At 72.0% G+C, this 48,642-nt stretch carries 38 protein-coding genes and 2 pseudogenes; 29 read left to right on the plus strand and 11 right to left on the minus strand.

Features of this window, described 5'->3' with window-relative positions; genetic code table 11:
- Positions 1–307: 307 nt before the first annotated feature.
- Both DEP02_RS20675 and DEP02_RS20680 read left to right on the plus strand, forming a co-directional pair.
- Entirely contained in the window at positions 308–1,342 is a 1,035-nt protein-coding gene (locus DEP02_RS20675; protein ID WP_112469172.1) for an ABC transporter permease, read from the plus strand.
- On the plus strand, positions 1,339–2,010 hold the full coding sequence (locus DEP02_RS20680; protein ID WP_112469173.1) for an ABC transporter ATP-binding protein: 672 nt from the start codon (positions 1,339–1,341) through the stop codon (positions 2,008–2,010). The genes DEP02_RS20675 and DEP02_RS20680 overlap by 4 nt, the downstream gene beginning before the upstream one ends.
- A gap of 34 nt (positions 2,011–2,044) precedes the next feature.
- On the opposite strand, the gene DEP02_RS20685 is transcribed toward DEP02_RS20680, so the two are convergent.
- Positions 2,045–2,845, minus strand: a complete 801-nt coding sequence (locus DEP02_RS20685; protein WP_112469174.1) for an IclR family transcriptional regulator — start codon at positions 2,843–2,845, stop codon at positions 2,045–2,047.
- A gap of 228 nt (positions 2,846–3,073) precedes the next feature.
- On the opposite strand from DEP02_RS20685, the gene allB reads away from it, so the two are divergent.
- Both allB and alc read left to right on the plus strand, forming a co-directional pair.
- Positions 3,074–4,447 (plus strand): allantoinase AllB, encoded by a 1,374-nt coding sequence (allB, locus tag DEP02_RS20690; RefSeq protein ID WP_112469175.1) that lies wholly within the window; start codon positions 3,074–3,076, stop codon positions 4,445–4,447.
- Positions 4,448–4,452: 5 nt separating this feature from the next.
- Positions 4,453–5,634: an allantoicase gene (gene alc, locus DEP02_RS20695; protein ID WP_112469176.1), complete on the plus strand. Its 1,182-nt coding sequence runs from the start codon at positions 4,453–4,455 to the stop codon at positions 5,632–5,634.
- 11 nt (positions 5,635–5,645) lie between these two features.
- Here the strand turns inward: alc and DEP02_RS20700 are convergent, their stop codons facing one another.
- Positions 5,646–5,846 (minus strand): hypothetical protein, encoded by a 201-nt coding sequence (locus DEP02_RS20700; RefSeq protein ID WP_112469177.1) that lies wholly within the window; start codon positions 5,844–5,846, stop codon positions 5,646–5,648.
- A 179-nt stretch (positions 5,847–6,025) separates the two neighbouring features.
- Between DEP02_RS20700 and DEP02_RS20705 the strand changes: the two genes are divergently transcribed.
- Positions 6,026–7,297 carry a sensor histidine kinase gene (locus DEP02_RS20705; RefSeq protein ID WP_112469178.1) on the plus strand — a complete coding sequence of 424 codons (1,272 nt, stop codon included), beginning with the start codon at positions 6,026–6,028 and terminating at the stop codon, positions 7,295–7,297.
- Positions 7,298–7,314: 17 nt separating this feature from the next.
- Here the strand turns inward: DEP02_RS20705 and DEP02_RS20710 are convergent, their stop codons facing one another.
- The 3 genes from DEP02_RS20710 to DEP02_RS20720 all read right to left on the minus strand — a co-directional run bounded on the left by DEP02_RS20710 (position 7,315) and on the right by DEP02_RS20720 (position 10,831).
- Entirely contained in the window at positions 7,315–8,295 is a 981-nt protein-coding gene (locus DEP02_RS20710) for a hypothetical protein (RefSeq protein WP_112469179.1), read from the minus strand.
- Complete coding sequence (locus DEP02_RS20715; RefSeq protein WP_112469180.1) at positions 8,292–9,776, minus strand: M48 family metallopeptidase; 1,485 nt, start codon at positions 9,774–9,776, stop codon at positions 8,292–8,294. The genes DEP02_RS20710 and DEP02_RS20715 overlap by 4 nt, the downstream gene beginning before the upstream one ends.
- A gap of 89 nt (positions 9,777–9,865) precedes the next feature.
- A complete protein-coding gene (locus DEP02_RS20720; RefSeq protein WP_112469181.1) occupies positions 9,866–10,831 on the minus strand; it encodes an NADPH:quinone reductase in 966 nt (321 codons plus the stop codon).
- Positions 10,832–11,103: 272 nt separating this feature from the next.
- Here DEP02_RS20720 and DEP02_RS20725 point away from each other — a divergent pair, with 272 nt between their 5' ends.
- Positions 11,104–11,343: a hypothetical protein gene (locus DEP02_RS20725; RefSeq protein ID WP_332871992.1), complete on the plus strand. Its 240-nt coding sequence runs from the start codon at positions 11,104–11,106 to the stop codon at positions 11,341–11,343.
- Between the two features lie 105 nt (positions 11,344–11,448).
- On the opposite strand, the gene DEP02_RS20730 is transcribed toward DEP02_RS20725, so the two are convergent.
- Positions 11,449–12,444, minus strand: coding sequence for a hypothetical protein (locus tag DEP02_RS20730; RefSeq protein WP_112469182.1), 996 nt, complete (start codon positions 12,442–12,444; stop codon positions 11,449–11,451).
- Positions 12,445–13,152: 708 nt separating this feature from the next.
- Between DEP02_RS20730 and DEP02_RS20735 the strand changes: the two genes are divergently transcribed.
- Positions 13,153–13,824, plus strand: coding sequence for a response regulator transcription factor (locus tag DEP02_RS20735; protein ID WP_112469183.1), 672 nt, complete (start codon positions 13,153–13,155; stop codon positions 13,822–13,824).
- Between the two features lie 91 nt (positions 13,825–13,915).
- Positions 13,916–15,097 (plus strand): cytochrome P450 family protein, encoded by a 1,182-nt coding sequence (locus tag DEP02_RS20740; protein WP_112469184.1) that lies wholly within the window; start codon positions 13,916–13,918, stop codon positions 15,095–15,097.
- A gap of 472 nt (positions 15,098–15,569) precedes the next feature.
- Here the strand turns inward: DEP02_RS20740 and DEP02_RS20745 are convergent, their stop codons facing one another.
- Positions 15,570–16,592 carry a Gfo/Idh/MocA family protein gene (locus tag DEP02_RS20745; protein WP_112469185.1) on the minus strand — a complete coding sequence of 341 codons (1,023 nt, stop codon included), beginning with the start codon at positions 16,590–16,592 and terminating at the stop codon, positions 15,570–15,572.
- A 116-nt stretch (positions 16,593–16,708) separates the two neighbouring features.
- Here DEP02_RS20745 and DEP02_RS20750 point away from each other — a divergent pair, with 116 nt between their 5' ends.
- The 7 genes and pseudogenes from DEP02_RS20750 to DEP02_RS20780 all read left to right on the plus strand — a co-directional run bounded on the left by DEP02_RS20750 (position 16,709) and on the right by DEP02_RS20780 (position 26,001).
- A complete protein-coding gene (locus DEP02_RS20750) occupies positions 16,709–17,458 on the plus strand; it encodes a GntR family transcriptional regulator (protein ID WP_112469186.1) in 750 nt (249 codons plus the stop codon).
- 253 nt (positions 17,459–17,711) lie between these two features.
- Positions 17,712–17,849 (plus strand): annotated as a pseudogene (locus tag DEP02_RS20755) (ATP-binding cassette domain-containing protein); the annotation flags it as partial.
- A 142-nt stretch (positions 17,850–17,991) separates the two neighbouring features.
- A complete protein-coding gene (locus tag DEP02_RS20760; RefSeq protein WP_112469187.1) occupies positions 17,992–19,140 on the plus strand; it encodes an ROK family glucokinase in 1,149 nt (382 codons plus the stop codon).
- Positions 19,137–19,721, plus strand: coding sequence for a sugar kinase (locus DEP02_RS20765; RefSeq protein WP_112469188.1), 585 nt, complete (start codon positions 19,137–19,139; stop codon positions 19,719–19,721). Before DEP02_RS20760 ends, DEP02_RS20765 begins: the two co-directional genes overlap by 4 nt.
- Before the next feature lie 97 nt (positions 19,722–19,818).
- Positions 19,819–22,734, plus strand: coding sequence for an SCO1167/SCO6262 family helicase (locus DEP02_RS20770; RefSeq protein WP_112469189.1), 2,916 nt, complete (start codon positions 19,819–19,821; stop codon positions 22,732–22,734).
- Positions 22,734–24,914, plus strand: a complete 2,181-nt coding sequence (locus DEP02_RS20775) for an SWIM zinc finger family protein (protein ID WP_112469190.1) — start codon at positions 22,734–22,736, stop codon at positions 24,912–24,914. The genes DEP02_RS20770 and DEP02_RS20775 overlap by 1 nt, the downstream gene beginning before the upstream one ends.
- Positions 24,915–25,083: 169 nt before the next feature.
- On the plus strand, positions 25,084–26,001 hold the full coding sequence (locus DEP02_RS20780) for a DMT family transporter (RefSeq protein WP_157977496.1): 918 nt from the start codon (positions 25,084–25,086) through the stop codon (positions 25,999–26,001).
- A 411-nt stretch (positions 26,002–26,412) separates the two neighbouring features.
- Here DEP02_RS20780 and DEP02_RS20785 read toward each other — a convergent pair whose 3' ends face one another.
- Entirely contained in the window at positions 26,413–26,700 is a 288-nt protein-coding gene (locus DEP02_RS20785; RefSeq protein ID WP_112469192.1) for a TlpA family protein disulfide reductase, read from the minus strand.
- 24 nt (positions 26,701–26,724) lie between these two features.
- A complete protein-coding gene (locus tag DEP02_RS20790; protein WP_112469193.1) occupies positions 26,725–27,810 on the minus strand; it encodes a YVTN family beta-propeller repeat protein in 1,086 nt (361 codons plus the stop codon).
- A gap of 744 nt (positions 27,811–28,554) precedes the next feature.
- Here DEP02_RS20790 and DEP02_RS35345 point away from each other — a divergent pair.
- Genes DEP02_RS35345 through DEP02_RS20805 form a run of 3 tightly spaced genes read left to right on the plus strand, consistent with a single transcriptional unit; the run spans position 28,555 to position 31,338 of the window.
- Positions 28,555–29,415 carry an SMP-30/gluconolactonase/LRE family protein gene (locus tag DEP02_RS35345; RefSeq protein WP_112469194.1) on the plus strand — a complete coding sequence of 287 codons (861 nt, stop codon included), beginning with the start codon at positions 28,555–28,557 and terminating at the stop codon, positions 29,413–29,415.
- The gene (locus tag DEP02_RS20800) at positions 29,408–29,701 is read left to right on the plus strand and encodes an SDR family NAD(P)-dependent oxidoreductase (RefSeq protein WP_112469195.1); all 294 of its coding nucleotides are present in this window, start codon (positions 29,408–29,410) and stop codon (positions 29,699–29,701) included. The genes DEP02_RS35345 and DEP02_RS20800 overlap by 8 nt, the downstream gene beginning before the upstream one ends.
- Before the next feature lie 23 nt (positions 29,702–29,724).
- Positions 29,725–31,338 carry a long-chain fatty acid--CoA ligase gene (locus DEP02_RS20805; RefSeq protein WP_112469196.1) on the plus strand — a complete coding sequence of 538 codons (1,614 nt, stop codon included), beginning with the start codon at positions 29,725–29,727 and terminating at the stop codon, positions 31,336–31,338.
- 359 nt (positions 31,339–31,697) lie between these two features.
- Here the strand turns inward: DEP02_RS20805 and DEP02_RS20810 are convergent, their stop codons facing one another.
- The gene (locus DEP02_RS20810; protein WP_232839213.1) at positions 31,698–33,512 is read right to left on the minus strand and encodes a helix-turn-helix domain-containing protein; all 1,815 of its coding nucleotides are present in this window, start codon (positions 33,510–33,512) and stop codon (positions 31,698–31,700) included.
- A 144-nt stretch (positions 33,513–33,656) separates the two neighbouring features.
- Between DEP02_RS20810 and DEP02_RS20815 the strand changes: the two genes are divergently transcribed.
- The 11 genes and pseudogenes from DEP02_RS20815 (at position 33,657) to DEP02_RS20875 (ending at position 47,209) form a co-directional block, all read left to right on the plus strand.
- Positions 33,657–35,045 carry an MFS transporter gene (locus DEP02_RS20815; RefSeq protein WP_112469197.1) on the plus strand — a complete coding sequence of 463 codons (1,389 nt, stop codon included), beginning with the start codon at positions 33,657–33,659 and terminating at the stop codon, positions 35,043–35,045.
- 941 nt (positions 35,046–35,986) lie between these two features.
- Complete coding sequence (locus DEP02_RS20820) at positions 35,987–37,288, plus strand: extracellular catalytic domain type 1 short-chain-length polyhydroxyalkanoate depolymerase (protein WP_438947785.1); 1,302 nt, start codon at positions 35,987–35,989, stop codon at positions 37,286–37,288.
- A 605-nt stretch (positions 37,289–37,893) separates the two neighbouring features.
- A complete protein-coding gene (locus tag DEP02_RS20830; RefSeq protein ID WP_112469199.1) occupies positions 37,894–38,691 on the plus strand; it encodes a 3-hydroxybutyrate dehydrogenase in 798 nt (265 codons plus the stop codon).
- A 100-nt stretch (positions 38,692–38,791) separates the two neighbouring features.
- Positions 38,792–40,186, plus strand: coding sequence for an MFS transporter (locus DEP02_RS20835; protein ID WP_112469200.1), 1,395 nt, complete (start codon positions 38,792–38,794; stop codon positions 40,184–40,186).
- A gap of 140 nt (positions 40,187–40,326) precedes the next feature.
- Positions 40,327–42,258 carry a helix-turn-helix domain-containing protein gene (locus DEP02_RS20840; RefSeq protein WP_112469201.1) on the plus strand — a complete coding sequence of 644 codons (1,932 nt, stop codon included), beginning with the start codon at positions 40,327–40,329 and terminating at the stop codon, positions 42,256–42,258.
- Between the two features lie 688 nt (positions 42,259–42,946).
- Entirely contained in the window at positions 42,947–43,201 is a 255-nt protein-coding gene (locus DEP02_RS20850; protein WP_198668506.1) for a hypothetical protein, read from the plus strand.
- Between the two features lie 629 nt (positions 43,202–43,830).
- A complete protein-coding gene (locus tag DEP02_RS20855; protein WP_112469202.1) occupies positions 43,831–44,034 on the plus strand; it encodes a cold-shock protein in 204 nt (67 codons plus the stop codon).
- A 344-nt stretch (positions 44,035–44,378) separates the two neighbouring features.
- Positions 44,379–45,872, plus strand: a complete 1,494-nt coding sequence (locus DEP02_RS20860) for a DEAD/DEAH box helicase (protein WP_112469203.1) — start codon at positions 44,379–44,381, stop codon at positions 45,870–45,872.
- A gap of 46 nt (positions 45,873–45,918) precedes the next feature.
- Positions 45,919–46,323 (plus strand): annotated as a pseudogene (locus DEP02_RS20865) (CBS domain-containing protein).
- A 50-nt stretch (positions 46,324–46,373) separates the two neighbouring features.
- Complete coding sequence (locus DEP02_RS35350) at positions 46,374–46,760, plus strand: SCO5918 family protein (RefSeq protein ID WP_269809370.1); 387 nt, start codon at positions 46,374–46,376, stop codon at positions 46,758–46,760.
- Positions 46,761–47,005: 245 nt separating this feature from the next.
- Entirely contained in the window at positions 47,006–47,209 is a 204-nt protein-coding gene (locus DEP02_RS20875; RefSeq protein ID WP_030052720.1) for a cold-shock protein, read from the plus strand.
- 274 nt (positions 47,210–47,483) lie between these two features.
- On the opposite strand, the gene DEP02_RS20880 is transcribed toward DEP02_RS20875, so the two are convergent.
- Complete coding sequence (locus DEP02_RS20880) at positions 47,484–48,044, minus strand: hypothetical protein (RefSeq protein WP_198668507.1); 561 nt, start codon at positions 48,042–48,044, stop codon at positions 47,484–47,486.
- Positions 48,045–48,642: the final 598 nt, after the last annotated feature.

The raw sequence follows: 48,642 nt of genomic DNA on the forward strand, positions 1-48,642 counted from the left end.
GTACCGCCGGGCTCAGCGCGCCCCACGCGAACACCGCGCCCGTGCCGAGCGCCGCAGCCACCGTGGCCGCGCCGGGCGCGCGGGCCGCGGCGAGTGCCAGCAGGCCCGCGAACAGGGCGTACAGGCACAGGCGCAGGGCGGCGACGACGGGGGAGTGGGGGCGGACGTCCATGACGCGTCCAGGGTAGGCGGGCCGGGCGGGGCGCCGGTCAACCGAAAGGTTGAAAACCGGCTGCGCCCTTCGATCCGCGCGAACCGTGCCCGGGCGCGATGCCCGGCGGGGGCCTGCCCGCGCAGGGTGGGGGACATGTACGTCGCATGGAGAGACCTGCGGTTCGCCAAGGGGCGGTTCGCCCTGATGGGGACCGTGGTCACACTGATCACCCTGCTCGTGGGGCTGCTGTCCGGGCTGACCGCCGGGCTCGCCGAGGAGAACACCTCGGCGGTCAAGGGCCTGCCCGCCGACCATCTCGCCTTCGCCGCGCCGTCCGGCGGCCAGTCGGTGTCGTTCACCGGCTCCTCGCTGCCGCCCGAGGCCGTCGAGCGGTGGGCGGAGCGGGTTCCGTACGCGGAGCCGGTCGCGATCCGCACGCTCGACGCGTCCGCCGGAAGCCGTACGGCCGCGGTGTCCGTGTTCGGCGTCCGCCCGGACGCCGGCATCGCACCGGACGGCGTCGCGCCCGGGCGGGCGGTGCTCTCCGCCAAGGCGGCGTCCGAGCTGGGCGTGGGGGCCGGGGACCGGGTGCGCCTCGGTTCCGCCTCCTGGACCGTGGCGGCCGTCGCGGGCGGTGCGTCGTACAGCCACACGCCGGTCGTCTGGACGGCGTGGGACGGGGGCCGGGCGACCGTGATCGCGCTGCGCGCGCAGGGCGCCGGCCTCTCCGCCGGGGACCGGGCCGCCGGTACGAAGACCCTCGCCAAGGGCGACGCGCTGACCGCGATCGGCTCCTACCAGGCCGAGAACGGCTCGCTGCAGCTGATGCGCGGCTTCCTGTTCGCGATCTCCGCCCTCGTCGTCGGGGCGTTCTTCACCGTGTGGACGATCCAGCGGTCCCCCGACATCGCCGTGCTCAAGGCGCTCGGCGCCTCCACCCGCTACCTGCTGCGCGACGCGCTCGGGCAGGCGGGGGTGCTGCTGGCCGTCGGGACGCTGCTCGGCACCGGGCTCGCGGCCCTGGCCGGCGTGCTCGTACGGGGCGGAGCGGTGCCGTTCGTGCTGGACGTGCCCACCGTCCTGCTGCCCGCCGCGGTGATGATCGTCCTGGGTGTGCTGGGCGCCGGCCTCTCCGTCCGGCGGATCACCGCCGTCGACCCGCTGACCGCGCTGGGAGGCGTGCGATGAGCCTGCTTCTGGACGACATCACCCTGACCTACCCCGACGGCGACGGCAGGCTCACCGCCCTGGACCGGGTGCGGCTGGAGGTGCCGGCGGGCACCGTCACCGCGGTGGTCGGGCCGTCCGGCTCGGGCAAGTCCAGCCTGCTCGCGGTCGCGGCCACCCTGATCACGCCGGACAGCGGACGGGTGTGCGTGGACGGTGTCCCGACGGGGGAGCTGAGCGCCGCCGAGCGGGCGGTGCTGCGGCGACGCGGCATCGGCATCGTCTTCCAGCAGCCCAACCTGCTGCCCTCGCTGACGGCGGCGGAGCAACTGGAGGTGATGGCCCGCCTGGACGGACGCCGGGCGGCGGCCGGCCGGGCACGGGAACTGCTGGCCGCCGTCGGCCTCGCCGACCAGGCGCACCGGCGCCCCCACCAGCTCTCCGGCGGCCAGCGCCAGCGCGTCAACATCGCCCGCGCCCTGATGAACGACCCCTCCGTCCTCCTGGTCGACGAACCCACCAGCGCCCTCGACCACGAACGCGGCGCCGCCGTCCTCGACCTCCTCACCCACCTCACCCGCGACCGCGGCACGGCGACGGTGCTGGTCACCCACGACCGCGCCCACCTGGAGGAGGCGGACACGGTGCAGGAGATGAGGGACGGACGGCTGACGGCCTTGATCGGCTGAGGCGTGCGTCCCGGCCCTGGCGCCGAGGGGGCGGTCAGGTGGCCGGGGGCGGGTTCGCCAGGGCCAGGGACAGCTCCTTCGCCGCCTGCTGGAGGACCGGGACGATACGTTCCGCCGCCGCGTCCGTCACACGGCCCGACGGGCCGGAGACGGAGAGGGCGGCGGCGGTGGGGGAGCCGGGGACGGTGACCGCGAGGCAGCGGACGCCCATCTCCTGCTCGTTGTCGTCCATGGCGTAACCGAGCCGGCGCACGTCCTCCAGGGCCGCCAGGAAGCCCTCCGCGGTGGTGATCGTCTTCTCCGTGGCGGCGGGCATGCCGGTGCGGGCGAGCAGGGCGCGCACCTCGTCGTCGGGGGTGTGGGCGAGGAGCGCCTTGCCCACGGCAGAGGAGTGCGGCAGGACGCGCAGACCGACCTCGGTGAACATCCGCATCGAGTGCTTGGACGGCACCTGCGCCACGTACACGACCTCGTCGCCGTCGAGCAGCGCCATGTTCGCCGTCTCGCCGGTCTCCTCCACCAGGCGGGCCAGGCAGGGGCGGGCCCAGGTGCCCAGCAGCCGGGAGGCGGACTCGCCCAGGCGGATCAGCCGGGGGCCGAGCGCATAGCGGCGGTTGGGCTGCTGGCGGACGTATCCGCAGGCCACGAGCGTGCGCATCAGACGGTGGATGGTGGGCAGCGGCAGCCCGCCGGACGCGGAGAGCTCGCTCAGGCCGACCTCGCCGCCCGCGTCCGCCATCCGCTCCAGCAGGTCGAACGCGCGCTCGAGGGACTGGACCCCGCCGTGGGCGGTGGGCTTGGCGGAGCCGGTGGTGCTGGCGCTGGACGTCGGCACGGCGCGTTCCTTTCGGGGCTGGCGGGGAAGGACAGAGCCTATCCAGGGGCCCGGTCGACCACCCTGCTGATGCGGAGGCCCGCTCTGCTTGCTGGAATGCTAGTTCCGGATCGTGGAGGTATCCAGGATGTAGGTCCTGTGCCGCCCTGCGGTGGCGTCCCTCTTGACGGGGCGTGGGCGGGAGTCAAAACTCGTTCAACAGAACGTTGACGCCGGAGAGGGGTCCGGGTGTCCGACGCCGAACTGGTGCTGCGCTCGACGCGCGTCATCACGCCCGAGGGGACGCGCCCCGCGTCCGTCGCGGTCGCCGACGGCACGATCACGGCCGTACGGCCCCACGACGCCGAACTCCCCGCCGGCGCCCACCTGGAGGACCTCGGCGACGACGTCCTGCTGCCCGGCCTGGTCGACACCCACGTGCACGTCAACGACCCCGGCCGCACCGAGTGGGAGGGCTTCTGGACCGCCACGCGCGCGGCGGCGGCCGGCGGCATCACCACCCTCATCGACATGCCGCTCAACTCCCTCCCGCCCACCACCACGGTCGGCCACCTCCGCGTCAAGCAGGACGTGGCCCGGGACAGGGCCCACGTCGACGTCGGCTTCTGGGGCGGTGCCCTGCCCGGCAACGTCGAGGACCTGCGTCCGCTGCACGAGGCCGGCGTCTTCGGCTTCAAGGCGTTCCTGTCGCCCTCGGGCGTGGACGAGTTCCCGCACCACACCCCGGACGGGCTCGCCCGGTGCCTCGCGGAGATCTCCGGCTTCGGCGGCCTGCTCGTCGTGCACGCCGAGGACCCGCACCACCTCGCCGCCGCCCCGCGGCACGGCGGCCCCCGGTACGCCGACTTCCTCGCCTCCCGCCCGCGCCAGGCCGAGGACACCGCCATCGCCACCCTGATCGCGCAGGCGAAACGCCTCCACGCGCGCGTGCACGTGCTCCACCTGTCCTCCGGCGGCGCGCTGCCCCTGATCGCCGAGGCCCGGGCCGAGGGCGTACGGATCACGGTCGAGACCTGCCCGCACTACCTGACCCTGACCGCCGAGGAGGTCCCCGACGGCGCCTGCGCGTTCAAGTGCTGCCCGCCGATCCGCGAGGCCGCCAACCAGGACCTGCTCTGGCAGGCGCTGGCCGACGGCACCGTCGACTGCGTGGTCACCGACCACTCGCCCTGCACCGCCGACCTGAAGACGAACGACTTCGCCACCGCCTGGGGCGGCATCTCGGGCCTGCAACTGAGCCTGCCGGCCGTGTGGACCGCGGCCCGCGAGCGCGGTCACGGCCTTCAGGACGTCGCCCGCTGGATGTCCGCGCGCACCGCCGCCCTCGTCGGCCTGGACCGCAAGGGCGCCATCGAGCCCGGCCGCGACGCCGACTTCGCCGTGTTCGCGCCCGAGGAGACCTTCACCGTGGACCCGGCCGCCCTCCAGCACCGCAACCACGTCACCGCGTACGCGGGCCGCACCCTGCACGGCGTGGTGAGGTCCACCTGGCTGCGCGGCGAACGCATCGTCGCGGACGGCGAGTTCACCGAGCCGAAGGGCCGACTGCTGACCAGACCCCCGGTGAGCCGGCGCCCGCCGGCTCCGGAGAGAAGGACCTGATCACCGTGACGGCGACTCCTCGTTTCACCGGCGACGCGAACCCCTACCGGGGCGGCGACCCGTACGCGGACTACCGCACCGCCGACTTCCCCTTCACCCGGGCCGTCAACCTCGCCGACCGCCGGCTCGGCGCCGGAGTCGTCGCCGCGGGCGACGAGTTCTTCGCCCAGCGCGAGAACCTGCTGGTGCCCGAGCGCGCCGAGTTCGACCCCGGGCACTTCGGGCACAAGGGCAAGGTCATGGACGGCTGGGAGACCCGGCGTCGCCGCGGCGCCTGCTCCGACCACCCCTGGCCGGCCGCCGACGACCACGACTGGGCACTGGTCCGGCTCGGCGCGTCCGGCGTCGTACGGGGCGTCGTCGTCGACACCGCCCACTTCCGCGGCAACCACCCGCAGGAGGTCTCCGTCGAGGGCACCCGCGTGCCGGGCTTCCCGTCCCCGGAAGAGCTCCTCGCCGCCGACGTCACGTGGACGACCCTCGTGCCGCGCACCGCGGTCGGCGGGCACGCGGCAAACGGCTTCGAGGTGGACGTGGAGCAGCGCTTCACCCACCTGCGCCTCAACCAGCACCCCGACGGCGGCATCGCACGGCTGCGCGTGTACGGCGAGGTCGTGCCCGACCCCGAGTGGCTGGACGCGCTCGGCACCTTCGACGTGGTCGCCCTGGAGAACGGCGGCCGGGTCGAGGACGCCTCCGACCTCTTCTACTCGCCCGCCACCCACACCATCCAGCCGGGCCGCTCCCGCAGGATGGACGACGGCTGGGAGACCCGGCGCCGCCGCGACCGGGGCCACGACTGGATCCGCTACCGACTGGTCGCCCAGTCCCGGATCCGCGCCGTCGAGATCGACACCGCCTGCCTCAAGGGCAACAGCGCCGGCTGGGCGGCGGTCCTGGTCAGAAACGGTGAGGACGTCGAGGACGCCAAGGACGGCGAGGACGCCAAGGACGGCGAGGACGTCAAGAACGGCGGGTGGACCGAGATCCTGCCGCGCACCCGCCTCCAGCCCGACACCAACCACCGCTTCGTGCTGCCCGTCCCGGCCGTCGGCACGCACGCGCGCGTGGACATCTTCCCCGACGGAGGCATCTCCCGGCTGCGCCTGTTCGGCTCCCTGACCGAGGAGGGCGCGGCGGCTGTGACGGCCCGCCACCAGGAACTGGGCGGCGACCGCGTCCGATGACCCACGGTCCCTCATTCGGCCTTCCGGCTCTCGGCCACGGCGAACAGCGCGCACGCCAGCACGATCAGGGCCACGCTCGCATAGACCTCGTAGCCGTCGAGGAAGCCGATCCGCCGTACCAGGCCCGCATGCCAGTCGGTGAACTCGTTCACCAGGCCGAGCACGCCCTGCACCAGGGCGACGAACCCGAGGAATCCCAGCAACTTCTTCATGTCACGACCCTCACCCCGCGAAGCCTCCTCGTACATCGGCCGTGGGGTGAACCGTCACCGACGGAAGTTCACGGCCGCGGCCCGCGGACGCGACGAAAGTTCACGCCGTCGCGACTTCGGTCGCCGATCCGCCGTACGGGGCGGTGAAGGGCGCGGCGGCTTGCGTAGATTGGCCGAACGTGACGAGTGACGGGACGACGCGGGAACCACCGGTGTTCACGGCGCGGCGGTGGTGGCTGCCGTCCGCCGTGGCGGACGAACTGACCGACGTGCCCGACACCGGCCCCGACCCCGATGCCGGACGGCGGGGCCGGTCGCGGCGCACCGCGCGCGACTGGCTCGTCGACTTCTGCTGCTTCCTCCTGGCCGTGTTCATCGGCCTGGCCTCCGCGGACGTCCTGCGCCACGACCCCCACACCCCGCACGCCCTGGCCGTCGCCGACCAGTTGCTCGGTGCGCTCTCCTGCGCGGCGGTCTGGCTGCGCCGCCGCCGGCCCCTCGCCCTGGCCGTCGCCATGCTCCCCGTCTCCTTCGTCGCGACCACCGCGGCCGGGGCCGAGATCGTCGCGCTCTTCACGCTCGCCGTGCACCGGCCCTTCCGGTACGTCGCCTGGACCGGCGGTGCCGCGCTCGCCCTGATCCCGGTCTTCTACTGGTGGCGCCCGGACCCCGACCTGCCGTATGCGGGCGCCGTCGTCTTCTCCGTGCTGCTCACCCTCTCGGTCATCGGCTGGGGCATGTTCGTACGGTCCAAGCGGGAACTCGTGCTGAGCCTGCGCGACCGGGCCCGGCGCGCCGAGACGGAGGCGCGGCTGCGGGCCGAGCAGGCGCAGCGGCTCGCCCGCGAGGCCATCGCCCGGGAGATGCACGACGTCCTCGCCCACCGGCTCACCCTGCTGAGCGTGCACGCGGGCGCCCTGGAGTTCCGGCCCGGGGCACCCCGCGAGGAGGTCGCACGGGCGGCCGGGGTCATCCGGGAGAGCGCGCACGAGGCCCTGCAGGACCTGCGGGAGATCATCGGCGTACTGCGGGCCGGCGACCCCGACGACGCGGGCCGCCCCCAGCCCACCCTCGCCGCGCTGGACGCCCTGGCCGCCGAGTCCCGCGAGGCCGGCATGAAGGTCACCCTGACCAACACCGTCACCGATCCGGCCGCCGTCCCCGCCTCCACAGGCCGCACCGCCTACCGCATCGCCCAGGAGGCCCTGACCAACGCCCGCAAACACGCCCCGGGAACGGAGGTCACGGTCACCGTCACCGGCGCCCCGGGCGACGGCCTCGACATCCACGTACGCAACCCGGCCCCCGAGCACGAAGTCCCCCACGTTCCCGGCTCCGGCCAGGGCCTGATCGGCCTGACCGAACGCGCCACCCTGACCGGCGGCACCCTGCGACACGGCCCGACCCCCGACGGAGGGTTCGAGGTGCGGGGACGGCTGCCGTGGGGGTGACCGTACGGCCGCGCAGGTCAGGGCTCCGGTGCGCTCAGCGACCACAGGGCCGTGAGCAGGGTGGCGAGGCACAGCGCCATGCCGACGGCGGCGACGGCACTCCCGCCGACCACGAACCCCCCGAACAGGCCGCCCACGACGAGACCGACACCGGCCATCCAGGCGGCCGGCCGCCACCAGAACCGCGCGGACAGTGCCGTGGCGTCGACCGGGGTGAACGAGTCCCGCAGGCTCGAACGGACCGTCGCGTACGTGTCGAGGACGACGCGCCGCGGCGGCCGGCGCCGCAGGCGTCCCAACGGCACCAGACGAGTGCCGTCCGGCAGCCGCGCCACCAGGGCGCCGCGCGTGCCCGCCTTGTGGTGGGCGGTCACCTCCACCGGGCCGGTGTGGTCGTCGAGCGCCGGGTGCCACATGACCCGCTGCCGGACGACCGGCCCGTCCTCACGGCCCGGCTCCGTCAGCGTGAGCCACACACTTTCCGACAGTTGCCCCGCGCCCCGTGCCTGCCTGCCGCGGCACACCGTCGCGGTCATCGGCCGGCCAGGCCGCCGTGCCGCCCACCGGAACCGCAGGCCACGCCAGGCCCACACGGAGCACAGCCCGGCCGCCACGATCCCGGCGAGCAGGATCGGAACCAGCAGGTCGTCCTCTTCGGCCGTCTCCTCCGGGTCGCCCGGGAAGCCGCGCGGATCCGCTTGGTGCGGGTCGTGGACGACGGCGAAGTGACGGCCCTTGGTGTACCGGTCGGTGTCGTAGATGGCGAAGCGCTGCACGTGTTCACGGCCGGTGCGGTCGGTCCAGCGCACCCGGATGTCCTCTTCGTCGCCGATGCCGTCCTCGACGATCAGGCCGGAGACCCGGGCCGTGGCACGGTCGCGGGCCTTGTCGTACGCGTACGCGTGCCAGCCCAGCCAGCCGGCGAGCAGCGCGAACCCCGTCAGGGTGGCCGTCACCCCCAGCAGGGCGACGCGCAGGGCGGGGCCAGGGCGTCTCATACTCGCTCCGCCTCCTCGGTCCCGGTCTTCTCCAGCAGGGCGCGGACGGGCGCCGGGTCACCGCTGTCCACGGCGGTGACGAGGAGTTCGTACAGGTCGACGACCGTACCGTCCGGCGCGGTGAGCACCGTGCTCATCCAGCGGCTGGCGTAGGACCAGCCGGCCCGAAGCAGCAACGGCGTCAGAGCCGCGCCCATGGCATCGGCCAGCATCTGGCGGCCGGCCGCCGGGTGTACGGCGGACGGCAGCCACCTCAGCCGGGGCGCGACACGGCGGGCCAGGCGGTGCCAGTGGCCGTCGGCCACGGCGTCCAGCGCCACGCGCAGCGCCTGGGCGGGCGAGACCTGCCGGGTCGCTGCCGTCAGCGCCTGTGCGCCCGGCCCCTCGTCGGCGGTACCGCGGAGTTCGTCGGCGTCGAGATCGAGCAGCCGCACCGGCTTGAGGTCCTCCGGCCGGATGCTGCTCCGGGACGCCGGGCCGGCCTCCGGATCGTCCGCGCAGGCGAGTTGCAGGACGCACCACCGGGCGATCGCGTCCGCGTCACGCAGGACGACCGGATCGGAGCCGTACGCCGTCCAGCCATCGGTGGGCGGCAGTGCGGCCACCCGTTCGGCGGGTGGTGGGTGGTCGGCTGTGGCGTAGGCGTCCAGAGTGTGCTCCTCAGCGGCGTCGCGGGCGCAGCAGCTCGCCACCAGTGGGTCTTTGAGCGCGAGGTCGAGCGCGTCGTAGAAGTCCAGTGGGTACCTGCCGTCCTCGACCAGGTCCGCCACCCAGAACTCCGCGATCCCGGTGAACGCCTCGTCGATCACACCGGTCCGCTCCAGCGCCTCGCGGGTGGCCGTGGCGCCGACGAGGCGTGCGGCGTCGGCGTCGGCTGCCGACTCGGTCTGCCACACCCGCGGCTGCGTGGCGCGGAGCAGGGGGGCGGCCAGCGGCGCCAGCGGACGGAAGCGGCCCTCCAGCCGCTCCGCGAGCGCGCCCCGTGCGGTCAGCAGCCACCGTGTGCGGCGGTCGTCGACGTGCTGCTGGTGCGCCAGTTCGTGTGCGATCACCGCCGCCAGCTGCGCGGCGGAGAACGCCCGGAGGACCGGCAGCCCGAGCAGCAGCGCGTACGTGCGCACGCCCGCGACCTTCACCCGGCCGAGCGCCACCGTCGGCTCCGGGACGATCCGCACCAGCAGCGGGGCGCGGAAGCCGGTCCGCTCGGTCATGTCCTGGATCAGCGCCGCCAGTTCCGGCTCCTCACCCGGCCGTACCGCCCGGCCCGGCAGGGCGTCCTGGACGATGGCCCCGTACAGGGCCGGAAGCACCCACAGCAGTGGCAGTACGGCGGCTTGCCAGACTCCCCAGACGAGCCCCACGGCGAGCACCACGAGAGTGAAGCCGGCCAGGGGCAGCCAGGCGAGTGCGAACATGGCCGCGATCAGCAGCCACTCGCGGACCGGCGAGACCTGCGGTCCCTCGGGTATGCGGCCGTCCATCACACTCCTGTCGGGCGGTGAGACATCCGCGGATTGTGCCACAGCCCGAACAGGTGAGCGGGAGGGAGGCAGGTGCGGGGACGGAGCGCTCAGGGGCGCAACACCACTCGTCGACCGTGGAGTTCGCCCCGCTCCATGCGGCTGTGCGCCCGAGCCGTGGCGCTCAGCGGGTGGTACTCCACGGAGCGGGGGCGCAGTGCGCCGGCCGCCAGGAGGTCGTTGACGGCCGCCGCCGCGTCGGCCAGTTCCGCCGTCGTGGCGTTGGAGATGGCGAAGCCGCGCACGGAGCCGTCCTTCATGTAGAGCGCGCCGACCGGGAGGACCGGCTCGTCCCGGGCGCCGGACATGACGACGATGCGGCCGCGGTGGGCGAGGAGGCCGACCGCGGTTCGAAGGTCGTTGTGGCCGGAGGTGTCGATGTGCACGTCGACGCCGTCCGGGGCGAGGGCCGCCAGCCGCGCAGCGAGGTCGCTGGCGTGGTAGTCCACGACCTCGGCCGCGCCCAGGGACCGGACGTGGCCGTGGTCGCGCGGCGCGGCGGTGGCCAGCACGCGCGCGTGCGCACGGACCGCGAACTCCACCAGCGCGCTGCCCACGTTGCCGCCCGCGCCGCAGACCAGGACCGTCTCACCGGACCGCAGCCCGCCGTGCGCGAAGAGGGCCAGGTGGGCGGTCGCGGCCGGGTGGAACACGGCCACCGCCTCCCCCGGGTCCACGCCCGGCGGCAGCCGGTAGAGGCGGTCGGCCGGCACCACGGCCTGTTCGGCGGCGGCTCCCTGCCGGCCGTCGTGGCCGAGGCTGTTGCACCACACCGTCTCGCCCACGGCGAAACCGGACCCGGCGCAGGCCACCGTGCCCACGAGGTCGCGTCCGACCACGAACGGGAACGGCAGCGGCGTACGGAACACCCCGGAGCGGACGAACGTGTCCACCGGGTCGACCGCGGTGGCCAGCACATCCACCAGCACCTCGCCCGGACCCGGCACGGGAGCGGGCAGCTCACCGAAGCGAATGAGGTCGGGCGGACCCAGCTGTTCGACATAAGCGGCACGCATGAACGGCAATTCTCCCACCGGGCGGCTCTGCACGCGCGCGTGCGCTCGGCCCTCGCCCACGTCAAGGAGATCCACAGCCACGAGACCGCTCCCCGCGCGCGCTCGGTGGTTCTGCCGACGGAATCCGGGCTCTGGTCCGACTACTGTGGAGCGGCGACGCCGAGTGTCGTCGGCCGCATGTGACGGGGTGTGCGGAGAGTTCCGCGGCCGTCACCTTCGGGGAGACCATGTCCCAGTACCCATCGCTGCCCCGAGCCTTGGCGGAGGCGCTCGTGGACCTCGCCTGGTTCGTCGAGAGCGCGGACGACGAGCACATGGATCAGGACGATGCGGTGAAGGCACTGGAGGGTGTCGCTGCGGTGGTGGGCCGCATGTCGGATTCCCAGCGTGCGGAGTTCCAGCAGGTGATCGAGGGCATGACCGTGGCCGAGACCGATCCCGGGCGCCGTGAATTCCTGGAAGCGTTCCCGGACGGCTTCGGACTCGTGGAGCGGCTGCCGACGGCGCCATGACGTGGAGGCCGCCCGCATCGGCTTCGTCCTCGTCACCGGGGGCAGCGACGAGCGGGGTGGTGCGCTGTCCGTCGTGCCCCCCTTCACCGGCGCGCCCGGCACCGGTCAGAAGTGGCCGTAGCCGCCGGAGCCGTCGTAACCGCTGTAGCCGTCGTGGCCGCCGTGACCACCGATGTAGCCGCCCGTTCCTGACACTCCGCTGCCGCCGATGCGGGACGGCCTCGACGAGGAGGGCGGAGGGGGCGGGGAGGGTTGAGGGCCGTATCGGGTGTCCTTCCAGACTTTCTTCGTCACCGCGCGCCACCACTCCGGGAAGGAGAGGGTGACACCCAGCGCGCGGCACTCGCGCTCCACCTCGGCCCGGGCCGTCCTGTCCCACCGGATCTTGGAGGTATGGCCACTTTTGCGCACCAACACCAGGAGGCTCTTCTCGAGTTGACGCGCCGTCATGCCATCCTCGGGGGATGATCCGGCCGGGGGATCCGGCAGCGCGCGGGCAGCCGGTACGTCGGTCCGATGGACGAGGATGGGTGAGCCGGCCTCGGCCACCTTGAACAGCCACACCCGCTTGGCGGCAACCGTGTCCAGCACGGAGCGCCTGCGCTCCGCCTTTCTGCGGCGCGCGAGCAGGCGCGCTTCCTGCTGTGCCTTGTGCTCGGCCAGCCGCCTTGCGATCTCCTCCCGGACCGGCCGGTACTCCTCCTCCGCCCGCTGCACGGCGGCGGCGAAGGCGAGTTGGGCCTGCTCCGACCGTTCCGCCAGCCGTCTTTGCCACCCCGGCCAGTGGCGCGGCCCGGCGATGTGCGTCCAGTTCCGCTCGCGCGCGTACAGGTTCACCTTGCAGTTCCGGCCACCATGTGCCCGATACAGGTCCTCCAGTGCGCGGGAGAGAGAGTCGAGGCAGTCGCGCACGGCTGCGTCCCACCGCTCGAGATCCGCCCGTGAGCATGAGAGAACATCGCCCCACGCGTACCGCGCCCCCATCCGGTACACCTCAATGCTCTCCGGGTACCGGACGGAGGCCGTCGGCACGAACCGCGCCCCGCAGAGCTCGTCCGCGTCGAACCGGACGTCGACCCGACTCACCTTGCTGTACGTCATGCTGCTCTCCCGCCTCACTCGACGGTGCCCACCTGGCTACGTACACCGGTCGGCCAGCACAGCATGGTCGACTGTTCAGCACAACCGTGCGGACGCCCCTCGGCGTCAGCGAGAACACGACCAGCGGCTGAGGGGTCCACCGGCCTTGACAGGCCCTGGTGGGGACGGTGAATGACGGGTCGTCGGCACCCGCCGTGCCGTACGGTCGAGGGACTGGCCCGCCGTTGCTCCCGGATGGTGCGGACGGGGTCTTCGGCGACCCGGACGACCCGGACGACCCGCCCGCACCGAGGCACGCATACGACTGAACAGGCCACGGCTTCTGCCGCCTCCGCGTGCGGGCCCGCATCCGGCTCGGCGGTCCGGTCGTGCCGGTCCGGGACAAGGTCCGCCCGCACCTCATCCGCGGCATGAGCGAGTTCATCAGGAAGTCCTCCGACTGGCTGACCATGCTCCAACTGCCCGCTCACGGTCCGGACCTCAGCCCGCAGGAGGGCATCCGGTCGCCGGTCAGGCGCAGGGTCGGCAACCGCGCGGTCGCTGACCCCGCCCAGGTCACCCGAGCCGTCAAGCGCAAGCCGAAGCAGATCCGGCACCGGCCCGAGCCGCAACGGCTCGCCGACATCACACATTCAGGATCAGCGGCTCTCACGTGCAGGACCAACTCGGGGTGGCCGTCGAAGCCCGTGCTTTGGTTGGGTGGAGTCCATGAGCGCGATCCGACTGCTTCTCGTCGACGACGACCCGCTGGTGAGAGCCGGTCTGTCCCTCATGCTGGGCGGCGCCGACGACATCGAGATCGTCGGCGAGGCTGCCGACGGCAGCGAGGTGCAGGCCCTGGTCGACCGCACCCGGCCGGACGTCGTCCTGATGGACGTACGGATGCCGGGCGTGGACGGCCTGACGGCGACGGAACGGCTGCGCGGGCACCCGGAGGCACCCCAGGTCGTCGTCCTCACCACCTTCCACGCCGACGAGCAGGTACTGCGCGCCCTGCGCGCGGGCGCCGCCGGCTTCGTGCTCAAGGACACCCCGCCGGCCGAGATCGTGCGGGCGGTACGCCGGGTCGCGGCCGGCGACCCGGTGCTCTCGCCCACCGTCACCCGCCAGTTGATGCGGCACGCCGCCGGCACCGCCGCCGACGACCGGCGCGCCCGCGCGCGGGAGCGCCTCGCCGCCCTCAACGACCGCGAGCGCGAGGTCGCCGTCCGGGTCGGCCGCGGACTGGCCAACGCCCAGATAGCGGCCGAGCTGTTCATGAGCGTGGCCACCGTCAAGACCCACGTCTCACGCGTCCTGGCCCGGCTCGGCCTCAACAACCGCGTACAGATCGCCCTGCTCGCCCACGACGCGGGACTCCTCGAACAGGACGCGCCCTGAGATCCGGCGGTCCGGCACTTCCCGGGTCCACCGTGCGTTGACCGGTCACGGGAAGTCTTGCGCACTCCGACACTCCGAAGGAGGAGTGGTGATGGCGGACGTGATCGACCTGGGGGAGTACGGGGCGGGATTCCGGGCGGACCCGCATCCGGTCTACGCCGAACTGCGCGCACTCGGCCCGGTGCACCGGGTGCGGCTGCCACCGCCCGAGGGCTACGACACCTGGCTCGTCGTCGGGTACGAGGAGGCGCGCGCCGCGCTCGCCGACCCCCGGCTGACCAAGGACGTCAGCGCGGCCGACATCTCCGTGCTCGACGAGCAGGTGTTCGGCAGGCACATGCTGATCACCGACCCGCCGCAGCACACGCGGTTGCGCTCACTGGTCACGCGCGCGTTCACCGCGCGCCGCGTGGAGGCGCTGCGGCCGCGGATCCAGCAGATCACCGACGGACTGCTGGACGCGATGCTGCCGCGCGGGCGCGCGGACCTGGTGGAGGCGTTCGCGTACCCGCTGCCGATCACGGTCATCTGCGAGCTGCTGGGCGTGCCGGAGATCGACCGGGCCGCGTTCCGGGAGATGTCCAACGAGGTGGTCGCCCCCACCAGCGAGGAGGCGAAACTGCGGGCCGCGGACCGGCTCGGCGCGTACCTCACCGAGCTGGTCGAGGACAAGCGGTGCGCGGGGCCGGCCGACGACCTGCTCAGCACCCTGATCCGCACCACGGCCGAGGACGGCGACCGGCTCTCCGACGGCGAACTGCGCGGAATGGCCTTCCTGCTGCTCATCGCGGGCCATGAGACCACGGTCAACCTCATCGTCAACGGCGCGTACACCCTGCTGACCCACCCGGAGCAACTGGCGGAGCTGCGCGCGGACCCGGATCTGATCGACGGCGCAGTCGAGGAGATGCTGCGTCATGAGGGCCCGGTGGAGACGGCCACGTTCCGGTTCGCCGCCCAGCCCCTGGAGATCGCCGGCATCACCATCGGCCAGGGCGAGCCGGTGATGATCGGCCTCACCGCCGCCGACCGGGACGCCGGCCGCTACCCGGCCCCCGACCGCTTCGACATCCACCGCGACACCCGCGGCCACCTCGCCTTCGGCCACGGCGTCCACTACTGCCTGGGCGCCTCCCTGGCCCGCCTGGAAACCCGCACGGCCCTGCGCACCCTCCTCCACCGAGCCCCCGCCCTGGCCCTCGACGGTCCACCCGGCGAATGGCTCCCGGGCATGCTGATCCGCGGCAGGCGCAGCCTGCCGGTGCGCTGGTAGCGCAGGGGCGGCCGGCACTCCGCCCTGCCGTGCGGGGCCGGTCGTGGCACGGCCCGGGTCGTGCCGGTGTGCAGGTGGCCCGGGTCCGGTGGGGAACGGGCTGTGCCGGGCGGGTCGGCGGTGCGGTCGCGTCCGCCGGTGCTTCGCCCCGGGGGAACCTGCTGGTGTCCGGCCCGGTGGGGACCGCCGTGCCGTGCGGGGCGACCGTGCGGCCCAGCCTGCCGATTCCCTGCCCGGCCCGGCGGAGCCAAACGTGACCCGGCCCGGTCGTCGTCGGCCCGGTGGAACGGTGCTCGCCGGGTGCGGGGCGGTCGCTTCGTGTCCGGGCGGGGCACGTCCGCCGGTGTGGGCCGGTCGCCTCGCACCGGGCCGAGTCGCCTCCGGCCGGCCGAGTCGTACCCCCGGCCCGTACCCGCCGGTGCCCCACCCGGCCGCGGGGCGCGCAGACGTTACCGGAGCGGCCGTGGGCCCGTCACCGGAACACCGCCCGGGCCCCGCCCGGGATCTCCGCCAGGTGCACCGGGCGGTGCTCGCGGCGGGAGATCTCGCAGGCCTCGGCGATGCGCAGGGCCTGCAGGGCCTCGCGGCCGTCGCACGGGTTGGGGCGTTCGCCGCGCACGACCTCGACGAAGGCGCACAGCTCGGCCTCGTAGGCGGGGCCGAAGCGCTCCAGGAAGCCGGTCCAGGGCTTGTCCGCGGCCGGCGGCCCGGTCGGCTCGGTGGACGCGATGGGCGTACGGTCGTCGAGGCCGACCACGATCTGGTCCAGCTCCCCGGCCAGCTCCATGCGGACGTCGTAGCCCGCGCCGTTGAGCCGGGTCGCGGTGGCCGTCGCCAGGGTGCCGTCGTCGAGGGTGAGCAGTGCCGCGCCGGTGTCGACGTCACCGGCCTCGCGGAACATCGCGGGACCGGCGTCGGACCCGGCCGCGTACACGGCCACGACCTCACGGCCCGTCACCCAGCGCAGCACGTCGAAGTCGTGGATCAGCGTGTCCCGGAACAGCCCGCCGGACAGCGGCAGCCACGCCGCGGGCGGCGGCGCCTGGTCGGAGGTGAGCGCGCGGACCGTGTGCAGGCGGCCGAGCCGCCCCGAGCGCACCGCCTCGCGGGCGCCGGTGTAGCCGGCGTCGAAGCGCCGCTGGAAGCCCATCTGCAGGATCGTCCCCGCCGCCGCCACCTCGCCGAGCGCGTGCAGCGTGCCCGGCAGGTCCAGTGCGATCGGCTTCTCGCAGAACACCGGCAGCCCCGACCGCGCCGCCCGGCCGATCAGTTCGGCGTGGGCGGAGGTAGACGTGGTGATCACCACCGCGTCCACGCCCCATGTGAAGATCTCGTCCACGCCCGGCGCCGCCGTCTCGCCCAGCCGGTGGGCGAGTTCCTGCGCCCGCGCTGGATCGGCGTCCGTGAGGATCAACGAGCCGACGTCGCGATGATGGCTGAGCGTGTTCGCGTGGATGGTGCCGATGCGGCCCGTACCGATGACCCCGATGCGCATGGGAACAAAGTGGGGGCGGACCCCACACGCTGTCAATCAGTATGTCAGGACAATCGGACCACACGCTTCCCGTCGACCGGCGGCAGGACTACGCTCGGGCCGTGCCGAAAGCAGAAGTGGACCCCACCGTCTCGCTCGAGCTCAGTGTGGACCGGAGTTCCCCGGTGCCGCTGTACTTCCAGCTGTCCCAGCAGCTCGAGTCCGCGATCGAGCAGGGCACCCTCACCCCCGGCTGTCTGCTGGGCAACGAGATCGAGCTCGCCGCACGGCTCGGCCTGTCCCGGCCCACCGTCCGCCAGGCCATCCAGTCGCTCGTCGACAAGGGCCTCCTGGTGCGCCGCCGCGGCGTCGGCACGCAGGTCGTGCACAGCAAGGTCCGGCGTCCGCTGGAACTGACCAGCCTCTACGACGACTTGGAGGCCGCGGGACAGCTCCCGGCGACCAGGGTCCTGGTCAACACGGTCGTCCCCGCGTCCGGCGGGGTCGCCGCCGCCCTCGGGGTGGCCGAGGGCGAGGAGGTGCACCGCATCGAACGGCTGCGCCTCGCGCACGGCGAGCCGATGGCGTACCTCACCAACTACCTGCCGCCCGGCCTGCTCGACCTGGACACCGGCCATCTGGAGGCGACCGGCCTGTACCGGCTGATGCGCGCCGCCGGGATCACCCTGCACAGCGCCCGCCAGTCCATCGGCGCCCGCGCCGCCACCTCCGCCGAGGCCGAGCGGCTCGGCGAGGCGGAGGGTGCCCCGCTGCTCACCATGGAGCGCGTCACCTTCGACGACACCGGCCGCGCGGTGGAGTTCGGCACCCACACCTACCGGCCGTCCCGCTACTCCTTCGAGTTCCAGCTGCTCGTACGGTCCTGACCGTGCTCAGCCCAGGGCCCCCGTCCGTCGCGCATGCGTGACGGACGTCGCACGTCCAGGCGCTCGTCATGTCATGTCCGGACAATCTGACCCGCTACCGCTCCCCGCCGCGGAGTCACGGATACCGATGTCCGACAATAGGACGATCAGGGTTGATGGGATCTTCATCGGCCCCGTCCGCACGTTCGAACACAGCAAGAGCAGCAAGAGCAGCAAGGGCAGCAAGAAGGGCACGGCCTCGTGGCACGGTTGGGACAGGTTCGTCCTGCTGAAGCGGGGCACGACGGTGGGCAGCCGCACACGGGACGGGATCACTCCGGACGAGCTGACCCGCCGGACGGCGGGCGGCAGTGAGCCGGACGATCCACGCCATGAACCGCAAGAGACCTGAGGGGTGCGGGACCGGGTTGACACGCGGCTCCGCCGTGTGGGCGCGACCAGCCACAACGGCCCCGCGCTCGGTAACGCACCGCACCCACCCCTCCGCTCCCCCGTACCGCACCCTTACCCAGCGTGCGGCAGAATCGGCCCCGATGAGCACCTACCGCGACCTCACCGCCCCCATCGGCTCCCGCCGTGCCCCCGTACTGCGCACCGTGGGCACCCGGGAGCGCCGTTCCCACCTGACCGCACCCCGCGTGCCCACGGTGGGCATCGACATCGGCGGTACCAAGGTGATGGCGGGCGTCGTCGACGCCGACGGCAACATCCTGGAGAGGCTCCGCACGGAGACCCCGGACAAGTCCAAGAGTCCGAGGGTCGTCGAGGACACCATCGTCGAACTGGTCCTGGACCTGTCCGACCGGCACGACGTGCACGCGGTCGGCATCGGCGCGGCCGGCTGGGTCGACGCCGACCGCAACCGCGTCCTGTTCGCACCCCACCTGTCCTGGCGCAACGAGCCGCTGCGCGACCGGCTCTCCGACCGCCTGTCGGTGCCGGTCCTGGTCGACAACGACGCCAACGCCGCCGCCTGGGCCGAGTGGCGCTTCGGCGCGGGCCGTGACGAGGACCACCTCGTCATGATCACGCTGGGCACCGGCATCGGCGGCGCCATCCTGGAGGACGGCCGGGTCAAGCGGGGCAAGTTCGGCGTCGCCGGCGAGTTCGGGCACATGCAGGTCGTGCCCGGCGGCCACCGCTGCCCGTGCGGCAACCGGGGCTGCTGGGAGCAGTACAGCTCCGGCAACGCCCTGGTGCGTGAGGCGCGCGAGCTGGCCGCGGCCGACTCCCCGGTCGCCTACGGGGTCATCGAACACGTCAAAGGAGACGTCTCCGCCATCACCGGCCCGATGATCACCGAGCTGGCCCGCGAGGGCGACGCCATGTGCATCGAACTGCTCGAGGACATCGGCCAGTGGCTCGGCATCGGCATCGCCAACCTCGCCGCCGCCCTCGACCCGTCCTGCTTCGTCATCGGCGGCGGCGTCTCCGCGGCCGGCGACCTGCTGATCGGCCCCGCCCGGGACGCCTTCAAACGCCACCTCACCGGCCGCGGCTACCGGCCCGAGGCCCGTATCGCCCGCGCCCAGCTGGGCCCCGAGGCAGGCATGGTCGGCGCCGCCGACCTCGCCCGGCTGGTCGCCCGCCGCTTCCGGCGCGCCAAGCGGCGCCGGGTCGAGCGGTACGAGCGCTACGAGCGGTACGCGGAGGCCCGGCGGGCGGCCCGGGAGGCGCTGTGACGATGTCGCTGCCACGCCAGACGGCGTCCTCGGGCGGGCCACAGCCCCCGCGCGTCGAGGACCGCAGCCACCGCATCCGCCGCAGGGCCCTCACCCTGCTGATCATCGTGCTGCTCATCGGCGTCCCGGCCGGCTACCTGGTGATCTCGGCCAACCAGAGCCGCGACAGCGGCAAGAACAAGGAGGCCAAGTACGCGGCGACCGGCCTCACCCCCACCTATCCGGCCAAGGTCCAGCGCCGCCTCTACCAGGTGCCGATACCGCACCCGGCCGACCGGGTCGCCTCGTACGAGACGAATAACTGGAAGACCAGCCGTCTCTACGTCCAGTTCCGGACCACCCAGGCCGGACTGGACACCTTCCTCGAGGCCATGGGCGTCAACCGGGGCGACCTCGAGAAGGGCGACCTCACGATCAACGCCCGCGATCAGCAGATCACCGGCTGGACGTTCACGGGCCCGGGCCCCTGGTGGGGCCTGACGCACAGACAGAAGAACCCCGCCCCCACGCAGGACGTGGTGGTGAACATGTCCGACCCGGTCCTGCCGATGGTCTACGTGGTCTCCCGGACCGTGCCCTGACGGGGCGGGAACGGCCGCCGCCGGGACCGGTTGTCAGACCCCGCCCGTATCGTCGGAGACGACTGACTCGACCGGTGAGCGGGAGGTGACAGGACATATGAGCGACACGGCCGCGGTGCGGACGGACGAGGCGGCGGACGGCGTGTCCGTGCGGCTCGCCGCCGTCTTCCTGCCCGCACCCCTGCCGCGCGAGGGGCGCCTCGCCTTCTGGGACCCGGACGGCGAGGTGTGGCCGGCGGACGGCCCCGCAGGGCACCGGCCCGCGCACACGGAGCTGACCGTCGTACGGCGGCACGGGACGGGTGCCCGCCGCAGGAGCGCCCCCGCGCTGTCGCTGCCGATCGAGGAGGCGCTGCCCCACCTCGTGCGGGCCCGGCACGACCCGGCGGCCCATCCCGCCACCGCCTGCTGGGGCGCCGCCGCACTGCACGCCCTGCGGCTCACCGCCCGTGGACGGCTGCTGCCCGGTCTGACCGCCACCGGGCACGACGCCTGGCGGGCGGGTCCCCTCGACCCGGACGACATCGCCCACCTGCGCGCGATCGCCGCCGCCCTGCCCCAGGAGGGCCACGCGGTCCCGCTGCCCGGCTCGGGCCCCCTCCGGCTGCCCGAGCCGGAAGCGCTGCTGCGCACCTTCCTCGACGCGGTCGCCGACACCCTGCCCCGCACCCCGGCCGCGCCCCACACCTGCGGAAAGCCCTTCGCCGACCGCCGGCCGCAGCACCTGCCGCACGCCCACGACTGGGCGGCCGAGGTCGCCGCCGGCATGGACGCGGGCGTACGGATCTCGCTGCGGCTGGACCTGTCGGCCTACGACCTGTTCGACGGCCAGGACGGCCAGGACGGCCAGGACGGCCGGGACAGCCGGGGCGGTCAGGACGGCGCCCGCGGCGCGGTGCGCGCCGCGGGAGCAGCGGTCGTCCAGGTGCACAGCCTCGCCGACCCCACCCTCGTGGCCGACGCGGTGGCCCTGTGGGCGGGCGAGGCGGACGCGGCCTTCGGCCCACGCGCACGCGTGGACGCCGCCCTGGCCGTACGGCGCGCGGCCCGCGTCTGGCCGCCGCTGGACCGGCTCCGCGAGCAGGACGTGCCCGACGTGCTCGCCCTGTCCGAGGACGAGGTGGGCGAACTGCTCGGCGTGGCCGCGACCCGGCTCGCCGCGGCCGGAGTCGCCGTGCACTGGCCGCGCGACCTGGCGCAGGAACTCACCGCCGCGGCGGTGGTGCGGCCCGCGCCCGGCTCGGCCACCGACGGCACGGGCTTCTTCGAGAGCGAGGACCTGCTGCGGTTCCAGTGGCAGCTGGCGCTCGGCGACGACCCGCTCACCGACGCCGAGATGGACGCCCTCGCCGAGGCACACCGCCCTGTGGTACGGCTGCGGGACCGCTGGGTGCTCGTCGACCCGGCCCTCGTCCGCAAGGCCCGCAAGCGCGACCTGGGGCTGCTCGACCCGGTCGACGCGCTGTCCGTCGCCCTCACCGGCACCGCGGAGGTCGACGGCGAGACAGTGGAGGCGGTGCCGGCCGGCGCGCTGGCGGCCCTGCGGGACCGGATCACGGCGGGAGTACGGCCCGCGGAACCGCCTGAGGGACTCCACGCCACCCTGCGCGACTACCAGCTGCACGGCCTGGCCTGGCTCGACCTCATGACCTCCCTCGGCCTCGGTGGCTGCCTCGCCGACGACATGGGCCTGGGCAAGACGGTCACCGTCATCGCGCTGCACCTCAAACGGGCGCGCGGCGAACCCACGCTGGTGGTCTGCCCGGCCTCCCTGCTGGGCAACTGGCAGCGGGAGATCACCCGGTTCGCGCCCGGCGTCCCCGTCCGCCGCTTCCACGGCCCCGACCGCACCCTGGACGACCTCGACGGCGGCTTCGTGCTCACCACGTACGGCACCATGCGGTCGGCGGCACCCCTGCTGGCCGGACAGCCGTGGGGCATGGTCGTCGCCGACGAGGCCCAGCACGTCAAGAACCCCTACTCGGCGACCGCGAAGGCGCTGCGCACGATCCCGTCCCCCGCGCGCGTGGCCCTCACCGGCACCCCCGTGGAGAACAACCTCTCCGAGCTGTGGGCCCTCCTCGACTGGACCACCCCCGGACTCCTCGGCCCGCTGCAGTCCTTCCGCGCCCGGCACGCACGCGCGGTGGAGAACGGTGGGGCCGACGAGAACGGCGAGGCCGCGCGGCGCCTGGCCCGGCTGGTGCGCCCGTTCCTGCTGCGCCGCCGGAAGTCCGACCCGGGCATCGTCCCCGAACTCCCGCCCAAGACCGAGACCGACCACCCCGTCCCGCTCACCCGGGAACAGGCCGCGCTGTACGAGGCGGTGGTGCGCGAGTCGATGCTCGCCATCGGGACGGCCGAGGGCATGGCCCGGCGCGGGCTGGTCCTGAAGCTGCTGACCTCCCTGAAACAGATCTGCGACCACCCGGCCCTGTACCTGAAGGAGGAGCACCCGTCGGGCGGCGGTGACCGCCTGTCGGCCCGCTCCGGCAAACTCGCCCTGCTGGACGAGCTGCTGGACACCCTCCTCGCCGAGGACGGCTCGGCGCTGGTGTTCACCCAGTACGTCGGCATGGCCCGCCTGATCACCTCCCACCTCGGCGCCCGCGCGGTCCCCGTCGAGCTCCTCCACGGCGGTACGCCGGTCCCGGAGCGCGAGCGCATGGTGGACCGCTTCCAGAGCGGCGCCACCCCGGTCCTGGTCCTGTCCCTGAAGGCGGCCGGCACCGGCCTGAACCTCACCCGCGCGGGCCATGTCGTCCACTTCGACCGCTGGTGGAACCCGGCGGTCGAGGAGCAGGCCACCGACCGCGCCTACCGCATCGGCCAGACCCAGCCGGTCCAGGTCCACCGCCTGATCGCCGAGGGCACCGTCGAGGACCGCATCGCCGAGATGCTCGCCGGCAAGCGCGCCCTGGCCGACGCGATCCTCGGCGCCGGCGAGTCGGCCCTCACCGAACTGACCGATCGCGAGCTGTCCGACCTGGTCTCGCTGCGGAGGGAGGACTGATGGACGACCGCCCCGCCGACGCGGCCCGCCGAGCCCTGCGGGCCGCCCGCCGACAACACCCCCCGGCCACAGCCCCTGGGAAGCCCGCCCGCCCCGAGCGCGTACCGCCGGACGAGACGAACCGACCGGGCGACGCCGCACGGGACGCCTTGCGGCATGCACGGTCCGCCCGGCACGGCAGCCGCACCGAGGACGGCGCGGCCGAGGAGGCACCGACGGCAACCTCGGAGAACACCGCCGACGGCTCGACGCCGCACCCCCCGGAGCACCCGGGCGATGCGGCGCCGGCGGAAGTGCCGCCCGGCGGCAGCCGCGGCGAACCGCGGCACCCGGCGGGGACACGCCCCGCCGACGCCGCACGCGAGGCGCTGCGCGCTGCGCTGGTCCGCCGCGAGGAACGGACGGAGCAGCCCCGGCCGGACACAGCGACACCCCGAGCCCCGGCCCCCCGCCGGACGGCCGGACAGGAGGCGGCACCCGATGCCGCGGGGTCCGCGTCCGGGGCCGTGCCCGGGACGACGGGGCCGGTGGCGGCCGAGGCCGAGTTGCCTGTATCCGGGGCGACCGGGGAGGCGGCGGGCGCCGCGAGGTCCGCGTCGGAAGCCGCGCGTCGGGCGATCCGGCCAGTGGCCGCCGGTGCGCCGGGCCGGAGCGGTGACACCGCCCGTGGGACAGGCCCGGGCGCACATGCCGTGCGGGAGCTGCTTGCCGGAGCATCGCGCAGGCCCGGCTCGGCAATGACCGAGCCCGGTGCGGCGGACGGGGACAACAGCGAAGTCCGCCAGGGGAGTTGGGATCCCTCGGCGGTCCCCTCGAGTCACGGCCACCCTCGAACCGACGCTCCCTCGCAGGCGCCGACCGGCCCCACCACCCCCACCGCCCAGGCCGTGCCCCGCGTCCCTCCCACCATGGCCTCCCCCCACCGTGACGGTGAACTCCGGCGTACGTTCCCGGCGTTCGCGGCCCCAGCGGCCGGGGACTCACGGTTCGCGGAGACATGGTGGGGCAACGCCTGGGTCACCGCGCTGGAGGAGGGCGCACTGGACGCGGCACGGCTCGCGCGGGGGCGGACGTACGCGGAGACGGGGCACGTGGACGCCGTCACCGTGACGCCGGGGCTGGTCCTGGCGTACGTGCAGGGGAGCCGCCCGCGCCCCTACCGGGTGCAGGTGCGGCTGCGGACACTGGACGACGCCGACTGGGACCGGTTCCTGGACGCCGCCGCCGAGCGCCCGGGACACATCGCCGCACTCCTCGACAAGGAGATGCCCCAGTCCCTCGCCGACTGCGGGGTCCCCCTGCTCCCCGGCCCCGGCGACCTGGAACCCCACTGCAGCTGCCCCGACCGCGGCCACCCCTGCAAACACGCCGCCGCCCTCTGCTACCGGACCGCACGCCTGCTGGACGCCGACCCCTTCGTCCTGCTGCTGCTCCGCGGCCGCGGCGAGCGCCAACTGCTCGACGCCCTGTCCCGGCTGAGCGCCACCCGAGCGGCCCGCGCCGCGCAGGAGAAGGAACCGGAGCCGTTGCCGAGGGTGCGCGCCAGTGACGTACTGACCCAGCAGGCCCGGCGCCGGCTTCCGCCGCCGCCCGACCCCTTGCCGCCGCCCCCGCACCCCGAACAGCCCCCGGTGTACCCGGCGGCGCCCGGCGGTCCCGACCCCTTCGCGCTCGACCAGCTGGCCACCGACGCCGCCGCCCGCGCCCACGCCCTGCTCACCACCGGCCGCGACCCGGTCGGCGGGCTCACGCCGTGGCAGGACGCCGTGCGCCTCGCCGCCGCCCGCCCCGGCTCCGGACTGACCGCCGCCACCCGCTCCCTGTACGCCTCCCTCGCCTCCGCCACCGGACGCACCCCCGCCGACCTGGCGCGCGCGGTCGCGGCCTGGCGGCAGGGCGGCCCGGAAGGACTCGCCGTCCTGGAAGAGCCCTGGGACCCGCCGGCCGGCCGGTTCGACCGGGCCCGCCCGCTGCTCCTCGCCGCCGACCTGCCGGCCTTCCGCCCCCGGCACAACCGGCTCACCCACCCCCTCGGCCACCTCCAGCTCCGCCTGGGCCGCGACGGCCTGTGGTACGCGTACGAATCCGAGCCCGGCCGCGACGACTGGTGGCCCCGCGGCACCCCCGACCTCGACCCGGTCGGCGCCCTGACCGGCCTCGGCACACCGAGCGACCTGTGACGGCTTCCCTCCGGTTCGCGGCATTTGCGTGTTTTCCCTGGGGTCTGGTGTGATCCGACAGAAGTCGGTTACTGAGTGAGCGTGCCTCTGCTCACGACCCTCCTCACCCTCCTCCTCGCCGGCACCGGTCGCCGGTCGGCGCCGCCGCTCGCAGGTGTCGGGCGGGAGAGTGCTTAGCGTCCTGCTGGCCGTGCTGGCGGCCATGGGCAATGCGTTGGCCTCCGCGCTGCAGCGCAAGGCCGCCCGTGAGGAGCCCCAGGAGGAGAACCTGAGCCTGCGCCTGGTGTGGCACCTGCTGCACCGCCCGGTGTGGTTCGGCGGAATCCTGTCGATCATCGTGAGCTTCCTGCTGCAGGCTGTCGCCCTGGGCAACGGCCAGATCTCCGTGGTGCAGCCCTTGCTCGCCCTGGAGCTGCCGTGCGCGCTGATCCTGTCCGGCCTTCTGCTGGGCAGCCGGCTGGGACGGCGCGAGTGGGGCGCCTCGGCGGTGATGGCGGTGGGCGTGGCCGGTCTGCTCATCGCGCTCGGGCCCAGCGGCGGGAACATCTCGTCCGTCTCCTGGGTGGGATGGCTGATCGGCTGTGGAGCCAACGGGCTGCTGATCGCGGCCGGAGTGCTGTGGGCGCGGACCGTGTCGGGTGCCCGGCGGGCGGCTGTGCTGGGAGTGACCACCGGCTGCACCTTCGGCCTGACCGCCGCGCTGATGAAGGGCATGACCAACACGTTCTCCCACGGTCTGACCGCCCTGCTCACCGGCTGGCAGCTGTGGGCCATGGTCGCCGCCGGCGCGGGCGCCATGTTCCTGCTGCAGTCGGCGATGCAGGCGGGCAGGCTGCTGGCCACCCAGCCCGGCCTGACCATGGCCGATCCGGTGATCGCCATCCTGTGGGGAGTGCTGGTCTTCCACGAGAGGGTCCGCGGGGGCCTGTTCGTCCTGCTGGCGGTTCTGGCGGCCGCGGCCGTCGCGGCGGCCGTGATGGTGCTGTCCCGCTCCCCGCTGCTGAGCGGCGAAGGCGGGCAGCACGAGGGCACCGACCGGCCCGGCCACGACGAGCCCACCGGTGCACGGCCCAAAGGCACCGGGTGAAGCCGCGCCGGCGGGTCCGGGCGCTTGCCGAACGGGGCATCCAGGCCGTGGGCGGACGCGCGCGGACCAGGGTCGTCCTGACACTCGCCGGTGCCCTGGCGATGGACGGCGCGGACAAGGGCACCGTCTCGGCGGTGGCGCCCCAGCTCACCCACGCGTTCGGCATCAACAACACCCAGCTCGGACTGCTGGTCACCGTCACCGCGCTGACCGGCGCGGTATTCACCGTTCCCGTCGGCCTGCTCACCGACCGTCACCCTGGTCGCCGCCGGCCTGCTCGGCCTGGTCGCGATGCGCAGCTACCCCCGCGACGTGGTCACCGCGGAGGCGTCCACCCGGCGGATCGAGGAGTCCCGGTGAGGAGGCCGCGAGCGGGCGGGCTGAAGCCGGCCGCCGAGTACCGGGTACCGCTCAGTCCTCGCCCAGCAGTTCCCGTACCGCCGCGTGCAGTTCGGCCGGTGTGGTGTCGCCGACCGCGCGTACGAGACCGTGTTCGTCGACGAGCACATTGGTCGGGACGCCGGTGATGCCGAGGCGGGCGGCGTACTCGCCCGTGCCGTCCAGGAGCACGGTGGCGCCGATGTCCCAGACGGCGGCGAAGTTCGCGGCCTCCTCCCGCGGGTCGGTGTTCTCCCACACGTTGATCATGATCACGTCCAGCCCGAACCGGGCCGTACGGAGGCGCAGCTGCTCCAGCACCGGCGCCTCCGCGTTGCAGGGGCCTCACCAACTGGCGAAGAAGTTGATCACGTATTTCTTCTCGGCCCACTCGCGGGTGGTGCGGATCCGGCCGCCGCGCAGGTCCGGCAGCGCGAAGTGGGGCAGCGGCCGGCCCACCAGGGGGTGCACGGCGGGCCGTACCGGGCCGGGCAGCCAGGGCCGGTGGACGAAGGAGAGGGTGCCGCTGCCCGCGTTGGACACCAGCAGGGTGTCGGAGACGGGGTCCAGGGCGCAGTCGCCGGGGGCGTTGCCCACCGTGACGCGATGGGTCTCCCGCCCTGCCGCGGTGTCCAGGACGCTGACCGTGCCGGCGCCCCGGTTGCAGACGTAGAGCCGCTCGCCGGGGGCGTCCACGCACATGCCGACGGGGGCCCGCTCCACCGGTACCTCGTCGAGCACGGTGCCGTCGTCGAGCGACACCCGGCTGACCGTGCCGTGCAGTGAGCTGGCCACGTACAGGTGTCCGACGGCCGGGTTGGACACCACCTTGCAGGGCCCCTCGCGCACCGCGATCCTCCGCAGGGGCCGCAGCGTGGCGGCGTCGAAGACGGTCACGGACCCCGCCATGAAGTTCGCGCAGTAGCCGAGGCCGCGCCCGGCGTCGACGGCGACGCTGCCCGCCCCGAGTTCGGCGGGCACCGTACCGATCACCTCCAGACGGTCGGCGTCGATGGCGGTGACCGTGCCGTCGGCGGTGTTGCCCGCGTAGACCCGGCGTAACCCCGAGTGGTGGCCGAGTCCGGCGGGGTAGCTGCCGACGGGGAGCCGCACGAGGCGCGCGCCGGTGTCGGCGTCGAGCACCGTCACCGTGTCCGAGCGGGCGTCCGCCGAGAACAGCCGCCGGGTCGGCCGGTCCAGGACGACCGGGATCGGCTCACGTCCCACCGGGGCCCGCCAGACGGGGGCCGCCCGGTCCAGGTCCAGCGCCACGACCGCGTTGCTGCGGGAGCAGGCCACATAGGCGCGCCGCCGGTCGGGATCGACGACGACCGCCTCGGGCCCCTTGCCCACGGGGCAGTGCCCCCGGACACGATGGGAGAGGTCGACCGAGCAGGCCGGCCCCTGCGCCGACATGTCGCGGTTGTCCATGCTCTGAGGGATATGCCCAGACCTGCCCGTTTAAACAAGTGTGCCCCGGGCGGCGGTCGAGGGCGACGGCCGGCACCCTGCCCGCATACCGGCTCATGGGGATCCTTCGTGAAGACCAACGGGAAGTGGTCTGCCGGGCCGGACGGGGAGGATCTTCGCGGAGCCGCCACAGCGTGGGACGGCCTGCACGGGGTCCCGGCCCAGGCGACCGAGGAAGTGTGGGACGTGAGGGTGTGCAAGGGCGTGAGCGAGACACCGGCGAACGTCCTGCGGTACTGCTTTGACGGGCCGGAGCAAAGCCCCTGCCCTGAGCCTGGATGCCTCACCGGGTACCGCGTGGCGCAGGTCGTAACGACCGTCCAGGGGCGTCCAGTCGATCCAGGGCAGGCGTGCAACGGCAGGCCAGCGAGTCGCACGCCGGCCCCATGACAGCCGGCGCCGTCCCGGGGCAAGGGCCCGGCACGGGAAAACGACTCGTGGGTGAGGTCAGTCGGTCAGGCTGTGAGAACGATCGGCAGACAGCCGTTGGCCCGTTCGGCCAGGCCCTCGGCCTCCGGGTCCCGTGGCTCGCAGAGCAGGAGTTTCATGCCCAGCGGCCGGTGAAGCCGTCCGACTCTCCTCTTCACGTCCCTCAGAACTGGTCCGGAGTGTAAGGAATCGCTGCCAAAGCGAGGGAATGAGTGGGAGGTTCTCACCTCTCCTGGTCCCGCAACCGTACCTAGGGTGACTTGCGGCACGTGGCGGATGCCGCGTCGAGAAGCCACTCATGAACATGGATCACACCTGTTGTCACCCACCGCGCTCCACGAAGGCTTCCACTTTCCCGGAAGAGGCCGCCGGCACGACGGCCGACTCCGGGTCTCCGACACGCACACCGGCGCGAACTTCCGTATCGGCCCGGACGGAGATGAGACGCCGGAGGTCGTCACACGTGTCGACGGCCAACCCGCCGGCCGGCGACGGACCGCTGCCGATCAACTCTGTGCTTCGTCGTGCCGGGCGCAAGGACGACCTGCGGGGCAGCCAGGCCGTCCACGCCGACCCATCGGCGACGACGGCCGCCCCGATCAACGACATGGTGATCGACGACACCGGCACAGTCCACGTGGGAGACCTCGACTGCGACCGTACGCCGACGCGCCCCAACAGCCGGGACCGGTCTCCACGGTCATGGCGAGCGGACAGGCCCATGTCGTGGCGTCGGACATGGTCTTCTCCAACGGCTTCGTGGTCCTGCCCGGCCCGCGAACCCTGATGGTCGCCGAGACCTGGGCAGCGCGCCTGACCGCCTCCGACCTCGGCGAGCAGGGAGAGCCGCGCGACAAGCGACTGCGGGCACCGCTTCCGCAGGGCTCCTCGACCCCCGACGGCCGCTGCGCCGAGGGTGAGGGCGGCGTCCGGGTCTGGTCCGTCGCAACCGGCCTCTTCCCGCCCATCTCCCCGGCAGCCCACGGAGACCGAGGAGCAGCAGGGCCGGAGCAAGGTCGTCCGAGTGGGCCTTCCCTGCCCGTACCGGCCCACCGGCCCAGATCCTCCACCCATCTCCCGATCCGAGCCCGTCTCCTGGGGCAGACCCGACGACCGAAAGAGAAGACCCATGCCTGATCAGTCCCACGTCGCGATCGTCACCGGAGCCCCTCAAGGCATCGGTGCCACCGTCGCCGAGCACCTTGTCCGGGACGGCCACCGTGTCGCTGCACTCGACCTGGACGCCACCGCGTGCAAGCCGGCCGTAGGCGCCGGCGTCACCCCCGGTGGCTCCGCCGTCGCTCCGGGGACGGACGGCGACGACGAGACGGCAGTCGCCACCGCGGTCTCCTTCTCGGTCAAGGACGAAGCCTCCCGCACCACCAGCCAGACCCTGCACGCCGCGGGTGGTCCCAGGTGCTGAGGGCGGCCGGGGAAATCGACGTCATGGACGGGCTGATGCAGCCACGGCCGCTCACCATCGCTCACATCCTGGAGCGTGCCGAGCGGCTCTACGCACACAAGCACGTCGCAACGGCCGGCGCCGAGCGGTGTACGTACGCCGACGTGGCCGACCACACCCGGCGCCTCGCAACCGTCCTGGACTCCCTCGGTGTCCCGGTGGGCGCCCGCGTCGCCACGTTCGCGAGCAACAACCGACGCCACCTCGAGATCTATCTCGCGGTACCGGCCACCAAGCGGGTGCTGCACACGATCAACATCCGGCTTTCACCGGAGCACCTTGAGTACATCGTCAACCACGCCGAGGATGACGTGATATTCGTCGATCGTGGGCTGCTTCCGCGGATCTGGCCGAGCGTCGACCAGCTCCCGCGGGTGCGGCACTGGGTGGTGCTGCCCGACGGCAGCGACACGGCGATCCCGGTGGACCCCCGCATCCTGGACTACGACGAGCTGATCTCCGGTGGGGATCCGTTCGCGGGATCATTCGAGGACACGTTCGCGCTTGCGGACGAGAACCTGGCCTCCGGGCTGTGCTACACCTCCGGGACGACCGGACCGCCCAAGGGCGTGCTCTACAGCCACCGGTCGACGGTCCTGCACTGCCTGGGGACACTCGCGGCCGGCCTCATCGGCCTCAGCGAGAGCGACGTCGTGATGCCGATCGTGCCCTTCTTCCACGCCAACGCCTGGGGCCTTCCCTATGGCGCGATCATGGCGGGCGCCTCCTTGGTCCTTCCCGGCACCTCCGCGGATCCGGCTCACCTGCTGCAGTTGATGGAGGCCGAGCGGGTGACTGTCGCGGGTGCCGTTCCCACGGTGTGGACGAGCCTGGTGCCCGAGTTGCGGGCTTACGATTTGAGCGCCACGCGGTTCCTGCTCGGCGGCGGCTCTGCCGTTCCCCCGGCGCTGTCCGAGACCTACCGCGCCGCGCTCGGAGTACCCATCACCCATTCATGGGGGATGACGGAGGTCAGCCCCGTCGGGGCCATCGGCGGTACGCGCACCCAGCACCGGGAAGCGACCGCAGAGGAGCAGGTGGCCGTGCGGGCCGCCCAGGGCCAGCCCCTGCCACTCGTGAACGTGCGGATCGTCGATGTCGAGACAGGCCGGGAGCTGCCGCGCGACGGCCGCGCCGTCGGCGAGCTGCAGGTGGCGGGACCCTGGGTAGCGGGTGGCTACTTCCATGTGGACGGGGGTGACAGCTTCACCGACGACGGCTGGCTGCGCACCGGCGACCTGGCCACCATCGACGCCGATGGCTACCTGCGACTTGTGGACCGGGTGAAGGACCTGATCAAGTCCGGAGGCGAGTGGATCTCCTCGGTTGAGCTCGAGGCCGCCATCGCCTCACACCCCGACGTCGTCGAAGTCGCCGTGATCGCCCGCCCGGACCCGCGGTGGATGGAACGCCCCGTCGCTTACGTCGTCCTGCGCGACGGCAGCGCCGCCACGGCCGAAGAACTCTTGCAGCACATCACGCCGATGGTCGCCAGGTGGTGGCTGCCCGACGAATTCGTCTTCATGACCACACTGCCCAAGACGGGCACCGGCAAGCTCTCGAAGAGCGCCTTGCGGGACTCGACGCGTATCGCCTGAGCCGCAGTACACCTGACGGGACCGGACGAGAGAGGAAACGCTGCGCGTGACGACCGCATCGTCAGCGTGGAGGGGGCCGCATGCCGGGTGGCGCCGGCTGCCGGGATGTCGGCCACCGTGCCAGGGTGCACCGTCAACCGGTTGTGCGGTTCGGGTCTGCAGGCGATCCGGCCGGCCGCCATGCGCGTTACGCCGGGGGCGGTGCCGACATTGCGCCGGCCGGCGGCGCCGAACCGACTTGGCTTCGCCGCGCTGCCCACGGAACGGATTCCGGCGGGTGACACGGAACTCGGCGCCGCGTACCGGCCGACAGCGCTTCGTTGGTGCACGGGGAAACCGGATACGGACGGCGCGGCGTCTCACGATGGGGCGGTTGCGATCGTTCTGAGTTGGTGCAGCCGGAGTCCGAGTTGCAGTTCCAGTTCGTTCTCGTGGCGCCAGTCGGGGCCGAGGACGTTGCTGACGCGGTCCAGTCGCTTGAGCAGCGTGTTGACGTGCACGTACAACGCTCGGGCGGTCGCCGTGACGTTGGCGCGGTGGGCGTAGTAGGCACTGAGGGTGTCAACGAGGTCGGTACCGCGTCGCTGGTCGTGGTCAAGGAGCGGGCCTATGGAGTCGGAGATGAAACGGTCGAGCTCGCGGGCCCGTTCGGTGTCGAAGATCATGGCGTAGAGGGCGTATCGACCAGTTGTGGCGCCCAGGTCGGTGTGTCCGATCGCTCGCATCACAGCGCCGCAGCGACTGGCCAGGGAGAAGGCGCGTGACCAGTCGTGATTGACCACCCGTTCTCCGATGACGAGGACGGGGTCACCCAGCGTGCGGCGCAGTCGCTGGTGGACCTCCTCGACGGTCCGGTCGTCGTCGATGCTGTGGAGGATCATCGTGGCCTTGCCCAGATGTTCGCCGGCCAGTCCGGAGCGGTCTCGGGCGATGTCGTGCAGGTGGTGCGAGAGATCGGTCGACGACAACGTGGGGGAGTCCGCGACGAGGACCAGATCCAGGCGGTCGGTGTCGATGTTGCGGGCCCGGGTGCGGGCGCGCTGGGCAGGGCTGATCCCGGGGCTGCCGACCATGAGTTCGGTCAGGAGCTCTCCGCTCAGTCGCTCGCCGGCCTCGGCAACGGCCCGCTCCTTGAGGATGAGCAGCCCCAGGATGTGGGTGGCCCGCTCAAGGGTCCGCAGGTCCGTGTCGTCCGGGGTGCCGTGGTCGGCGACTGCCTCTCGGCTCCACGCCAGTGCGCCGAGGTAGTTGTCGCCCGCCTGGATCGAAGCCACACTGCGGGCGACTCCGACGGTGCCGACCGAGGTCGTGCAGCGGCCTGAGCGGCGCGCTTTCTTGACGGCATCGGCCAGGTCGGCCTCCGCCGGGGTCCGGCACGGACTCGACGCCGACTCCCGGTGAACGAGAGCGGTACCGGTCCTGTCGAGGAGTGTGACGCCTCCGCCCAGTTGATCGGCGAGAAGCTGCGCGACATCGCCCGGTGTCCCGCCCCCCAGCACAACACCTGTCAGGGCTTCGTGGATCGCCTGCGCTCGCTGCATGACGGCCATGTGGTCCTCGATCTTCCGGTACGCGCTCTTCAACTCCTGCAGGGCAGTCCGGCTCGCCTCGTAGAGACGGGCATTGTCGAGGGCGACCGCGGCATGATCGGCGAATGCGCTCAGCAGTGCGATCTCGTCGGCCTGGAAGGATCGCTCGGAACGGTCCCCGGCGAACAGGGCGCCCACCGCTTCACCTCGTATGACCAGTGGCACACCGAGAAGCGCGACGAGTTCTTCGGTGGCGACCAGGCGGTCGAAGTCCGGATCGCGGACGATCAGGGTCGTGGCGGCGTAGTTGCGCACCCAGTGCGGGCTTCGGGAGGCCAGCACCTTGCCACCAAGCCCCACACCGGCCGGTATACACGCCGCGAGGAAGGAGGAAGAGATCGTTCCCTCCGACGCTCTGGCCGACAGTCTGCCGTCCGCGCCGACCAGCGAGAGGTAGGTGAAGTCGGCGCTGATCAGATCGTGGGCATGGTGGACGATCGACTGCAGTACCTCATCGAGCTCGCCCAGCGCGGTGAGCGACTTGGCAGTCGCATACAACGACGCCAGTTCGCGCTGTCGGCGCACGAGCGAGCAGGACTCCGCCTCGCCGCACGACTTCGCCTCGCCACCGGGGTAGCTGACCACGGTGCCGTCCCTCCTCAGCATCGGGTGGGAGAAAGCCCCACCGAACCGGCGCGAGGTGTGGGTGATGTACACCTCAACCGCAGAGTAACGGCGCCTTAATGTCACCGTCATCATCTTCCTGCGCTATCCACGAAGGCGGCATGTATGGCAACCCCGCTCGCCCAACCCGAAGGACGGTCCGAGCGCCTCGGCGCCGGCCTGTCCACGGCTCGGAGTCGAGCCTCCCGCAAGCTGCTGGCCGCGGGGCTCATCGCAAGCTCGATCGAGTGGTACGACTTCTTCCTCTACGGCACCGCAGCCGCACTGGTGTTCCCCCGTGTGTTCTTTCCGCACTCCTCGGCTCTGATGGGGACCCTCCTTGCCTTCAGCACGTTCTGGGCAGGCTTCGTGGCGCGTCCGATCGGCGGGGTGCTCGCCGGACACTTCGGTGACAAATACGGACGCAAGCCGGTCGTCGTCACCTGCCTGGTGCTCATGGGGGCCGCGACCTTCCTGATCGGCTGCCTTCCCAGCGCAGCGTCCGTCGGCGTGCTGGCCCCGACGCTGCTGGTCACGCTGCGCTTCGTACAAGGGATCGCGGCCGGCGGCCAGTGGGGCGGCATCGTGCTCCTCCTCACCGAGTCCGCCAGTCCCAAACGACGCGGCTTCGCCGGAACCTTCGGACAGACCAGTGTCCCGGTCGCCGTGATCATCTCGAACCTGATCTTCGTGGCTGCCGGCAGCCTGATGCCGGATGACGCCTTCCTCAGCTGGGGCTGGCGCATCCCCTTCCTGCTCAGTGTCGTGATGTTCCTGGTGGTTCTCTACATCCAGACCAAGGTGGAGGACACGCCGGAGTTCCGCGAGCTGCAGCGGGAGACGTCGCGGCCGGAGAGCGCGGTGGTCCGGGCTCCGCTGGCACAGGTCATTCGAAACAGGTGGGGAACCATCCTCCTCGGCTGCGGGCTCCTCTCAGCCACCAACAGCCTTTTCTACGTCAGCGTCTCCGGACTCCTGAGCTATGGCACCGACTCTCTCGGAATCGAGCGCAACCCCCTGCTCGCGGTCGTGCTGGCCAGCTCCGTGGCGATGCTCGTGACCCTCCCTTGGTCCGGTCACATTTCGGACAAGGTGGGTCGTCGGCCGCTGATCCTGGTCGGCGGTCTGGGGGTTGCCGTCTGGGCCTTCCCGTACTTCCGGCTGGTCGACACCGCGTCACTGCCGCTGATCTTCGTCGCGGTGGTGGTGGGTTTCGTGTTCCAATGCCTCACCTACGGCCCGATCGCGAGCTTCCTCGGCGAGCTCTTCGCGCCCAGCGTTCGCTACTCGGGCGCATCACTGGCCTACCAGCTCTCCGCGATCATCGTCAGCGGCGGCACCCCGTTCCTCATGACAGCACTCATCGCAAAGACCGGAAGCACCATGCCGGTCGCCGCCTACATCATGGTCATGGGGCTGATCACCTTCGCCAGCGCGTGGTTCCTGCCCGAGACGAACTCCGCTGAGGTCCGAAACGATCCGCACGCCGTCCCGGGCGCGCACCTCCACCGCTGAGAGGTCCGGTGCCGAGCGGGTCCACGGCCGACCGGCGCTGCGACCGGGCGACCGAGTCGGCGACGGCGCGGGATCCGGGTCCGGTCGGAGCTCGGCTTCGGCCACATCACGCAACGTGAGGAGCGTCCGCCTCACATCAGGAGTGAACCGTTCCGGGTTCGATCGAGCCTCCACGCTCCAGTGCCGTCCGGCCACCCGGACCAGCACATGCAGCGGTACGGGTGTGGGCGTGCGGCAGCGGTGGAAAGCGAGTTCGCCGGCGCGTTGGCTGCGGCGGATGAGCATCCGAGGCCGGCCTGGGCGGCCGTCGGGGTCGGGGTCGAGCCGGGCCCGGTCGTAGGAGCGGTGTCCTTCGGCGCCGGCGCCTGCGGAGATCCTCTGCCAGGCGGTGCGCGGGATGCGGGTGGCCGGCGCGTCGGCGCGGAAGCGGCCGGGCCCGGTCGGGACGCGGTGGCGGCAGGAGACGGCCGGCACGTAGCCGATCTGCTCGTGCCCGCACATCTGGAGGCGCCTGCCGGTGTCTGATTAGCAGGCGTCTCCTGACGGCACAACCCCTGTGCGTCCCCGTCGTGGCAAGCAGGCTGTAGGGCTCCCTGCCATACCGCGGCTCGTCGGCCGCCCCTACGGTTCGGACACCGGGCGCTCCCGCCTCAACCACGCCGGGGGAGTGTCCGGTGTCCCCCCATGACACCCAGGGAGCCGCCATGCAGCCGCCGCCACTTCGGAGAGCCGCCGCCCCGCTGTCCCGTATCCCGTCCACACCGCCCGTCGTTGCGTCGCCGCGCACGTCGGGGGGTGCGGGGCGCGGATTGCTGTCCCGTCTCGTGGCAGTCGTGGTCCTCGTCCTCACGGCCGCCCTGGCCGGTCCGGCGCCGACCGCCCACGCCGCGGTCGGCCTGACCAGGGTCACCAGTTTCGGCGCCGACCCCGGCCAACTGAGCATGTACGTGTACCGGCCCGCGTCCCTGCCCGCCCGGCCGGCGGTGGTGTTCGCGCTGCACGGCTGCACCCAGGACGCCCAGACGTACGCCGACAACTCCGGTCTGCCCGAACTCGCCGACCGGTACGGGTTCCTGGTGGTGTTCGCCGAGACCACGACGTCGAACAACTTCAACAAGTGCTTCAACTGGTTCCAGACCGCCGACAACCGCAGGGGGCAGGGCGAAGCCGCGTCGATCCGCCAGATGGCCTCGCACACCGTCTCCGCCTACGGCGCGGACGCCCGGCGCACCTACGTCACCGGCCTGTCCGCCGGCGGCGCCATGACGTCGGTGATGCTCGCCACCTACCCGGACGTCTTCCAGGCCGGAGCGGTCGTCGCGGGGCTGCCCTACGGCTGTGCCAACGACGTCGCCGGCGCCTACGGGTGCATGAACCCCGGAACCGACCTGACCCCGGCCCAATGGGCCCAGCGGGTCCGCGACGCCCATCCCTCGTGGTCCGGTCCCTGGCCGCGCGTGGCCGTCTGGCACGGCGACAAGGACACCACCGTCGTGCCGCGCAACGCCGACGAACTGCGTGACCAGTGGACCGCACTGCACGGCCTGTCCCAGACGCCGACCCGCACGTCCGTCATCGGCCCGAACTCCACCCGGCACGAGGAGTACGCCGCCGCGGACGGCTCGGTGGCCGTCGAGGTGAACCGGGTCCCGGGCATCGGGCACGGCACACCGGTCGATCCCGGCAGCGGGGCCCAGCAGTGCGGCAGCACCGGCGCCGCCTACTTCCTGGCCTCCATCTGCTCCAGCTACTGGATCACCCAGTTCTTCGGCCTGCAGGACTCCGGCCCCGAGCGCGGTACCCTGCCCGCTCCGACCGGCCTGGCCGTGACCGGAGCCACCGACACCACCATCAGCCTGAGCTGGGACCCCGTCGACGGCGCCGACGGCTACGCCGTCCACCGCGACGGTGTCCCGCTCGCCACGGCGGACTCCACGTCCTACACCGACACCGGCCTGACCGCGGGCTCCTCCCACACCTACGCGGTCGCCGCCCGCGACGCCGACGGCAGGGCGGGACAGCTCTCCGGCACGGTCACCGCGCGGACCACCGGCACCGTGACCGCCTGCTGGACCGCCACCAACTACGCCCACGTCCAGGCGGGACGCGCCACGACCAGCGGCGGCTACACCTACGCCAAGGGCTCCCAGCAGAACATGGGTCTGTACAACACATTCATCACCCACACCCTGAAGGAGTCACCCGCCGGCTACTTCACCCTCGCGGACGGAACCTGTCCCTGACGCGGAACCGGTCACAGCCGCGGACGCTTCCCTCAGCGTCCACGGTCACGTGCCCGTCATGGTGGCGGCCCACCTGAGAGAAGCCGCCGCCGTGGCGGGCACACACATATTCCCGTGCAGGGCTTGCCGCCCAGCCTCCAGCCCGTCCGTCCAACGCCGCCCGCTGGAGGCTTTCATGGCTTTGCCCATCGGTGTCACTTCGAGCAGGAGAGGGCGCACCGCACTCGGTGCTCTCGCCCTGGCCGCCGCCGCAGCCCTGCTTCCCTCGCCGGCCTCGGCCCGGCCGGCCCCCGACCGCGCCGCCGGCCCCTGCTGCCGTGCCACCGCTCGGCCTTCACCGCCCTGGAGACCTGGCTCACCACCGGGCACCGCCCGCCGGCGAACCACACCGTCGCCCGGCCCGAAGGCGCCACCCCGGCGAGCCTGCTCACCAGTTGCCGTCTCGACGGGTAGTCACCCGGTGGCCGCGGCCCTACGCCACGGCCGCCGCGTGCCCTGCCCGACTGAACGCCTCGGTCTGTGGTGGTGCCCGCTACAGGCCGAGGCGTCATTGTGTTAGCCGCATACATAGGTGTGGCGTGACGGCGTGCCTACTGTTTCCGGCCATGACAAGCGAATCCCGTCCTCCCACCGTCCGCTCGGCGCCCACGGGCGCCGGTGTGGACCTGACGCCCCGGGCTGCCCTGGTCACCGGCGGTGGCAGCGGTATCGGCAAGGCGTGCGCCGCGGCGCTGGCAGCGGCGGGTGCCATGGTGTACGTGGTCGACCGGGACGCAGAGGCGGCCAAGGCGGTCGCCGCCGAGATCGGCGGCGAGGCACACATCGCCGACCTGGCCGACCCGGCCGCGATCGACGCGCTGCCGGCCGAGGCCGACATCCTGGTCAACAATGCGGGTCTGCAGCACGTGGCGCCCGTGACGGAGTTCCCGCCGGAGCGGTTCGCCCTCATCCAGCAGGTCATGGTGACCGCCCCGTTCCTGCTGATGCGCCGCAGCCTGCCGCACATGTACGCACAGGGCTGGGGGCGGGTGATCAACATCTCCAGCGTCCACGGACTGCGGGCCAGCGCCTACAAGTCGGCCTACGTCGCTGCCAAACACGCGCTGGAGGGCCTGAGCAAGGTGGTCGCGATCGAGGGCGCCCCCCACGGCGTGACCAGCAACTGCATCAACCCCGGTTACGTCCGCACCCCCCTGGTGGAGAACCAGATCCGCGACCAGGCCATCGCTCACGGGATCAGCCCCGAGGACGTCCTGACCGATGTGCTGCTGCCCCGCTCACCCATCAAGCGCCTGCTGGAGGCGGAGGAGGTCGCCGCGGCCGCGCTGTGGCTGTGCGCCGACCACAGCAGCTACATCAACGGCACCTCCCTGCCCCTCGACGGTGGCTGGGGAGCCAACTGACCCGGCGCCTCCGGCGACGCCCATGCGCCGTCCCTGTCCCCACGACTCCCCCCCACGTCTGTCCCTGCAACCGCAACCGCACCCGAGAACCGGTGAATCGATGACCGAGACCACAACCGCCAAGCCGGACGAGCCCCGCTCCGGCGGCATCGCCCGCATCGTCAGCGCGAGCCTGATCGGCACCACCATCGAGTGGTACGACTTCTTCCTCTACGGCTCCGCCGCCGCGCTGGTGTTCAACACCCTCTTCTTCCCGACCAGCGATCCGCTGGTGGGCACGCTGATCGCGTTCGTCACCTACGCGATCGGTTTCCTGGCCCGGCCGCTCGGCGGCGTGGTCTTCGGACACTTCGGCGACAAGATCGGCCGTAAGAAGCTGCTCGTCCTCAGCCTGCTGATGATGGGCGGCGCCACCTTCGCCATGGGCCTGCTGCCCACCTACGGCACCATCGGGGTGGGCGCCCCGATCATGCTCACCGTCCTGCGCCTGGTCCAGGGCTTCGCCCTGGGCGGCGAATGGGGCGGCGCCGTGCTGATCGTCTCCGAGCACGGCGGCGCCAAGCACCGCGGCTTCTGGGCCTCCTGGCCGCAGTCCGGCGCCCCCGGAGGCAACCTGCTGGCCACCGGTGTTCTCGCGCTGCTGGCCGCCGTTCAGTCCGAGCAGGCGTTCCTGTCCTGGGGCTGGCGCATCCCCTTCCTGCTCTCCGGTGTCCTGGTCGTGATCGGCCTGTGGATCCGCGTCTCGGTGTCCGAATCGCCGGTCTTCCTCGCGGCCCGGGCCAAGGCCGAGGCGGAAGCCGCCGAGGGGGCCAAGGAGAAGGCTCCCGTCATCGAGGTCTTCCGCCGCAGCTGGCGCGAGGTGCTCGGGGCCATTGGCACCCGGTTCGGTGAGAACGTCTCCTACTACATCCTCACCTCCTTCGTGCTGGTCTACGTCACCACCCACCTGGAGCTGCCGAAGAGCACCGCACTGAACGCCGTCCTGATCGGCTCCGCCGTCCACTTCTTCGTCATCCCGCTGTGGGGAGCGCTCTCCGACCGCCTCGGTCGCAGGCCCGTGACACTGATCGGCTCGGTCGGCATGGCCGTCTGGGCGTTCGCCTTCTTCGCCCTGCTCGACACGGAGTCCTTCGTCGTGATCACCCTCGCGGTCACCGCGGGTCTGCTGCTCCACGGCGCCATGTACGGACCGCAGGCCGCCTTCATCTCCGAGATGTTCGACACCAAGGTCCGCTACTCCGGAGCCTCCATGGGCTCACAGCTCGCCTCCATCGTCGCCGGCGCCCTTGCTCCCATCATCGCCGTCGAACTCCTGAGGAGCTACGGGTCCTCGACGCCCATCTCCGTGTATCTCTGTGCCGCCGCGGTGGTCACCACCGTCACCGTCGCCGTCATCAAGGAGACCCTCGGCCGCGACCTGACCGTGTCGGCGAAGGAGTCGACGCCGGCACCGCGACGACGGGAGTCGTCGATGGCCGGTACCGATCGGGTCTGAGAGGCACGCCATCGGGTGCGGTCCGCTCTGTCGAGGAGACAGGGCGGACCGCACCCGCGCCAGTATCAAGTACTGCGCCACGCACGGCACCTCAGCCGACCCGCGACCCAGCCGCGCAGCCGGAAGGGAGGACTGCCACGGTGACCGACGTGACCACCGGGAACGGACCCGCCGACGCAGCGACGGCGGCACTCCGGGAACTGCTCGCCCTGCTCGCCGCCGGCGCTCCGGCCGAGCGACTGGCCCAGCCCGCCGCACAGGCACGTGCCGCCGGTGCCGACCCGCACGAACAGGACGTCATAACCGAGGCCACCCGGACCGCACTGAGCATTCACCGGACCCTGGCCCAGCGCCGGCGACGGGAGGCCGAACTCGCCGCCCTGTTCGACACCGCGAGCGACTTGGCCGCACTGCGCGACCTGGACGCCGTGCTGCGCGCCATCGTGCACCGGGCCCGCACCCTGCTGGGCACCGATGTCGCCTACCTCACCCTCAACGACCCCGTCGCAGGCGACACGTTCATGCGGGTGACCGCCGGCTCGGTCTCCGCCACCTTCCAGCAACTGCGCCTCGGCATGGGGGAAGGCCTCGGCGGCCTGGTCGCGCAGACCGCCCGCCCCTACGCGAGCCCCGACTACCGCACCGACCGCCGCTTCAAGCACACCGGGGCCATCGACGAAGGAGTCGACGAGGAGGGCCTGCGCGGCATCCTCGGCGTGCCCCTGCGCGTCGGCCGGCGCGTGATCGGTGTCCTGTTCGCCGCGGACCGCACTCCGCGCGACTTCACCCCCGAGGCCATCGCCCTGCTCGCCTCCCTGGCCGACCACGCCGCCGTGGCCATCGACAGCGCACGCCTGCTGGAAGAGACCCGCTCCGCTCTTGTCGAACTGAACGCCGCCAACGAAACGGCTCGCGCCCACAGCGACGCCCTGCACCGCGCGGCCGACGCCCACGACCGGCTCACCGACCTGGTTCTCAGAGGAGGTGCCGTCGACGAGGTCGCCCGCGAGATCGCGGCCCTCCTCGACGGAGGCCTGGCCGTCCACGACGCGGACGGCACCGAACTCGCCCGCTTGAAAACCGGCCCCGTCACCCTGCCCGAGCAGGGAATCGAAGCTTCCCGCAGAGGTGGGCGGGCCGTCCCCGTCGACGGCAACTGGGTGTGCGCCGTCCTGGCGGGCCCGGAACTCCTCGGCAGTCTCGTCCTCACCGGCCGGGCCGATCTCACTGACGCCGACCGACGCCTGTTCGAACGAGCCGGTCTGGTCACCGCTCTGCTGCTCCTCCTGCGCCGGTCGGTGGCCGAAGCGGAGGACCGCGTCCGTGGCGAACTCCTCGACGACCTGCTCACCGCCCAACAGCCGGGCGGCCATCGCAACACGGGCAGCCTGACGCTGCGCGCCAGAAAGCTGGACATCGATCTCGCCCGGCCCCACGCGGTACTGGTCCTCAACTGCGATCCGGCCCTGCGCTCACGCCTGCTCACCGAGGCCGCACGCCGTGCGCGCGCGCTGGGCGGCCTGGCCGGCACCCGCAACGGGCACATCGCCCTGCTCGCCTCCACCTCGCAGCCAGGCGCACTCGCCCAGGAACTCGCCCACGAACTGACCCGCGGCCTCGGCACCCCCATCACGGTCGGAGCCGCAGGCCCCGCCACGGGTCCGGAACACCTCCCCCACACCCACGACGAGGCACACCGCTGCCTCCAGGCACTCGAAGCACTCGGCCGCACCGGCGACGGAGCCGCCCTGACCGACCTCGGCTTCCTCGGGGTCCTCCTCGGCGACCGGACAGACATCACCGGGTACGTGGACCGCGCCCTCGGCCCCGTGCTCACCTACGACACCCAGCGAGGCACGGAACTCGCCCGCACCCTCACCGCTTACTTCGACAACGGTGCCAGCCTGGCCAGGGCCAAGGACGCGCTCCACGTCCACGTCAACACCGTGGTCCAACGCCTCGACCGCGTCGCACAACTCCTCGGCCCCGACTGGAACACTCCCGGCAAGGCCCTCGAAATCCAAGTCGCCCTGCGACTGCGCCACCTGGCCCGCAGGGCACGCCCGGCCTGACAAGGCGGCCACATGCTGCCAAGAGGCGGTCCGTCGAGCCGGACGCGGAGGATCTTCGCGAAGCCGCCACAACACGGGGCGGGTTGCGCGGGGTTCCGACCCAGGTACGTGAGAAATCGTGAGGTGCGAGAGCGTGCAGGGCGTGAGTGAGACACCGACGAACACCCTGCAATACCGCTTTGACGGGCCGGAAGAAGCCCCTGTCCTGATCTTGGCTCCCTCACTGGGTACCACATGGCACAGGTTGTAGAGACCGTCCAGGGGTGTCCAGTCGATCCAGCACAGGCGCGTAATGACCAGTTCAGGGCCTCACAGCCCGGGGGAGTCCGCACAGTTGGTGAGACCTGTGTGAGAGCGCGTGCGACGACGAAGCCCCGCCGGAATGCCAGCGGGGCTTCTGTGCGCAGCGGGCCACGACGGGGTGCAGCGTCCGGCGGGCGCGCCGTCGCACTCCGGCTCTCCGCTTTCGAGCGCGCGGAGCAAGGAGGCGGTGACGACACGCGTGCTACGGCCGACGCTTGGCACACGGCACGGAAACTCCCCGCGACGAGCCAGGTCGTAGCCCTTCGCCCTGGAGAACCCCAACGACTTGGAGGCGTTTTCCACGCTCCCCGTTCCGCCCAGGTGGCGCGGATGCGTGCGGGGCGGCCTGTGCGGCCCGCTCCCCGCACCGCATCGCACCGGTCGCATGGTCCTCGACAGCGTCGTCGGCCCGTGGGACTGGTACGACTTCGACGTCGTCCAGAGCCAGGCACTGCTGCGCAAGCGCGACACCTTCTTCGCCTGGACCGCCGCCCATCCGGACTGCTCCGCCCTCGGTGGCAGCGCGGAGGCGGTACGCCGCACCTACCTGCGCGTCCGCGAGGGGCTCACCGCCCAGCCGGTCGCCGGCTGCGGCCCCGCGGAGTTCGACCGCCGTCGCGGATCGACCTGCTCCCGATGACCTCGCACGTCGAGTGGTGTGACGATTCCAGAACCGGCTAAGCAACTCCTCTGACCTGCGACTTTCGGTACGGTAGTTGTCGGTCTGCTCGACCTGCTTCCGCACAGGCGACGGGTCGAGAGGACAGCTTGGCCATGGAGGTGTCCTGACCCCACCGCTGAAGCAGATCCTCAGGCGGGCAGCGGGGAAGTAGTCGTACCGCGGGATCCGGCCCTCAGCATGTCGATACGAGCTGCTGGACGCCTTCCGAAAGGCGTCTTACGGATAGCCGCGTACGTCGTCGCGCCCTGCGGTCCTGGCTGCAGTCGGTGAGACTGCTCTTCCTGGAACGTTGCACTCTGACTGGATTAATATCTATACCCGCGAAGTGAGAATTTGACGGACCATGTAGTGAGAGTTCTTGCCGCGATGAGCAGAGTGGAATTATGCAACGTGCGCAGACTGTTCCAGCGTGCTACTGTCGGTCTCAGTTGCAGTTGTGGTTCCCGAAACTTCAAGTGCCCTCGATCGGTTCTTGCCGGCGGGAGCGCTTTTGTATTTCCGGTCATTTTCCGGACGGGGTAATCATCGCGGCGACAAGGCGTCCGTGCAGTGCGGATTCCGATGTGTTGCCCCAAAGGAGATATGACATGGCTGCTGGTACCGTGAAGTGGTTCAACGCGGAAAAAGGATTCGGCTTCATCGAGCAGGACGGTGGTGGCGCTGACGTGTTCGCCCACTACTCAAACATCGCCGCTCAGGGCTTTCGCGAGCTGCTCGAGGGCCAGAAGGTGACCTTCGACGTCGCGCAGGGCCAGAAGGGCCCGACGGCCGAGAACATCGTTCCGGCCTGACGCTGACGCACATTTTGTAGCTGGGGTCCGCATCCTTCGGGGTGCGGACCCCAGTTGCAGGCATCTCCCGCAGCGGTTTCACCCGCGGGACGACGCGGAGGAATCCGCGGTCCCACCATGCGCGGCTCTTCCTTCAGGGGTGCAGGCGCATCTTGAAGAGCTGCACCGCAGTCGGCGCCCGGATCTTGCGTCCCCATCGCGTCACTCATTTCAGCACCTGTGGCCCCGGAGGTTTCCGCCGGCCAGATCTGCTTTCTTTTGTCATCGGTCCATACCTGTAATTCTCCATGTCGCTCATCGCTGCGGGAATTCCTTGATATGTGCCACATCGAGGAAGGTTCCGCATGAACCGCGCACACACGAACGACCGCTCCGCCCGGGCCCGTAATGGCAGTGCCGACGCCGGGAAGGGTGGCAGCCGCTTCGGCTCGCAGGCACCGCGCCGTTCCGGCGGGCCTGCCCGTTCCGGCGGTTACGGCCGCCGGCCCGCCGCAGTGCAGGGCGAGTTCGCGCTGCCCAGGACGATCACCCCCGCGCTGCCCGCCGTCGAGGCGTTCGCCGATCTCGACATGCCCGAGCAGCTCCTGGCCGAACTCGGCAAGCAGGGTGTGACCGCACCGTTCCCGATCCAGGGAGCGACGCTGCCGAACTCCCTGGCGGGCCGTGACGTACTGGGCCGCGGACGCACCGGTTCCGGCAAGACCCTCGCCTTCGGCCTGGCCCTGCTCGCCCGCACCGCTGGACGGCGTGCGGAGCCCCGCCAGCCGCTGGGGCTGATCCTCGTACCGACGCGTGAGCTGGCGCAGCAGGTGACCGACGCGCTCACGCCGTACGCCCGCTCCGTCAAGCTGCGGCTGGCCACAGTGGTGGGTGGGATGTCCATCGGTCGGCAGGCCGGCGCGCTGCGAGGCGGAGCCGAGGTCGTGGTCGCGACCCCGGGCCGGCTCAAAGACCTCATCGACCGCGGCGGCTGCCGACTGAACCAGGTGGACATCACCGTGCTGGACGAGGCCGACCAGATGGCCGACATGGGTTTCATGCCGCAGGTCACCGCGTTGCTCGACCAGGTGCGTCCGGAGGGGCAGCGGATGCTGTTCTCCGCCACCTTGGACCGTAACGTCGACCTGCTGGTGCGCCGCTATCTGACCGACCCCGTCGTGCATTCGGTCGACCCGTCGGCCGGTGCGGTCACGACGATGGAGCACCACGTCCTGCACGTCCATGGCGCCGACAAGCACGCCGCCACGACCGAGATCGCCGCCCGTGACGGCCGCGTGATCATGTTCCTGGACACCAAGCACGCCGTCGACCGGCTGACCCAGGACCTGCTCAGCAGCGGGGTACGCGCCGCCGCGCTGCACGGCGGCAAGTCGCAGCCGCAACGCACCCGCACGCTGGCGCAGTTCAAGACGGGGCACGTCACCGTGCTGGTGGCAACCAATGTCGCGGCGCGCGGCATCCACGTCGACAACCTCGACCTGGTCGTCAACGTCGATCCGCCGACCGACCACAAGGACTACCTCCACCGCGGCGGCCGTACCGCCCGCGCCGGCGAGTCCGGCAGCGTCGTCACGCTCGTCACACCGAACCAGCGCCGCGGCATGGTCCGTCTCATGTCGGACGCCGGAATCCGGCCGCAGACCACCCAGATCCGCTCGGGAGACGAGGCCCTGGGCCGGATCACCGGCGCCCAGGCCCCGTCCGGCATCCCGGTCGTCATCACCGCACCGGTGGTCGAACGCCCCAAGCGCAGCGCCTCCTCCCGAGGCCGACGCCGCTCTTCCTCGGCGACCCGGCGCGCCCCCGTACGCCAGCCCGTCCTCGAAACGGTGGCCTAGAACCTTCGTGATCAGGAAGTTGACCCATCTCTGCAGGAGGCACCTTTTGACGCTGATTCAGATGCAGCCCCGCTCGGCGGACGCCAACACCGTGCACAGGACGGCGGTGGAGGTCATGGACGCAGCCGGACCCGCAGGTCTGTGACGACATGAGCGTCGAGGTGGCGCTGGCCGTCATGGACGCCGCGCGCACGGGCCGACTGGTCGTCTGCGACCAGGACGACCAGCGCATCGGCCTGGTGACCCGAACCGACCTCACCGCCGTCCGCGACAGCGGCGCTCACACGGACCGCGTCCGCCTGCGCGACATCCTCGGCGACCACGGATCGTTCACCTCACCCGTGACCGCGATGGCGAAGCCGAGCACGTGATGCGCTCCCGTCGGCTCGGTGCTCTGCGAGTCGTAGACGAGCAAGGCAGCGCCCCGGGCATCCTCGCCCTCTTCCGCTGAAACGCCTCGCCCCTGGTCGGACCGTTCTTCCCTTCTCTCTGTGAGGCCACATGCGCTGCGTCATCGCCCGCTTCTCCTTCGAGCTCACCAAGGGCGGAGTGCTGGAATCGATGAAGGGCATCAAGCCCGAACCGGTTGCCGGAGAATCGGTGATCATCGGCCGTCGCCACTACCCCGTCAAGCAAGTCGGCCAAGTCATCACCCGCCAGGACCGCCGTGACTTCAGCGCCGCAGAAGTCCTCCGGGCCGTGACTCAGTTCGGCTTCACCTGCCGCGCCCTGGCCACCAGTTCGGCAACCAGACTGTCATCCACAGCATCCACGGCGGCCTCCCCGGCCTCGGTGTCACTCATCACGTCAGTCATCAACTGTCGCTTCCAGCTCGGGAGTTACACCGTTGACCGTGCAGACCCTCAGCGCCCAACGGCAGCAGCATGAGATGAGCGTGCCCGTCAGCGTCGGGCGGGCATCGCACGCACGGTCTCGGTGTGCGGAGTGATCGTTTCCTATGGTGACGCGGTGTGTGGGCGTGTAGCGTATGCGTCAGCTGTCGTGGTTCGGAATTCCCTCTTGCCCGCGCCTCTGGTGTGGGCGTTTTGCTGTGCTGTGACGCAGGGACCAGGGCGATCACCTCCGTCTGCCACAGGAAGTGGGAGGCGTTCATCGACTGGAGGGCATAGGACATGGCAACGGGAACAGTGAAGTGGTTCAACGCGGAGAAGGGCTTCGGTTTCATCGCCCAGGACGGCGGCGGCCCGGATGTCTTCGCGCACTACTCCGCGATCAACTCCACAGGCTTTCGTGAGCTCCAGGAGGGCCAGGCCGTGACGTTCGACGTCACCCAGGGCCAGAAGGGTCCGCAGGCCGAGAACATCAACCTGGCCTGACCTCGCGGCCCTGCGCGAGGGATCGCGCACGCCGCGTCCGGTGGCCGCCGCCCGTGCAGGCCCTGCCGCCCACTTGGACGAAGGCGCCTGCTCTCGTGCCGGGCGTGCACAGGATCAGGGGCCGCGCAGCCGTTGCTGCGCGGCCCTGCTGTTGAGGCGCGGGGGCCGGTGCGACCTGGGCCCGGAACCCCTGACCTCAGTCGCTTCAAGCGTCGTTGGGCTCGGGTGCCGCATGCCCTGCGCGGCTGTTCGTGCAGCTTGGAGAGGCAGACGGTCAGGCGCCCGTCCAGGCGTCGACGAAAGCTTGCCGTCCAGCCGGATCGTCCCATCTGCGGTCCGCATGCAGAACGCGCCAGGCGGTGAGTTCGAGATCCCGGAGCCACAACTCTCCGATGACCTGTGTCCTGAGGTCGGGCAAATGGTCGGACTCGGCGAGGGCTTGACCGATCACCTCCCCGGCTGCGACGCGCTGGGGCGGGGTCATCTCATCGACGGCCGAGAGGATCTGCCGGGCCAGGGCGGTTCCCTCTCCTGCCAGAGAACGCAGCACCAGAGCCTTGATGTTGACGGGTAGCAGGTAAGCGGTGCCCGAAGACCTCCACAGGTCCGACCAGAAGCGTTCTCCTGCCTTGGTGGGAGCAGGCAGAGCGGCCAGCAGCCCGAGAAGATGGCCGGTGGCCGCATAGCCATCGGAGTGGGCAGCCGCGACGACTGCGATGCCGGCGACGCCCTCCACATCGAGATGGGCGGCTTCGAGACGCGAAGCCAGACCCAATTGATGTTCCAACTGGTGTGCCAGGGCAGCGGATACGTGGGGGCGGACCTCAGGAAGCATCGGCGATCCTTGCGCGTAGGCGAGCGGAGATGCCCGTTCGTAAGCCCTGATCGTTCCCATGACCGGTCGATCTACTCGGCTTCGGCAGGCCCAATCGGCGGCAGCGCCCACGGGGCTGGAGTTCACACGGTGGCGAACCGGCCCGGGCCCGGCGACGTGGCTGGGGTTCTGGACCGGCCTCCCGTCATGTGTCCGGGTGAGGTTTCCCAGCATGACCGCATGGTTGCCAGTGACACCCAGGAGCCGGGGGAGGACGAGAAGCTGTGTCCCCCGACGCCGCGGGCAGGAACAGTTCGAGGAGCCCGATGGCGTCCCCGCGATTGGGTACAGGGGCGACGATCCGAACCAGCGCGCCCTCGCCCTTGTCCTCCACGCTCGGCCGCTGGGTGCGGATCACGTCGTCGTACAGGGTGCCCCGCAGCGTGATGCGCCGGGCGGGTTCATCGGTCTCGACACCGCCCGCCACCCCCAGCCGTACGACCGAGCCGCCGGTGCTGACTCCCGTGCCCGACCTTGGTGCTCGCGGGGCCGCGTCCGGAACCGGGGACCGTGCTGCCGGGCTGTGGCTCAGGCGTCGATGATGACGGGGATGATGAGG

The organism is Streptomyces triticisoli, assembly GCF_003270085.1.
GTDB lineage: Bacteria > Actinomycetota > Actinomycetes > Streptomycetales > Streptomycetaceae > Streptomyces > Streptomyces triticisoli.

Coding starts and splice junctions, on each gene's coding strand:
- DEP02_RS20835 (WP_112469200.1), top strand. CDS start 38,792: ATGACCGAGACCACAACCGCCAAGCCGGACGAGCCCCGCTCCGGCGGC.
- DEP02_RS20760 (WP_112469187.1), top strand. CDS start 17,992: ATGAGCACCTACCGCGACCTCACCGCCCCCATCGGCTCCCGCCGTGCC.
- DEP02_RS35350 (WP_269809370.1), top strand. CDS start 46,374: ATGCGCTGCGTCATCGCCCGCTTCTCCTTCGAGCTCACCAAGGGCGGA.
- DEP02_RS20860 (WP_112469203.1), top strand. CDS start 44,379: ATGAACCGCGCACACACGAACGACCGCTCCGCCCGGGCCCGTAATGGC.
- DEP02_RS20730 (WP_112469182.1), bottom strand. CDS start 12,444: ATGACGTACAGCAAGGTGAGTCGGGTCGACGTCCGGTTCGACGCGGAC.
- DEP02_RS20675 (WP_112469172.1), top strand. CDS start 308: ATGTACGTCGCATGGAGAGACCTGCGGTTCGCCAAGGGGCGGTTCGCC.
- DEP02_RS20740 (WP_112469184.1), top strand. CDS start 13,916: ATGGCGGACGTGATCGACCTGGGGGAGTACGGGGCGGGATTCCGGGCG.
- DEP02_RS20880 (WP_198668507.1), bottom strand. CDS start 48,044: ATGCTTCCTGAGGTCCGCCCCCACGTATCCGCTGCCCTGGCACACCAG.
- DEP02_RS20745 (WP_112469185.1), bottom strand. CDS start 16,592: ATGCGCATCGGGGTCATCGGTACGGGCCGCATCGGCACCATCCACGCG.
- DEP02_RS20855 (WP_112469202.1), top strand. CDS start 43,831: ATGGCTGCTGGTACCGTGAAGTGGTTCAACGCGGAAAAAGGATTCGGC.
- DEP02_RS20710 (WP_112469179.1), bottom strand. CDS start 8,295: ATGAGACGCCCTGGCCCCGCCCTGCGCGTCGCCCTGCTGGGGGTGACG.
- DEP02_RS20815 (WP_112469197.1), top strand. CDS start 33,657: ATGGCAACCCCGCTCGCCCAACCCGAAGGACGGTCCGAGCGCCTCGGC.
- DEP02_RS20700 (WP_112469177.1), bottom strand. CDS start 5,846: ATGAAGAAGTTGCTGGGATTCCTCGGGTTCGTCGCCCTGGTGCAGGGC.
- DEP02_RS20735 (WP_112469183.1), top strand. CDS start 13,153: ATGAGCGCGATCCGACTGCTTCTCGTCGACGACGACCCGCTGGTGAGA.
- DEP02_RS20680 (WP_112469173.1), top strand. CDS start 1,339: ATGAGCCTGCTTCTGGACGACATCACCCTGACCTACCCCGACGGCGAC.
- DEP02_RS20790 (WP_112469193.1), bottom strand. CDS start 27,810: ATGGACAACCGCGACATGTCGGCGCAGGGGCCGGCCTGCTCGGTCGAC.
- DEP02_RS35345 (WP_112469194.1), top strand. CDS start 28,555: ATGCCGCGTCGAGAAGCCACTCATGAACATGGATCACACCTGTTGTCA.
- DEP02_RS20805 (WP_112469196.1), top strand. CDS start 29,725: ATGGACGGGCTGATGCAGCCACGGCCGCTCACCATCGCTCACATCCTG.
- DEP02_RS20820 (WP_438947785.1), top strand. CDS start 35,987: ATGTACGTGTACCGGCCCGCGTCCCTGCCCGCCCGGCCGGCGGTGGTG.
- DEP02_RS20850 (WP_198668506.1), top strand. CDS start 42,947: ATGGTCCTCGACAGCGTCGTCGGCCCGTGGGACTGGTACGACTTCGAC.
- DEP02_RS20775 (WP_112469190.1), top strand. CDS start 22,734: ATGGACGACCGCCCCGCCGACGCGGCCCGCCGAGCCCTGCGGGCCGCC.
- DEP02_RS20875 (WP_030052720.1), top strand. CDS start 47,006: ATGGCAACGGGAACAGTGAAGTGGTTCAACGCGGAGAAGGGCTTCGGT.
- DEP02_RS20770 (WP_112469189.1), top strand. CDS start 19,819: ATGAGCGACACGGCCGCGGTGCGGACGGACGAGGCGGCGGACGGCGTG.
- DEP02_RS20720 (WP_112469181.1), bottom strand. CDS start 10,831: ATGCGTGCCGCTTATGTCGAACAGCTGGGTCCGCCCGACCTCATTCGC.
- DEP02_RS20800 (WP_112469195.1), top strand. CDS start 29,408: ATGCCTGATCAGTCCCACGTCGCGATCGTCACCGGAGCCCCTCAAGGC.
- DEP02_RS20715 (WP_112469180.1), bottom strand. CDS start 9,776: ATGGACGGCCGCATACCCGAGGGACCGCAGGTCTCGCCGGTCCGCGAG.
- DEP02_RS20830 (WP_112469199.1), top strand. CDS start 37,894: ATGACAAGCGAATCCCGTCCTCCCACCGTCCGCTCGGCGCCCACGGGC.